The 57,042-nt window shown below is 68.0% G+C and carries 48 protein-coding genes and 1 pseudogene (2 of these 49 running past the window's edge); 22 read left to right on the top strand and 27 right to left on the bottom strand.

Features of this window, described 5'->3' with window-relative positions; genetic code table 11:
• Positions 1-1,502 carry the 3' portion of an acetaldehyde dehydrogenase ExaC gene (gene exaC / locus DFP85_RS12260; RefSeq protein ID WP_133636544.1) on the top strand. Its footprint begins 19 nt before the window's first position, so 1,502 of the gene's 1,521 nt are visible here — the last part of the coding sequence; its start codon lies off the left edge, out of view; it ends in the stop codon at positions 1,500-1,502.
• Positions 1,503-1,638: 136 nt separating this feature from the next.
• Entirely contained in the window at positions 1,639-2,253 is a 615-nt protein-coding gene (locus DFP85_RS12255; RefSeq protein ID WP_243737290.1) for a methyltransferase domain-containing protein, read from the top strand.
• Positions 2,254-2,262: 9 nt separating this feature from the next.
• On the opposite strand, the gene DFP85_RS18985 is transcribed toward DFP85_RS12255, so the two are convergent.
• The 4 genes and pseudogenes from DFP85_RS18985 to DFP85_RS12240 all read right to left on the bottom strand — a co-directional run bounded on the left by DFP85_RS18985 (position 2,263) and on the right by DFP85_RS12240 (position 4,401).
• On the bottom strand, positions 2,263-2,730 hold the full coding sequence (locus tag DFP85_RS18985; RefSeq protein ID WP_208108505.1) for a MerC family mercury resistance protein: 468 nt from the start codon (positions 2,728-2,730) through the stop codon (positions 2,263-2,265).
• A 136-nt stretch (positions 2,731-2,866) separates the two neighbouring features.
• Positions 2,867-3,427, bottom strand: a pseudogene (locus DFP85_RS19295) (methyltransferase domain-containing protein); the annotation flags it as partial.
• A 72-nt stretch (positions 3,428-3,499) separates the two neighbouring features.
• Positions 3,500-3,760 carry an anti-sigma factor family protein gene (locus tag DFP85_RS12245; protein ID WP_133636543.1) on the bottom strand — a complete coding sequence of 87 codons (261 nt, stop codon included), beginning with the start codon at positions 3,758-3,760 and terminating at the stop codon, positions 3,500-3,502.
• A complete protein-coding gene (locus DFP85_RS12240; protein WP_133636542.1) occupies positions 3,757-4,401 on the bottom strand; it encodes a sigma-70 family RNA polymerase sigma factor in 645 nt (214 codons plus the stop codon). The genes DFP85_RS12245 and DFP85_RS12240 overlap by 4 nt, the downstream gene beginning before the upstream one ends.
• A gap of 294 nt (positions 4,402-4,695) precedes the next feature.
• Between DFP85_RS12240 and DFP85_RS12235 the strand changes: the two genes are divergently transcribed.
• The 3 genes from DFP85_RS12235 to DFP85_RS12225 all read left to right on the top strand — a co-directional run bounded on the left by DFP85_RS12235 (position 4,696) and on the right by DFP85_RS12225 (position 6,570).
• Positions 4,696-5,487, top strand: coding sequence for a methyltransferase domain-containing protein (locus tag DFP85_RS12235; RefSeq protein ID WP_166644639.1), 792 nt, complete (start codon positions 4,696-4,698; stop codon positions 5,485-5,487).
• A 71-nt stretch (positions 5,488-5,558) separates the two neighbouring features.
• The gene (locus DFP85_RS12230) at positions 5,559-6,044 is read left to right on the top strand and encodes a cupin domain-containing protein (RefSeq protein ID WP_133636541.1); all 486 of its coding nucleotides are present in this window, start codon (positions 5,559-5,561) and stop codon (positions 6,042-6,044) included.
• 106 nt (positions 6,045-6,150) lie between these two features.
• A complete protein-coding gene (locus DFP85_RS12225) occupies positions 6,151-6,570 on the top strand; it encodes a secondary thiamine-phosphate synthase enzyme YjbQ (protein ID WP_133636540.1) in 420 nt (139 codons plus the stop codon).
• A gap of 35 nt (positions 6,571-6,605) precedes the next feature.
• On the opposite strand, the gene DFP85_RS12220 is transcribed toward DFP85_RS12225, so the two are convergent.
• The 11 genes from DFP85_RS12220 to DFP85_RS12170 all read right to left on the bottom strand — a co-directional run bounded on the left by DFP85_RS12220 (position 6,606) and on the right by DFP85_RS12170 (position 20,662).
• Positions 6,606-7,547 carry a carbon-nitrogen hydrolase family protein gene (locus tag DFP85_RS12220; protein WP_133636539.1) on the bottom strand — a complete coding sequence of 314 codons (942 nt, stop codon included), beginning with the start codon at positions 7,545-7,547 and terminating at the stop codon, positions 6,606-6,608.
• A gap of 137 nt (positions 7,548-7,684) precedes the next feature.
• A complete protein-coding gene (locus tag DFP85_RS12215) occupies positions 7,685-8,734 on the bottom strand; it encodes a LacI family DNA-binding transcriptional regulator (protein ID WP_243737288.1) in 1,050 nt (349 codons plus the stop codon).
• 135 nt (positions 8,735-8,869) lie between these two features.
• Positions 8,870-10,519 (bottom strand): alpha-amylase family glycosyl hydrolase, encoded by a 1,650-nt coding sequence (locus DFP85_RS12210; protein WP_133636538.1) that lies wholly within the window; start codon positions 10,517-10,519, stop codon positions 8,870-8,872.
• A 72-nt stretch (positions 10,520-10,591) separates the two neighbouring features.
• Entirely contained in the window at positions 10,592-11,878 is a 1,287-nt protein-coding gene (locus DFP85_RS12205) for an ABC transporter substrate-binding protein (protein ID WP_133636537.1), read from the bottom strand.
• An 89-nt stretch (positions 11,879-11,967) separates the two neighbouring features.
• Complete coding sequence (locus DFP85_RS12200) at positions 11,968-13,638, bottom strand: alpha-amylase family glycosyl hydrolase (RefSeq protein ID WP_133636536.1); 1,671 nt, start codon at positions 13,636-13,638, stop codon at positions 11,968-11,970.
• 71 nt (positions 13,639-13,709) lie between these two features.
• Positions 13,710-14,816: an ABC transporter ATP-binding protein gene (locus DFP85_RS12195; protein ID WP_133636535.1), complete on the bottom strand. Its 1,107-nt coding sequence runs from the start codon at positions 14,814-14,816 to the stop codon at positions 13,710-13,712.
• Positions 14,817-14,862: 46 nt separating this feature from the next.
• Positions 14,863-16,485 (bottom strand): alpha-glucosidase, encoded by a 1,623-nt coding sequence (locus DFP85_RS12190; protein WP_133636534.1) that lies wholly within the window; start codon positions 16,483-16,485, stop codon positions 14,863-14,865.
• 25 nt (positions 16,486-16,510) lie between these two features.
• Positions 16,511-17,353, bottom strand: a complete 843-nt coding sequence (locus tag DFP85_RS12185; protein WP_133636533.1) for a carbohydrate ABC transporter permease — start codon at positions 17,351-17,353, stop codon at positions 16,511-16,513.
• Entirely contained in the window at positions 17,350-18,324 is a 975-nt protein-coding gene (locus DFP85_RS12180) for a carbohydrate ABC transporter permease (RefSeq protein ID WP_133636532.1), read from the bottom strand. The genes DFP85_RS12185 and DFP85_RS12180 overlap by 4 nt, the downstream gene beginning before the upstream one ends.
• A gap of 12 nt (positions 18,325-18,336) precedes the next feature.
• Positions 18,337-19,602 (bottom strand): ABC transporter substrate-binding protein, encoded by a 1,266-nt coding sequence (locus DFP85_RS12175; protein WP_133636556.1) that lies wholly within the window; start codon positions 19,600-19,602, stop codon positions 18,337-18,339.
• A gap of 205 nt (positions 19,603-19,807) precedes the next feature.
• Positions 19,808-20,662: an aldo/keto reductase gene (locus DFP85_RS12170; RefSeq protein ID WP_133636531.1), complete on the bottom strand. Its 855-nt coding sequence runs from the start codon at positions 20,660-20,662 to the stop codon at positions 19,808-19,810.
• A gap of 254 nt (positions 20,663-20,916) precedes the next feature.
• Between DFP85_RS12170 and DFP85_RS12165 the strand changes: the two genes are divergently transcribed.
• The 4 genes from DFP85_RS12165 to ugpC all read left to right on the top strand — a co-directional run bounded on the left by DFP85_RS12165 (position 20,917) and on the right by ugpC (position 28,184).
• Positions 20,917-22,407, top strand: coding sequence for a carbohydrate porin (locus DFP85_RS12165; RefSeq protein WP_133636530.1), 1,491 nt, complete (start codon positions 20,917-20,919; stop codon positions 22,405-22,407).
• 134 nt (positions 22,408-22,541) lie between these two features.
• Positions 22,542-25,250: an HTH-type transcriptional regulator MalT gene (gene malT / locus DFP85_RS12160; RefSeq protein WP_133636529.1), complete on the top strand. Its 2,709-nt coding sequence runs from the start codon at positions 22,542-22,544 to the stop codon at positions 25,248-25,250.
• 142 nt (positions 25,251-25,392) lie between these two features.
• A complete protein-coding gene (locus DFP85_RS12155; protein ID WP_133636528.1) occupies positions 25,393-27,081 on the top strand; it encodes an alpha-amylase family glycosyl hydrolase in 1,689 nt (562 codons plus the stop codon).
• On the top strand, positions 27,069-28,184 hold the full coding sequence (gene ugpC, locus DFP85_RS12150) for a sn-glycerol-3-phosphate ABC transporter ATP-binding protein UgpC (RefSeq protein ID WP_133636527.1): 1,116 nt from the start codon (positions 27,069-27,071) through the stop codon (positions 28,182-28,184). The genes DFP85_RS12155 and ugpC overlap by 13 nt, the downstream gene beginning before the upstream one ends.
• Before the next feature lie 149 nt (positions 28,185-28,333).
• Here ugpC and malG read toward each other — a convergent pair whose 3' ends face one another.
• The 9 genes from malG to DFP85_RS12105 form a co-directional block, all read right to left on the bottom strand.
• Positions 28,334-29,224: a maltose ABC transporter permease MalG gene (gene malG, locus DFP85_RS12145; RefSeq protein ID WP_133636526.1), complete on the bottom strand. Its 891-nt coding sequence runs from the start codon at positions 29,222-29,224 to the stop codon at positions 28,334-28,336.
• Positions 29,225-29,238: 14 nt separating this feature from the next.
• Entirely contained in the window at positions 29,239-30,813 is a 1,575-nt protein-coding gene (gene malF, locus DFP85_RS12140) for a maltose ABC transporter permease MalF (protein ID WP_133636525.1), read from the bottom strand.
• 76 nt (positions 30,814-30,889) lie between these two features.
• Positions 30,890-32,086, bottom strand: coding sequence for a maltose/maltodextrin ABC transporter substrate-binding protein MalE (malE, locus tag DFP85_RS12135; RefSeq protein ID WP_133636524.1), 1,197 nt, complete (start codon positions 32,084-32,086; stop codon positions 30,890-30,892).
• 259 nt (positions 32,087-32,345) lie between these two features.
• Entirely contained in the window at positions 32,346-34,397 is a 2,052-nt protein-coding gene (betT, locus tag DFP85_RS12130) for a choline BCCT transporter BetT (protein ID WP_133636523.1), read from the bottom strand.
• A 161-nt stretch (positions 34,398-34,558) separates the two neighbouring features.
• Positions 34,559-35,221, bottom strand: coding sequence for a type 2 periplasmic-binding domain-containing protein (locus DFP85_RS18975; RefSeq protein WP_208108503.1), 663 nt, complete (start codon positions 35,219-35,221; stop codon positions 34,559-34,561).
• A gap of 111 nt (positions 35,222-35,332) precedes the next feature.
• The gene (locus DFP85_RS12120) at positions 35,333-36,040 is read right to left on the bottom strand and encodes a response regulator (RefSeq protein WP_133636522.1); all 708 of its coding nucleotides are present in this window, start codon (positions 36,038-36,040) and stop codon (positions 35,333-35,335) included.
• Positions 36,037-37,476 carry an ATP-binding protein gene (locus DFP85_RS12115; protein WP_133636521.1) on the bottom strand — a complete coding sequence of 480 codons (1,440 nt, stop codon included), beginning with the start codon at positions 37,474-37,476 and terminating at the stop codon, positions 36,037-36,039. The genes DFP85_RS12120 and DFP85_RS12115 overlap by 4 nt, the downstream gene beginning before the upstream one ends.
• Before the next feature lie 161 nt (positions 37,477-37,637).
• The gene (locus DFP85_RS12110; protein ID WP_133636520.1) at positions 37,638-38,564 is read right to left on the bottom strand and encodes a LysO family transporter; all 927 of its coding nucleotides are present in this window, start codon (positions 38,562-38,564) and stop codon (positions 37,638-37,640) included.
• Between the two features lie 57 nt (positions 38,565-38,621).
• Positions 38,622-39,302, bottom strand: a complete 681-nt coding sequence (locus DFP85_RS12105) for a hypothetical protein (RefSeq protein ID WP_133636519.1) — start codon at positions 39,300-39,302, stop codon at positions 38,622-38,624.
• Positions 39,303-39,471: 169 nt separating this feature from the next.
• Here DFP85_RS12105 and DFP85_RS12100 point away from each other — a divergent pair, with 169 nt between their 5' ends.
• The 5 genes from DFP85_RS12100 to yghU all read left to right on the top strand — a co-directional run bounded on the left by DFP85_RS12100 (position 39,472) and on the right by yghU (position 43,710).
• The gene (locus DFP85_RS12100; RefSeq protein WP_133636518.1) at positions 39,472-40,032 is read left to right on the top strand and encodes a DJ-1/PfpI family protein; all 561 of its coding nucleotides are present in this window, start codon (positions 39,472-39,474) and stop codon (positions 40,030-40,032) included.
• Positions 40,033-40,084: 52 nt separating this feature from the next.
• A complete protein-coding gene (locus DFP85_RS12095; protein ID WP_133636517.1) occupies positions 40,085-40,687 on the top strand; it encodes a TetR/AcrR family transcriptional regulator in 603 nt (200 codons plus the stop codon).
• Positions 40,688-40,787: 100 nt separating this feature from the next.
• The gene (locus DFP85_RS12090) at positions 40,788-41,903 is read left to right on the top strand and encodes an alkene reductase (protein ID WP_133636516.1); all 1,116 of its coding nucleotides are present in this window, start codon (positions 40,788-40,790) and stop codon (positions 41,901-41,903) included.
• A gap of 70 nt (positions 41,904-41,973) precedes the next feature.
• Complete coding sequence (locus tag DFP85_RS12085; protein ID WP_133636515.1) at positions 41,974-42,711, top strand: SDR family oxidoreductase; 738 nt, start codon at positions 41,974-41,976, stop codon at positions 42,709-42,711.
• A gap of 135 nt (positions 42,712-42,846) precedes the next feature.
• The gene (yghU, locus tag DFP85_RS12080) at positions 42,847-43,710 is read left to right on the top strand and encodes a glutathione-dependent disulfide-bond oxidoreductase (protein ID WP_133636514.1); all 864 of its coding nucleotides are present in this window, start codon (positions 42,847-42,849) and stop codon (positions 43,708-43,710) included.
• 104 nt (positions 43,711-43,814) lie between these two features.
• Here the strand turns inward: yghU and DFP85_RS12075 are convergent, their stop codons facing one another.
• The 3 genes from DFP85_RS12075 to DFP85_RS12065 all read right to left on the bottom strand — a co-directional run bounded on the left by DFP85_RS12075 (position 43,815) and on the right by DFP85_RS12065 (position 46,751).
• Positions 43,815-45,161 (bottom strand): nicotinate phosphoribosyltransferase, encoded by a 1,347-nt coding sequence (locus tag DFP85_RS12075; protein WP_133636513.1) that lies wholly within the window; start codon positions 45,159-45,161, stop codon positions 43,815-43,817.
• A complete protein-coding gene (locus DFP85_RS12070) occupies positions 45,158-45,724 on the bottom strand; it encodes an isochorismatase family protein (RefSeq protein ID WP_208108502.1) in 567 nt (188 codons plus the stop codon). The genes DFP85_RS12075 and DFP85_RS12070 overlap by 4 nt, the downstream gene beginning before the upstream one ends.
• 76 nt (positions 45,725-45,800) lie before the next feature.
• Positions 45,801-46,751 carry a 2-hydroxyacid dehydrogenase gene (locus DFP85_RS12065; protein ID WP_133636512.1) on the bottom strand — a complete coding sequence of 317 codons (951 nt, stop codon included), beginning with the start codon at positions 46,749-46,751 and terminating at the stop codon, positions 45,801-45,803.
• Positions 46,752-47,022: 271 nt separating this feature from the next.
• Here DFP85_RS12065 and doeA point away from each other — a divergent pair, with 271 nt between their 5' ends.
• The 8 genes from doeA to DFP85_RS12025 form a co-directional block, all read left to right on the top strand.
• On the top strand, positions 47,023-48,222 hold the full coding sequence (gene doeA, locus DFP85_RS12060) for an ectoine hydrolase DoeA (protein WP_133636511.1): 1,200 nt from the start codon (positions 47,023-47,025) through the stop codon (positions 48,220-48,222).
• A 201-nt stretch (positions 48,223-48,423) separates the two neighbouring features.
• Complete coding sequence (doeB, locus tag DFP85_RS12055; protein WP_133636510.1) at positions 48,424-49,437, top strand: N(2)-acetyl-L-2,4-diaminobutanoate deacetylase DoeB; 1,014 nt, start codon at positions 48,424-48,426, stop codon at positions 49,435-49,437.
• A 16-nt stretch (positions 49,438-49,453) separates the two neighbouring features.
• Positions 49,454-49,927: an Lrp/AsnC family transcriptional regulator gene (locus tag DFP85_RS12050; protein ID WP_133636509.1), complete on the top strand. Its 474-nt coding sequence runs from the start codon at positions 49,454-49,456 to the stop codon at positions 49,925-49,927.
• Between the two features lie 214 nt (positions 49,928-50,141).
• Positions 50,142-51,011, top strand: a complete 870-nt coding sequence (locus tag DFP85_RS12045) for a carbon-nitrogen hydrolase family protein (protein ID WP_133636508.1) — start codon at positions 50,142-50,144, stop codon at positions 51,009-51,011.
• A gap of 148 nt (positions 51,012-51,159) precedes the next feature.
• Positions 51,160-52,632 carry a biotin carboxylase gene (locus DFP85_RS12040; RefSeq protein ID WP_133636507.1) on the top strand — a complete coding sequence of 491 codons (1,473 nt, stop codon included), beginning with the start codon at positions 51,160-51,162 and terminating at the stop codon, positions 52,630-52,632.
• A gap of 47 nt (positions 52,633-52,679) precedes the next feature.
• Entirely contained in the window at positions 52,680-53,678 is a 999-nt protein-coding gene (locus tag DFP85_RS12035) for a C45 family autoproteolytic acyltransferase/hydrolase (protein ID WP_243737287.1), read from the top strand.
• A 46-nt stretch (positions 53,679-53,724) separates the two neighbouring features.
• Positions 53,725-56,508, top strand: a complete 2,784-nt coding sequence (locus DFP85_RS12030) for an aminotransferase class I/II-fold pyridoxal phosphate-dependent enzyme (protein ID WP_133636506.1) — start codon at positions 53,725-53,727, stop codon at positions 56,506-56,508.
• A 247-nt stretch (positions 56,509-56,755) separates the two neighbouring features.
• A protein-coding gene (locus DFP85_RS12025) for an NAD-dependent succinate-semialdehyde dehydrogenase (protein WP_133636505.1) crosses the window boundary here: on the top strand, positions 56,756-57,042 show its 5' end (the start). The gene runs 1,195 nt beyond the window's last position; only the first 287 of its 1,482 coding nucleotides appear in the window; its start codon is at positions 56,756-56,758; its stop codon lies beyond the right edge, outside the window.

The raw sequence follows: 57,042 nt of genomic DNA, 5'->3' as shown, positions 1-57,042 counted from the left end.
GCCAGTCCGGCTCGGTCGTCACCTTCGAGAAGCGCTACGGCAACTACATCGGCGGCGAGTTCGTGCCGCCGATGAAGGGCCAGTACTTCGACAACGTCAGCCCGGTCAACGGCGAGGTGTTCTGCGAGATCCCGCGCTCGAGTGCCGAGGATATCGACAAGGCGCTGGATGCCGCCCACGCCGCCGCGCCGGCCTGGGGGAAGACCTCCGCCGCCGAGCGCTCCAACGTGCTGCTGAAGATCGCCGACCGCATGGAGCAGAACCTCGAGATGCTGGCCGTGGCCGAGACCTGGGACAACGGCAAGGCGGTGCGCGAGACACTCAACGCCGACCTGCCGCTGGCCGTCGACCACTTCCGCTACTTCGCCGGCTGCATCCGCGCCCAGGAGGGCACCGCCGCGGACATCGACGCCAACACCGTGGCCTATCACTTCCACGAGCCGCTGGGCGTGGTGGGGCAGATCATTCCCTGGAACTTCCCGCTGCTGATGGCGGTGTGGAAGCTGGCGCCGGCCCTGGCCGCGGGCAACTGCGTGGTGCTCAAGCCCGCCGAGCAGACCCCGGCCTCGATACTGGAGCTGATGAAGCTGGTCGGCGACCTGCTGCCGCCGGGGGTGGTCAACATCGTCAATGGCTACGGCGCCGAGGCCGGCCAGGCGCTGGCCACCAGCAAGCGCATCGCCAAGATCGCCTTCACCGGCTCCACCCCGGTGGGCGCACATATCCTCAAGTGCGCCGCCGACAACATCATTCCTTCCACGGTGGAACTGGGCGGCAAGTCGCCGAACATCTACTTCGCCGACATCATGAACGCCGAGCCCGAGTTCATCGACAAGGCGGCCGAGGGCCTGGTGCTGGCCTTCTTCAACCAGGGCGAGGTGTGCACTTGCCCGTCCCGGGCGCTGATCCAGGAGAGCATGTACGACGCCTTCATGGTCAAGGTGATGGAGAAGGTGGGCCAGATCACCCGCGGCAACCCCCTGGATACCGACGTCAAGGTCGGCGCCCAGGCTTCCCAGGAGCAGTTCGACAAGATCATGTCCTACATGGAGATCGCCCGGGAGGAGGGCGCCGAGTTCCTCACCGGCGGTGAGCGGGAGTCCCTGGACCCGGCCATCAACAACGGCTACTACATCCAGCCGACGCTGCTCAAGGGCAACAACAAGATGCGCGTCTTCCAGGAGGAGATCTTCGGTCCGGTGGTGGCGGTGACCACCTTCAAGGACGAGGAGGAGGCGCTGGCCATCGCCAACGACACCGAGTTCGGCCTGGGCGCGGGTGTCTGGAGCCGCGACATGAACGTCGCCTTCCGCATGGGGCGCGGCATCCAGGCCGGCCGCGTGTGGACCAACTGCTACCACCAGTACCCGGCCCATGCCGCCTTCGGCGGCTACAAGAAGTCCGGCGTCGGCCGCGAGACCCACAAGGTGGCCCTCGAGCACTACCAGCAGACCAAGAACCTGCTGGTCAGCTACGACATCAACCCGCTGGGCTTCTTCTGACCGGCGGCGTCGGATGACGCCTCGGCAGCAATGAGCAGGCTTCTGGCGCGACACGAGTCGCGCCTTTTTTGTCTCGTCGCTACACGTCACGTCCGCTTTGCGTCATCATCTCCTGCCCGGAGCCCGCGGAGACAGCATGGCGATGATCGACCTCGAAGCCCCCGACCTCCACCAGGAGCGGCTGCAGCGTGTGGCGTCGCTGGTCAGGGCCAGCGGTGCGCGCCGGGTGCTCGACCTGGGGTGCGGCTCCGGCGGGCTGCTGCAGTACCTGCTGCGCGACGCCCAGTTCGAGCGGGTGGTGGGCCTGGAGCTCTCCGGCGAGCTGCTGGCCCAGGCCAAGCTGCGCCTGGAGAATCTGCCGGCAGCCCGGGCCGGACGCCTCGAACTGGTCTGCGGCTCCTATGCCGATCCCCACCCGGCGCTGGTGGGATTCGAGGCCGCAGCCATGGTGGAGACCATCGAGCATGTCCCGCCGGAGGCGCTCTCCCGGGTCGAGCGCGCGGTCTTCTCCGGTCTGCGGCCGCAGCTGCTGGTGATGACCACCCCCAACCACGAATACAACCCGCTCTATGATCTGGCACCGGGCGAGTTCCGCGACCCCGACCACAAGTTCGAGTGGGACCGGGCGCGCTTTCGCGACTGGGCACAGGGCGTGGCACGCCGCAACGGCTATCGAGTGCGCTTCTCGGGGATCGGCGAGATGCACGCCCATCTCGGCCAGCCGTCCCAGGTGGCGCGTTTTACGCGCTGAGCCCAGGCCTCACGCCAGTCCCAGTACCCTGGCCTCCTGGCGGCGTCGCGCCCGCCGGTCCCGGAGCGCGGCGATGGCCAGCATCAGGAAGCCGGCGAGCTCCACCAGGGGGTGATAGGCAATGAAGAGCGCATGGAAGATGAGCCCGCCGCCGGCGGTCGCCAGAAGGAGGGGGCCCGGCGTCCTGTGGCGTCGCAGGCCGGCGGCCAGTGCCGCCAGGGTCAGCACCACGAAGCCGGCAATCGCCAGCGCCCAGGCCCCCTCGTCCAGGGCGAGGCCGAGACCGAGCAGCGACAGGAGGGCGACCAGTCCCAGGGTGCCGTAGCAGGAGAGCAGCGCCAGGCCCAGGGCGGCAATGCCCAGCAGGCCACGGCGCTGCAGCATCCGCAGCCAGCGACGCGGGTCGAGCCTCAGCCACGCCTGCCTGAGGCGAGAGGGGGGGGCGCTCTCCCCGATGCATGCCGACTTCGATGGCATGGGCGCCGAAGCCTGCCGCGACCTCCCGGGTCTGGGCGCTGGGACTCAGGGCGAAGTAATCGTGGCGGCCCACCACCTCGACCGCCTCGAAGCCGGCCTCCTCGAACAGGGCCAGCAGCTCCTCCTTCACCGTCGCGCCCACCACGCATTCGACCCAGAGGCGCGGATCCTCGTGACAGTCCACCGAGACCGGGCGGTGGATCACCACGTCGGCGAGCTGCAGGCGGCCACTCGGCCTGAGTACCCGGAACATCTCGGCCACGGCCCGGCGCTTGTCCGGTACCAGGTTGAGGGCGCCGTTACTGGTGATGGCATCGAGGCTGGCGTCGGCGAACGGCAGCCGTTCCGCTGAGGCCTGGACCACGTCGAACTGGTCGATGCCGCGGTCATCGGCGGCGTCGCGCAGCTTGCGGGTCATGGCGGCGGTGAGGTCCAGGGCAATCACGTGGCCGCCTGGCCCCGCGAGCCGGCGGGCGATCAGCGCATCGACCCCGGCCCCGGCGCCGATGTCGAGCACCCGATCCCCGGCGCGGATGGCGCCGGCGCGAAAGGGGTAGCCGACGCCGGCGAAGGAGGCGAGCAGCGTTTCCGGCAGGGGGGTCGTCAGTGCCGGAGGGTAGCCCAGCTGACGGCAGGCGGCGGCACCTACCGGGAAATGGAAGGGCGACTCCGGCGTCTCGGCGACGGCCGTGTACATGCCCTGCACGGCGTCGCGGATCTGCCGGGGTGAATAACCGAGTATCGCCACCATGGGATCGCTCCTGTCGGGTCAGCGGGTGGCGTCGTCCTCGTCGTCGAAGCGGTCGATCAGATCCCGGATGCGTCGACGCAGTCGCGGCGGGGCCTCTGCCGTGCCGGTGGCCGCCACCCTGGCCCGAAGTCGTTTCTCGAATTCGGCGCGCGTGAAGCAGTCGCGGCACCGGTGCAGGTGTCGCTCGATATCGGCCGCCTGCTGGCCGTCCAACTCCCGGTCGAGGTAGTCGAAGAGCTGTTCGATGACCTCCTCGCAGGTCAGTGGCCGTCCGCTCATGGCTGCTGGCCCCCCTCTCCCGGGTGGGTATCTGCCCGGTGGTCGGCGATGACACCGGCCTCCCTGGCCTGTTGCCATAGCATCTTCTGCAGCAGGCCCCGTCCCCGGCTCAGGCGCGAGCGCACGGTGCCCAGTGGAATCCCCAGCAGGCGGGATACCTCCTCATACGTATAGCCCTGCACCTCGACGAGCACAATCGCCACCCGGAAGGCATCGGGGAGGGCGTCGATGGCCCGTTGCAGGTCCTCCTCGAGCAGGTTCTGGAAGAACTGCTCCTCGAGGTTGCCCCACCACAGCAGGAAGGGCTGATGCAGCTGCTGGAAGAGGGTGAAGTGGCAGATATCGAGTTCGTCCGGTGACGGCGCCTCGGGATCCATGGGGCGCTGTGGGCGGCTCTGCCGGCGGCGCCAGTCGCTGATGAAGGCATTGGTGAGGATGTGGAACAGCCAGCCCTCGAAACGCCGCGGGTCGCGCAGCTCGTTGAGGCGTGCCCAGGCCTTGGCGACCGCCTCGGCGACGATATCCTCGGCGTCATCCGGGTCGCGGGTCAGGCGCAGGGCGGTGCCATAGAGCCGATCCATCAGCGGCTCCAGGCGCTGCGCAAACCACTGCCGGCGTTCGCCGGGCGGGCGTTCTGTCATGGCCACCCCCGGAGCGTCCCGTTGCCGGATGGCGGGTCCGGGCAGTGGGGCGCGGGTGATTGGCTGGGCAAGGCTCATGGTTCACCTCTTCGAGCTTGGAACCCCCGCGGCCGTTCGGCAAGCCGTGGGCCCCTGCAGGGACGCATCACCGGCCGCCAGGGTTCCCGGCCAGGGTCGGGAACGATCGCCGGGAACCCTGGGCCGGGAACAATGCGGCCACCGGCTGCGTCCTCGGGAAGGCACGGTATCCGCGTACCGTGGCGCGAAGGCGACAACGACAAGAGGAGAGCCATCATGACCATCATCGAACCATCCACATCACCCGCGGTGGATCGCGGGGAGCTCGAGGCGCGGGTCAAGGCGATGTACCGGGAGGTGGCCGAGACGCCGGACGCGGCGTTCCACTTCGAGATGGGGCGCGCCCTGGCCGAGCGCCTGGGCTACGACCCGGCGGGGCTGGACCGCATCCCCGCCGCGGCCATCGACTCCTTCGCCGGGGTCGGCCACTTCCTGGACCTGGCGGCGATCCGCCCCGGCGAGCGGGTGCTGGACCTGGGCAGCGGTGCCGGGATGGACAGCTTCCTGGCCGCCCTGGCGACGGGCCCGGCGGGGCAGGTCGTGGGGCTCGACATGACTGATGCGCAGCGTCACAAGGCACAGCGCCTGGCCGAGGAGGCGGGATTCGCCAACGTCGCGTTCCATGCCGGCCATATCGAGTCACCCCCCTTCGGCAACGCCAGCGTCGACGTGGCGATCAGCAACGGCGTGATCAACCTCTCGGCGGACAAGCCGCGGGTCTTTGCCGAGGCGGCCCGGGTCCTGCGTCCGGGGGGGCGGCTGGCGCTGGCCGACATCGTCACCGAGTCACCACTGCCGGAAAAGGTCACCTGCAACGCCACCCTGTGGGCCGCCTGCATCGGCGGGGCCAGTCAGGTGGACGACTACCGGGCGGCCATCGAGGCGGCGGGGTTCGAGGTGCAGACCCTGCGCGAGCATCCCGAGTACCACTTCCTGACCGACTCGGCACGGGGTGCCAGCGAGACCTATGGCGTCAAGAGCATCTCGCTGCTGGCCATCCGGCGCTGAGGCGCCGGCCCGAGCACGACACAGGCAAGACACACGCACAAGACGACACAATCACAAGAGGAGGCAGCATCATGAACTCCAAGACCCTGACCCTGAACCAGACCCTGTCCGCCTTGGCCCTCGGCCTGGCCCTGGCCATGGCTGCCCAGGCGGCCCCCTATCAGGGCGACGGCCACCTGATCGGCAGCGCAGACGAGCTCGAGTGGGGGCCGGTGGCCTCCATGGGGGAGGGCGCCGAGATCGCCATCATCGAGGGTGACCTGAGCCAGGAGGCCCCCTTCACCATTCGCTTGCGGCTCGAGGATGGCTACGAGATCCGTCCCCATGTCCATCCCGCCTACGAGCGGGTGACGGTGCTCGACGGCACCCTGCACTTCGCCCATGGCGAAGAGTACGACCCCGGTGCGGCCCAGGCTCTGGACGTGCACGACTTCGCGATCATGTCGCCGGGCGACCCCATGTTCGGCTACGCCGAGGGCGAGACCGTGTTCCAGCTGCACGGCACCGGCCCCTGGGGCATCGAGTACCTCGATCCGGCGGACGATCCGCGCAACTGAGAGAGCGAGGCGGTGCCGCTCCCCGCCGTGGGGTGCGGCGCCCTTGCCTTGGCGTCGGGACAGGCTAGCATGGCGGTATCTCCTTCATCCGTCTCGAGGAGCCGTCATGTGGCAACAGCAGGAGCTGCGTCTCGCGCCGCGCTCGCGCGGCTTTCACCTGATCACCGACGAGGTGGTCGACGGCCTGCCCGGCTTGCGGGAGGTCTCCATGGGGCTGCTGCACCTGCAGCTCCTGCACACCTCGGCGTCGCTGACCCTCAACGAGAACGCCGACCCTGACGTGCGACATGACCTGGATGCCTTCCTGCGCGAGCTGATCCCTGGCGACCTGCCCTACTTCCGCCATACCCTCGAGGGGCCGGACGACATGCCGGCCCATGTCTGCGCCAGCCTGCTCGGCACCCAGCTGACCCTGGCGGTGCGCGCCGGCCGCCCGGTGCTCGGCACCTGGCAGGGACTCTGGCTGGGAGAGCACCGGGACCACGGAGGGGCGCGCCGGCTGATCGCGACCCTCAACGGGGCCTGATTCGCGCCGCGCCCTCCTGGCGCCAAGCATGCTTGTCAGGCCTCTGTGAACACCACCGGGGGTTGGGGGGCGCGATTCACCGACAGCGAGAAGATGTCCGGCCGGGCATAGTGGCCGCAGACGTCCAGCGAGCGACGTGCCCGGCGGGCGGTCTCGACCTCGATCTCGGCATAGAGGATCCCCTTCTCCCGATCGAGGGGGCCCGCCACCACCTCGCCCGAGGGGGCAATGACCACCGCATGGCCGACGTTGACCCACTCCTCCGGGGTGAAGAGCCGGTCGCGCTCTGGGAAGGTCGCGGGAATGTCGCTTCCCTGGAGGGCGGTGGCCGTGCCGATCACCCAGCAGCCGCCCTCCCTGGCGATATGGCGCAGCGAGGCGAGCGCGATGTCGCTGGAATCCCAGGTCGGGTTGATGAAGACCTCCAGGTCCTGGGCATAGAGGGCGTAGCGCGCCAGCGGCATGTAGCTTTCCCAGCAGATCAGGGTGCCGAGGCGCCCGGCGGGGGTCTCGACCACCGTGAGCCCGCTGGCATCGCCCATGCCCCAGACCATGCGCTCGGGGTTCGTCGGCATCAGCTTGCGATGGCGATTCAGCAGCCGCCCATCCGGGCCGATCACGACCACGCTGTTGAACAGGGTGGTGCCGCTGTAGCGGCTATCGATCTCGTTGAGGCCCGTCACCAGGGTCACCCCGTGCCGGGCGGCCGCCTCCTGGATGGGCTCCAGGGTGCCGCCGCCGAGGTCGACGGCATTCTCGCGCAGCCTGGCATGCAACTCGCTGGTCAGCGCCATGTCGCCGCCCGGGGCGAGTCGCCAGATCCAGGTCGGATAGCCGGGGATATAGGCTTCGGGAAAGACCAGCAGGGTCGCCCCGGCAACGGCGGCCTCCTCGATCGACGCCAGCATCAGTTCGATGGTCGCGTCTCGCTGGAGCAGTACCGGAGGCTTCTGGATCACCGCAACCGTCGTGGCCATGAGAGGGTCCTCGTGCGCGGTGCGGGCGCCGAAGGACACCGATCACGGGCACTAGCCTGACCTTCACTATAGCGGTGAGGGGAGGGAGGCGCCCGGGATCCGCAACTGAAGCATGCGGCCGGATGAGTCGATTGGCGTCAGGGGCAGGTGTCGCCGATCATCATTTCGGTGGCCATGACCCTGGATTCGGCGGGTTCCATCCCGAGGATCATGCGCGCGGCGATGCGGCCCTTCTCGGTGCTGTCCTGGCGGATGGTGGTCAGTCGGGGAGCACGATACTGCCCCTCGGCGATGCCGTCGAAGCCGGTCAGCCGCAGGTCCTCGGGGATACGCAGGCCGCGCTGCTCGGCGAGCGTCACCACGGTCAGGGCGATGCGGTCGGACATGCACAGCAGCAGGTCGGGCCGCTCGGCCTCCGGCAAGTCGAGGATCTCCTCGATCACCGGGGTGCAGACCTCGAAGGTGTTCTCCTCGATGTTCCACATCGGCACCTCGGCCGGGTCGATGCCGGCCTCGGCGAAGGCCCGCTGGAAACCGGCGAGGCGCGCCCGGGTGATGGTGCGCTCGGCCGAGAGCAGCGCCTGGTCGTCGTCGATGCGGCCGTTGCACGGCTGCTCGGTCAGTCGCAGGTTGATCACCGCAGGGCGTCGCGTCGGCGTCCTCAGGGCATGGCGGGCGATGGCGTAGCACGCCGGCTCGTTGTCGACGTGCACCGTGGCGTGGTCCTCGATATCGAAGTCCACCGCCACCAGGGGGCGCTCGGGAGGGAGGTCGGAGAACAGCTTGAGGCTCGGCATCAGGCCATAGACGATGAAGCCGTCGGCGATGCTCGAGGCGCCGGGCACGCTGGCGGCGTTCTGGCGCCCCGAGAGCAGCAGCAGGGTGTGGCCGCGGGTGTCGAGCACCTCGGCGATGCCCGAGAGCAGCTCGCTGGAGACCGCATCGTTGAGGCTGTAGGTCAGGCTCTCGGCGAGGATCACGGCGATGATCCGCGAACGGCCCGTGCGCAGGCTGCGGGCCCGGGCGTCGGGGCCGCTGTAGCCCAAGTGCCGGGCCTCGGTGAGGATGTGCGCGCGCAGCTTCGGCGAGAGCTGGTCGGGCCGGTTGAAGGCGTTGGAGACGGTGGCGGTGGAGACGCCGAGCTCGCGGGCCAGGTCCTTGAGGGTCATGCGACGGGGGAGAGGCACTTGGCGGCTGACTCCATGGCGGTCAGGGTGGACTGGAACGATTTAGTTAGCAGCCTAGCATGGCCCGGCAGGGTCAGGGTAGCCACCCGCGGCGAGCCCCGGGCGGCCGGTCGATACCGCCGAGTCACCAGGCTGTCAGACAATGCTCAACCAGGCCGCCTGGCCGGGTTCCATGATCAGCTGTCGGCCTTCCAGCTGCGGCGTCGCCATGCCCGGCAGGGCCAGACTGGACCAACCCTCGGCGCCGGCGATCAAGGCATCGAGGCCGAGCTTCCCCCGTTCACTCGTCGCCTGGCCGAGATGCGCCAGGCACAGCAGGCGCCGTTCGCCGTCATGACGCAGCACGCCGAAGACGCCCTCGGGCAGCGCCTCGGGGGCGATCAATTGCTGTTCACCCTGGCGCAGCACCTCGCTGGCGCCGCGCAGCGCGAGCAGCTGGCGAACCCGGGCCAGCAGGCTGTCGGAGTCGGCCTCCTGGCGTGTCACCGCCAGCGGCAGGTGTCGTTCGAACACCGGCAGCCAGGGCGCGACGTCCTCGGGGCAGAAGCCGCCGTTCGGCGCATCCTCCCAGACCATCGGCGTGCGGCAGCCGTCGCGTCCCTTCACCTCCGGCCACAGGTTGATGCCGAAGGGATCCTGCAGGTCCGCATAGGCCAGCTCGGCCTCGGGCAGGCCAAGCTCCTCGCCCTGGTAGAGGCACAGGCTGCCGCGCAGCGAGCAGAGCACCGTCAGTGCCAGTAACGCGCGCTCCTCGCCCCAGCTGGTGGCGCTGCGCTCGACGTCGTGATTAGAGAGCGCCCAGCAGGGCCAGGTGTCGTCGCCCAGCTCGCCGAAGCGCGCCAGCACGCCATGGAGCTCGGCGGCGTCGCCGGTCGAGTCCAGCAGGTCGAAGGTGTAGGCCATGTGCAGGCGCTTGTCGCCCTGGGTGTAGGCGGCCATGGTCGGCAGCTGGTCGTTGCCGGCGATCTCGCCCACGGTGGTGGCCCCCGGGTACTCGTCGAGCAGCGTGCGGATACGCTCGAGGAAGGCCAGGTTCTCGGGCTGCTCGATGTTGTGGCGCTGGAGCTGGTAGCTCTGGGGATTGCCCGGATGGACCCACTCGCGGGGCATCGGCGGGTTGTCGGTGAGGGCCGGGTCGTGGAAGTAGTAGTTGACCACGTCGAAGCGGAAGCCGTCGACGCCGAGCTCCAGCCAGAAGCGCAGGTTGTCGAGCTGCGCCTTGCGCACGTCGGGGTGGTGGAAGTTGAGGTCCGGCTGGCTGGGCAGGAAGTTGTGCAGGTAGTACTGGCGGCGCCGGGCATCGAAGGTCCAGGCGCGACCACTGAAGGCTGCCATCCAGTTGTTGGGCGGCGTGCCGTCGGGCTTGGGGTCGGCCCAGACGTACCAGTCGGCCTTGGGATTGGTGCGGTCCTGGCGGCTTTCCTGGAACCAGGCATGCCGGTCGGAGCTGTGCGACAGCACCTGGTCGATGATCACCCGCAGGCCCAGTGCGTGGGCGCGATCGACCAGCGCGCGAAAGTCGTCGAGGGTGCCGAACATGGGGTCGACGCCGCGGTAGTCGGCGACGTCGTAGCCGAAGTCCTTCATTGGCGAGGTAAAGAACGGCGACAGCCAGATGGCGTCGACGCCGAGGCTTGCCACGTGCTCGAGTTTTCCAGTAATACCGGCGAGATCGCCGATACCGTCACCATTGGCATCCATGAAGCTGCGCGGGTAGATCTGGTAGATCGTCGCTCCCCGCCACCAGTCGTGCTGGGTGTCCTGGCGCAATTGAGAAAGCGTCATCCTGGGGATCCTGTCGGTGGGTGCAAGAGTCGGCCCGGCCGGAGTGTCTCCGGCCGGGCGATACACATGGCCTTACCAGCCGCGACGGCCGAGGCGCTCGAGTTCGCGGCCCAGCTGCTGGACGGCGCTGGCGCCGTCGAGATCGCCGGAGAGCACCTGGTGGGTGCGGTTGAAGAAGGCGTTGGAGACCCGCGCATAGCTGTCGCCGGTCACCGTGGCGGGACGCGGCACGCCGTTGGTCAGGGTCTCGTAGAGCTCGCTCATGGAAGGGTTGCTGGCCAGCACCTCCTCGTCCTGGTAGAGCGCCTCGATGGTGGGGTTCATGCCCATCTGGATGGCATGGGCCTTCTGCTGCTCCCGGGAGGTGATGAAGGCGACCAGGTCGGCGGCCAGCTCGGGATGCTCGGAGTAGCGCGACACGGCGAGGTTCCAGCCGCCCAGGGTGGCCTTGGACTCGCCCTCGGGGCCATGGGGCAGCGGCGCCATGCCGATCTTGGCCGCCACCTCGCTGCCCTCGCCGTTGGCCAGTGCCCACACATAGGGCCAGTTGCGCAGGAACAGCGCGTTGCCGGACTGGAAGATCCCGCGGGTCTCCTCCTCGGTGTGGTTCAGCGCGCCTTCTGGCGAGATGGTGCCGACCCAGGAGGCGGCCAGGTCGAGGGCGGCGGCGGCGCGGGGATTGTCGATGGTGACCTCACCCTGATCGTCGACGATGGTGCCGCCACCGTGGCTCGCCACCCACTCCAGGGCGTTGCAGGTCAGCCCCTCGTAGGCGCGGCCCTGGAAGCTGAAGCCCCAGAAGTCGTCGTTGCCGGCCTCGCGCTCGGCGGCCTGGATCTCGGTGGCGGTCTCGGTCAGCTGCTGCCAGGTCTCCGGCACCTCATGGCCGTACTTCTCCAGCAGGTCCTTGCGGTAGTAGAGCAGGCCGGCGTCGGTGAACCAGGGCATGGCCACCAGGCGGCCCTCGACGGTGTTGTTGTCGACCAGCGCCGGGAAGAAGCCGTCGGTGGCATCCTCCGGCAGGTGCTCGGCGAGGTCCACCAGGTGGTCGTCGAGCATGCCCGGCCAGACGATATCGATCAGCATCACGTCGATGTCGCTGGACTGGCTACCCAACAGCTGCTGGTAGAGCGACAGTTTCTCGGTGGCGCTGTTGGGGGTGGAGACGACCTGCACGGTATTGCCGGTCTTTTCGGCCCACGCCTGGGCGGCGATCGGACAATAGTCGGAGGCGTCGCCGGGGCCGCAGGCGATGGCGATCTCCGCCGCCAGGGTGTTCTGGGCGGCCAGTGCCGAACCGCCCAGGAGTAGGGAACCGATCAGGGCGCGGTGGTATAGCTTGGGATTGTTGAGGTTCATGGGAGTGGACTCCTGAGGTTGTCGCTGCTGTTGTGGTTGTTAAGGGGACGGTGGGGTTTCCACCTGTCGTGCAGACCCGAGGCACGGGCTCAGGGGTGCCAGATCGCTTGTCCCGGGTCGCAATCCGGACAGCGGGCGATGGCGATGCCGTAGGCCGGCAGCCGCAGCGTGCCGCCCTGCCAGCTGCCGTTGACCATCGACGGTGCGTCGTCGAGGGCGTGGGCCTCGCGGGGAGCCGCGAACTCGCGAGGCTCGCCGGCGAAGTTCAGCGCCACCAGCAGGCACTCGCCCCGATGGCGACGCTCGAGACAGATGACGTCATCGCGCAGCGGGTGATAGCGGATCTCGCCCTTGACCAGCGCCGGCTGCCGACGGCGGAAGGCCAGGAAGGCGCGAATGGCGTTGAGCAGCGAGTCCGGCTCCCGCGCCTGCCGGTCCACGGCCAGGTCCAGGTGCGCATCCGGCACCGGCAGCCAGGGCGTTCCCGTGGAGAAGCCCCCGTGGGGGGCATCGGCCTGCCAGGGCATGGGCGTGCGACAGCCATCGCGTCCCTTGTAGGAGGGCCAGAAGGTGATGCCGGCGGGGTCGACCAGCTGATCGAAGGTGAGCTCTGCCTCGGTCAGGCCCAACTCCTCCCCCTGGTAGAGGCAGACGCTGCCGCGCTGGGTGAGCAGGAAGGCCAGGTAGAGGCGCAGCCTGGTGGCATCGCCCTCGGCGCCCCAGCGGGTGGCCAGCCGGGTGACATCGTGGTTGCCCAGCGCCCAGCAGGGCCAACCGTCGCCGATGCGCGCCTCCATCTCCTCCAGCGGTGCGAGCAGGTGCCGAGGGTCGGCATTGTCGGTCAGGAGGTTGAAGGAGTAGCACATGTGCAGGCGGTTACCGCCCTGGGTGTACTCGGCCATCACCCCCAGCGAGTCGTCGTCGCCGACCTCGCCGACGCTGGTGGTGCCGGGGTACTCGTCGAGCAGCGCCCGCAGCCGCTCGAGGAAAGCCAGGTTCTCCGGCTGGGTCTTGTCGTAAAGATGGAGCTGGTAGCCGTAGGGGTTGTCGGGGCGCACCCCGATGAAGCCCTCGGCGATCTCCAAGCGGGGCGGGTTGTCCCTGAGCTCACCGTGGGTGCAGAAGTTCACCGCATCCAGGCGGAAGCCGTCGACGCCGCGCTCCAGCCAGAAGCGCACCTCGCCGAGGATCGCCTCCACCACCGCGGGGTTGCGGAAGTTGAGGTCCGGCTGCTCGACCAGGAAGTTGTGCAGGTAGTACTGGCAGCGGCGGGTGTCCCACTGCCAGGCACTGCCGCCGAAGATCGCCTGCCAGTTGGTGGGCGGGGCGCCGTCGGGCCGGGGATCGGCCCACACGTACCAGTCGGCCTTGGGGTTGTCGCGGCTCGACCGGCTCTCCTGGAACCAGGGGTGCTGGTCGGAGGTGTGGGAGAGCACCTGGTCGATGGTGACCCTGAGGCCCCGGGCATGGGCGGCCTCCACCAGGCGGTCGAAGTCCGCCAGGGTGCCGAACATCGGGTCGACGTCCCGATAGTCGCTGACGTCGTAGCCGAAGTCCTTCATCGGCGAGGTGAAGAACGGCGACAGCCAAATGGCGTCGACATTCAGCGAGGCGATGTAGTCGAGCCGGTCGATCACGCCCTTCAGGTCGCCGATGCCGTCGCCGTCGGTGTCCAGGAAGCTGCGCGGGTAGACCTGGTAGATCACCGCGCCACGCCACCAGTCTTGCTGCTCGTCGTGCGAGGGTTGAGTAAACGCCATCGGGGTCTCCTGGCGACGGAAGCCGGGGCTCCCGTCGGTCATACAGCTGGCTGTGGATCGGGTAGGTGTGCTCAGGCCGCCTGGCGCCGCGTGGCGATGTCCAGGGCCCGGTCGCGAGCATCGAAGAGGTGCACGTGCTCCAGGTCGGGCACCAGCGCCACCCGCTGGCCGAGCTCCCAGCGGCTCGGCGCCTCGCTGCGGTGGATCAGCAGGGTGTCGCCGGCCTTGGGTTCGAGATAGACATAGACCTCGTTGCCCAGGTACTCGACGTTGACGATCTCGAAGGCGTTCTCGCCCTGGGCCTCGGCCAGGCGCAGGTGCTCGGGACGCACGCCCAGGGTCAGGTCGGCACCGGTGCTTTCGCCGCTGGCGTCCTGGGGCAGGGCCAGATCGTCCAGGCCCGGGGCCTGCACTCGGCATCCGTCCACCGCACCGGAGAGGAGTTTCGCCGGCATGAAGTTCATGGTCGGCGAGCCGATGAAGCCGGCGACGAATCGGGTGGCTGGCTGCTGATAGAGGGTCTGGGGGCTGCCGACCTGTTCGATGCGGCCGTCGCGCAGCACCACGATCTTGTCGGCCAGCGTCATGGCCTCCACCTGGTCGTGGGTGACGTAGACCATGGTCGAGCCCAGGCGGTGGTGCAGGCGGGCGATCTCGTTTCGCATCTGCACGCGCAGCGAGGCATCCAGGTTGGAGAGCGGCTCGTCGAACAGCAGGATACGCGGCTCTCGGGCCATGGCGCGGCCCATGGCCACCCGCTGGCGCTGGCCGCCAGAGAGCTCCTTGGGCTTGCGGTGCAACAGGTCCTCGAGCTGCAGGATGCGGGCCGTGGCCATCACCCGGTCGTCGACGGTCTCCTTGGCCATCTTGGCCAGCTTGAGGCCGAAGGCCATGTTCTCGTAGACCGACATGTGCGGGTAGAGGGCGTAAGACTGGAACACCATGCCCACGCCGCGCTCGCGGGGCGGCAGGTCGTTGACCACGCCGTCGGCGATCTTCAGCTCGCCGTCGGTGATCGACTCCAGCCCCGCGATCAGCCTCAGCAGGGTCGACTTGCCACAGCCCGAGGGGCCGACGAAGACCACGAACTCGCCATCGGCGACCTCGAGGTCAAGGTCCTTGATGATATGGGTGCTGCCGAAGGTCTTGTTGATCTTTTCCAGGGTCACGCTTGCCATCTTGCGACTCCTTGCCGGCCTCCAGGGCCGGCGTTCTTGTGTGGTGTTAACGGTCGAGCTGGAGATAGGCGGCCTGGTAGGCCGGCAACGTCAGGGTGTCGCCGTCGAGGGCCGATGCGAAGCCGTGCCCCTGGAGCGGGGTGCCGGGCTGTGGCAGCGTCGTGCTCAGGGTCTCGCCGGTCAGGTTGAACACGCACAGCAGTCGTTCGTCACCCGCCTCGCGGATGAAACCAAGCAGATCCTCGCCGACGTCGACCAGCGACAGCGCGCCGTCGACCAGCGCCGGGTGAGCCTGGCGGAAGGCCAGCAGGCGGCGGGTTGCGTTGAGCACCGAGTCGGGATCGTCCTGCTGGCGCTCCACGGCGAGTGGCCGGTGGCGCTCGTCCACCGGCAGCCAGGGCTCCACGGCCTCGGCAGTGAAGCCGGCCCTTGGCGCGTCGGTCCAGGGCATCGGCGTGCGGCAGCCGTCGCGGCCCTTGAACTCCGGCCACAGCACCTTGCCGTAGGGGTCCTGGATGCGCTCGAAGGGCACCTCGGCCTCGGGGAGGCCCAGTTCCTCGCCCTGGTAGAGGCAGACGCTGCCGCGCAGCGAAAGCACCATGGCCAGCGCCGCCTTGGGGTAGGCCACGGGATCCTCGCCCTCGCCCCAGCGGGTGGCGCTTCTCTCCACGTCGTGGTTGGACAGCGCCCAGCACGGCCAGGCATCGCCGGCCAGGCGCTGGAAGCGTTCGATCACCTCGCGGATGTAGCTGGCCGAATGCGGGGCGTTGAGCAGATCGAAGCCATAGGCCATGTGCAGCTTGTCGCCGCCGTCGGTGTACTCGGCCATGCGCTCGAGCGGGTTGTCGTCGCCGATCTCGCCCACCGTCGTGGTGCCGGGGAACTCGTCCATCAGGGCACGCAGGTCCTTGAGGAAGTCGAGGTTCTCCGGGCGGCTCAGGTCATAGACGTGGCGCTGCCAGGTATAGGGGTTGGCGTCCGGGGCGCCCAGGGTCTTGGCCTCGCCGGCCGGCACCGGCGGGTTGTCGCGTAGCTCGGCGTCGTGGAAGTAGAAATTGACGGTGTCGAGGCGGAAGCCGTCGACGCCCAGCTCCAGCCAGAAGCGCATGTTGTCCAGCTGGGCCTTCCTGACCTCGGGATTATGGAAGTTGAGGTCCGGTTGCTCGACCAGGAAGTTGTGCAGGTAGTACTGGCGGCGACGGGAGTCGAAGGTCCAGGCGGAGCCGCCGAAGATCGACAGCCAATTGTTGGGCGGCGTGCCGTCGGGCCTGGGGTCGGCCCACACGAACCAGTCCGCCTTGGCGTTGGAGAGGTCCTGGCGGCTCTCCTGGAACCAGGGATGCTGGTCCGAAGAGTGGCTGATCACCTGGTCGATCATGACCTTGAGGCCCAGTTCGTGGGCACGGGCCAGCAGCGCCTTGAAGTCGTCCAGGGTGCCGAACATCGGATCGACGTCGCGGTAGTCGCTGACGTCATAGCCGAAGTCGAGCATCGGTGAGGTGAAGAAGGGCGACAGCCAGATGCCGTCCACGCCCAGCGAGGCCACATAGTCCAGCTTCTCGGTGATGCCAGCCAGGTCGCCGATGCCGTCGCCGTTGGCGTCCATGAAGCTGCGCGGGTAGATCTGGTAGATGACGCCGCCGCGCCACCAGGTCAGGTTGTCTTGCATCTCGGGTTCCTTGGATCTCATGGGGTCAGCCCTTGACCGCACCGGCGGTGAGGCCGGAGACGATGCGCTTCTGGAAGATCATCACCAGGATGACCAGCGGGACCGTGACGGTGACCGAGGCCGCCATGATCGGCCCCCAGGGCAGCTCGTGCTGGCTGCCGCCGGAGATCAGGGCGATGGCCACCGGCACGGTGCGCTGGTCGTCGGTGAGGGTGAAGGTCAGGGCGAACAGGAACTCGTTCCAGGCGGCGATGAAGGCCAGCAGCCCGGTAGTCGCCATGGCCGGCCACATCAGCGGCAGGAACACCTTGGTGATGGTCACCCAGGGGGTGGCACCGTCCATGATCGCGGCCTCTTCCAGTTCCATGGGCAGCTGGCGCATGAAGGTGGTCAGCACCCACACGGTGAACGGCAGGGTGAAGATGGTGTAGCTCAGGATCAGGCCGCCCGGGTTGTTGTAGAGGTTCAAGACGCGGATGACCTCGAACAGCCCCGAGAGCACCGCCACCTGGGGGAACATGGAGACGCCGAGGATCACCAGCATCACCGTGGTACGGCCGCGGAAGCGCACCCGGCCCAGGGCATAGGAGGCGGTGATACCCAGCAACAGGGCGATGAACACCACCGACAGCGAGACGACGATGGAGTTGAAGATGGCGCGAACGAAGCTCTTCTGGGTGAAGATCTGCACGTAGTTGCCGAAGTCCACCGACGACAGCCAGAAGTCGACCCGGAACAGCTCGCTGGAGGGCTTCAACGAGGTGATCACGGCATAGTAGAAGGGGAAGATGGCGTAGACCATCACCACGGCGATCAGGGCATAGAGCCCGACCCGCTTGGCGAGCTTGATCAGCTGGTACTGGTTCATTGGTCGACTCCCAGTTGACGGCGGCCGAGGTAGAGGTAGATGACCACGGCCAGGGCGATGATCAGGAACAGCATCGTCGAGGCGGCGCTGCCGTAGCCCACGTCCTGGAACTCCACCAGCTGCTGGCGGGCATAGATCGACATGGTCATGGTGCTGGTGGAGTTGGAGGTCAGCACGTAGATGACGTCGAACACGCGCAGGGCATCGAGCAGTCGGAATATCACGGCGACCAGCAGGGCCGGGGTGATCAGCGGCAGGGTGACGCGGAAGAACACCTTGACCGGATGGATGCCGTCGACCTCGGCGGCCTCGTAACAGTCCTTGGGCAGCATCTGCAGGGCGGCCAGTACCAGCAGGGCGACAAAGGGAATGGTCTTCCAGACATCGACCATGATCACCGCCCACATGGACAGGTCGGCGTCGGCGGTCCAGGCCAGGGGCGCATCGATCAGGCTCAGGGCCATCAGCATGTGGTTGATGATCCCGAACTGGTCATTGAGCATCCAGGCCCACATCTTGGCCGAGACGATGGTGGGGATGGCCCAGGGGATCAGCACCGCGGCGCGTACCAGCATGCGGCCCTTGAACTCGGCGTTGAGCAGCAGGGCGACTATGATGCCGAACACCACCTCCAGCGACACCGACACCACGCTGAAGTAGACGGTGTTCCAGACGGAGTTCCACCACACCGGATCGGTGAGCAGGCCATACCAGGCGCCGTCGTCGTAGACCAGATAGTTCTCGAAACCGATCAGGGTGGCGGCGGCGGTATCCGACAGCGAGGCGTCGGTGAGACTGAAATAGAAGGTCCGCAGCAGCGGCCAGCCGGCCACCAGGACCAGCGTGATCAGCATCGGCGCGAGGAAGGTCCAGGCGGCGCGGACCCGCTGGCGGCGCACCTTGGTGCCGCGGTAGCCGGCTGGGGAGGAGCGCCCCGCCTGGGGGGCGCGTTCGGTTGCGGGAGTGGACATGACGACCTCCGGTTACCAGCGACGACGCTTGATGCGGGACAGTTCGCTGTCCAGCTCGGACACGGCCTCGGCACCGCTCTGGTTGCCGGAGAGCACGCTGTGTGCGGCGTTGAAGAAGCTGTTGCTCACCCGGCCGTAGTTGTCGCCGGTGGGGGCAGAGGGACGGGCCACGGCGTTGGTGAAGGTGGCGTAGAGGGTGCCGAAGAAGGGCACCGCCGCGAGCACCTCATCATCCTCGTAGAGGGCGGCCAGGGTGGGGTTGTAGGCGCCCTCGATGGCGCGTCGCTTCTGCTCGGCCTCGGAGGTCAGGAAGGCCACCAGGTCGGCGGCGGCTTCACGGTTCTCGGTATACTTGGAGACCGCCAGGTTCCAGCCGCCGAGGGTCGCGGCGCTTTCCCCGTCCGGCCCGTGGGGCAGCTTGACCACGCCGACCTTGCCGGCCACGTCGCTGTCCTCGCTCTGGGTGAGCGACCAGGCATAGGGCCAGTTGCGCATGAACACCGCATTGCCGCTCTGGAAGATGCCGCGGGCCTCCTCCTCGGTGTAGTTGAGCACACCTTTCGGCGAGATGTTGCCGATCCAGCTGGCGGCGAGGTCCAGCGCCTCGGCGGCCTTGGCGTTGTCGATGGTGATCTCGCCGTCGGCATCGACGATGGTGCCGCCGCCGTAGCTGGCGATCCACTCCAGGGCGTTGCAGGTCAGGCCCTCGTAGGCACGGCCCTGGAAGACGTAGCCCCACATCCCGTCGTTGCCGGCCTCGCGCTCGGCGGCCTGGATCTCGGTGGCGATCTCGGTCAGCTCGGCCCAGGTCTCGGGGGCCTCGACGCCGTGTTCCTCGAGCAGGTCCTTGCGGTAGTAGAGCACGCCGGCATCGGTGAACCAGGGCATCGCCACCAGGCGGCCGTCGATGGTGTTGTTGGCGACAATGGTCTCGAAGTGGCCGGCCGCCGCCTCCTCGCCGAGAGTCTCGCCGAGATCGAGCAGGTGATTGGCCAGCAGGCCCGGCCATACCACGTCGATCTGCATCACGTCGATGTCGCTGGACTGGGCGGAGAGGATCTGCTGGTAGAGCGACAGGCGCTCGGTGGAAGAGTTGGGGGTGGAGACGATGTCGACCTCGTGGCCGGTCTGCTCCTCCCACTGGGCGACGCCCTCCTCGCACAGGGTGAGCTCGGCGCCCACCGCGCCGCAGGAGATGGTCAGTTCCGCGGCCTGGGCCTGGCTGCCGCTCGCGGCAGCCCCGGCCAGGGCGATGGCGGAGATCAGGGTCTTCTTCAACATGCTGGCTTCCTCGTCGCTTGTTGTTGTCGATGTGACGAACCGCAGGGTCGGTCTCTCCGATGCCCCGGGCACCGGAGGGTGGTTCGACCCTTTGACTTAAACGATTAAGATTACGTGCCGCAAAGGTAGTCGTCGCCCTTGCCCGGCATCAACCTAGACATTGGTCGCATCCAGCCACCCCGGCAGGCACCGGTCCGGGCCGTCATGCCACCTCATGGCCTCGGCTTGCCTCCAGCAGTGCATACCAGTCCCGGCGGGAGAGGCGAAGATCGGCCTCGTCCCGCAGGGACTCGATGCGGGCAGGATTCAGGGTGCCGATCACCGGCACCGGGGCGCCCGGCAGGCGACGCAGCCAGGCCAGTGCCACCCCGGCGGGGCTGACCCCGTGGCGGGTGGCGAGGGCCTCCAGGGCCCGGCCGACCGCTCCCCCGAACAGCGTGCCGCCCCCTAGGGGTGACCAGGCCATGGGCTGCAGAGCGTCCTGACCCAGGGCATCGAAGTGGCCATCGAACAGCGGTGCCGGTCGGGTGAGGGAGAGCTGCAGCTGGTGGTGGGTCAGCGGGTGGGATAGCGCGGCCTGGAGGCGGCGCCACTGCTCGGGCAGGAAGTTGGAGATCCCCAGCGCGGCGACCTTGCCGGCCCGGACGGCATCGTCCAGTGCCTTGGCGGTGGCATCGGCCTCCATCAGCGGATCCGGGCGGTGGATCAGGAAGACGTCGAGACGCTCGACGCCCAGCCGTGTCAGGGCGCGGTCGATGGCACCGGCCAGCCAGTCCGGCGAGCTGTCGTAGTGCTTGATCTCGCCCCGGTCCATGCGGATCCCGGCCTTGGTGACCACCCGCACTCGTTGGGCAAGGCTGGGACGTTGGCGCAGTGCCTCGCCGAACAGGTGCTCGTTCCTACCCTCTCCGCCGTAGATGTCGGCGTGGTCGAACCAGTCGAGTCCCTGATCCAGGCGAGCCTCGATCCAGTCGGCCAGGCGCTCGGGGTCGTGAAATCCAGGGGTCTCATGCAGGCGCATCATGCCAAGCATGAGCGGGGTCGTGTCGGTGCTCATCGCGAGTCCTCGTCGTGGTGTCGATGGGCAGGGTATGTCATGGCGAGGATGGATTTGTAGTTTTATTACTTCAATTGGCTTGAGTTCCGATAGCTGATTAGACATTAGTCGTAATATTACAAGAATCTTTTTGTCATCAGGATCTGTAACGATTAAGTTCACGGTGACCTCAGAACCGGACCGAACCCGGCGCGGGGCACCCTGCCTTTCGTGATGATCACCCGTCTCGACAACAACAAAGGACGAGAACGACCATGAACGCTGTCAAGCTCAAGACGCCGCTCGCCATCGCCATCGCCGCTGCCGGCCTCACCCTGGCCGGCACTGCCAACGCCCAGTCCAGTGACCTCGAGCAACGCCTCGCCGAGCTGGAGGCGCGCATCGCCGCCGCCGAGCAGCGCGCCGATGCCGCCGAACGTCGTGCCGACCTGGCCGAGCAGCAGGCCGAGGATCGCCTGACGGAAGACGAGATCGAGGAACGCCTGGCCAAGGTCGAGGAGAAGGCCGACAGCGACGAAGGCTTCGCCTTCGGTGCCTACGCCCGCTCGGGACTGCTGATCGGTGACGATCACAAGAGCATCCCCGGTGGGCCAGGCGTGACGCCTGCCGGCCCCCTGGGCGGTAACGTCGGTCGCCTGGGCAACGAGCCGGACACCTACGCCGAGGCCAAGCTGAACTACCGGCAGCGCTTCGATAATGGCGCCGTCGCCGATTACCGCATGATGTTCGCCGATGGCGTGCGGACCAGCAACGACTGGACCGCCGAGGAGTCGAACCTCAACGTGCGCAACGTCTATGTCGAGCTCAGCGAGCTGCCGAGCTTCACCGGTGCCTTCGAGAACGCCTCCATCTGGGCCGGCAAGCGTTTCGACCGCGACAACTTCGACATCCACTGGATGGATACCGACTTCGTGTTCCTGGCCGGCACCGGCGGCGGTATCTACGATGTCCAGCTCGCCGACAGCTGGAAGGCCAACTTCTCGCTCTATGGCCGCAGCTACTCGGACTTCCCCACCGAGGAGTCGGAGCTCACCGACGATACCGACAACCTGACGCTGACCGCCAACAACTACTTCGGCAACTGGCAGTGGATGGTCAGCGGCCTGTCCGCCGCCGACAACGACGAGCGTGACATCCTGAACGGTTCCACCGCCGCCGACGATGGCTTCCATACCATGGTCGCCTACCACGGCGACAGCTTCTTCGGACTGAGCGAGGGCAACTTCAAGGCGGCGGTGATGCACGGCCAGGGCCTGGGCGCCGAGGTCAAGGTGGTCGGCGGCAACGGTCAGTTGACCGAAGACGCGACTGCGACCCGCGTCGGCCTCTATGGCACCACCTACCTGGCCCCCAAGTGGCGCATCGCGCCGGCGATCCTCGCCGAGGTCAGCGAGGATCGTTTCGCCGAAGGCGACGAGTATACCTGGGCGACCTTCAATACCCGCCTGGCTAACGAGATCACCGAGAACTTCGAGATGCAGTACGAGGCGACCTACCAGTGGATGGACCTCGACCAGGGGCCGGTGGGCAATAACGCCGAAGGCGCCTATACCAAGTTCACCGTCGCGCCGACCTTCAAGCCCGACGTGGGTGGCTTCTGGCAGCGCCCGGAGATTCGTGTCTTCGCCAGCTTCAGCGACTGGGACGAGGAGCTCAACGGCTATAGTGATGACGATGCCTTCGGCAGTGAAGGCTTCACCGGTAGCGAGTGGGCCTTCGGCGTGCAGACCGAGATCTGGTTCTGATCCCGCCGGCCCGGCGCTGTCCGGGCCGATGATGGCCTGCTGTTCCGATGCTTGCCCGCGGCACTGTTGCCGCGGGCCTTTTGCATGGAGCCGATGCCTCGTTCCACCCTTCCTGTCCATCGGGAGTTCGAATCATGCCGTTGCTCCAGGAAAAACTCGCCCCCCCGGTGCTTTCCTCCACCCTGGTGGCCCGGCCACGGCTCAATGATCGCTTCGCCCTCGACGAGCGTATCCGCCTGCTGGTGGTACAGGCACCACCCGGCTATGGCAAGACCACCCTGGTGGCCGAACGGCTGCCGTCACTGGAGCAGGCGGCGAGCTGGCTGCGTCTCGACGCCCGCGACGATGACCCACGGCGCTTCGCCGATTACTTCGGCGCGGCCCTCGACCGCTTGTGCCGCGAGTGGCTGGATGTCTCGCTGTTGCCCGCCTACGAGGGCCCCTTCGATGCCTGCATCGATGCCTGGCTGGCCTGCCTGCCTGCCGAGGCACCGCCCTGCCGTCTGGTGATCGACGAGTTCGAGCACATCTGTCACCCCGCCATCCGCGATGGCCTCGTCCACTGGCTGCGCCACCAGCCGCGCTGGCTGACCCTGACCCTGATATCGCGTACCCGGCCGCCGCTCGGCCTGCCGGGCCTGCGGCTGCGCGGCGAGCTCGAGGAGATCGACGCGACGGCGCTCGCCTTCGACCTGGAGGAGGCCCAGACGCTGTGCGCCGAGCAGCTCAGCTTCCCGCCCACCCGGGTCAGCCTGGAGCGGGCCCTGCGCCTGACGGGGGGCTGGGTGATGGCCCTGGACTGGCTGATCCAGCGCACCACCACCCGCGCGGGTTTCGACAGCCTGCTGGAGCGCCTGGGCGGCAGCCATCCGGACTTCGTCGCCTGGTTCGACGATCTGCTGGAAGCCTGTCTCGACGAACCCGACCGCCGGCTGCTGTTGCAGCTCGGGGTGCTGGAGCGTTTCTCTCCGATGCTGGTGGCGCGCCTGCTAGAGGGGGAGCGAGTCTCCCAACGGTTGGCGGCCCTGGAAGGGGCCGGCCTGTTCCTGGAGCGCTCAGATCCCCATGAGCAGTGGTTTCGCTTCCATCCCCTGTTCGCCGGTTACCTGCGTCATCGCCGCCATGAACTGAGCCTGGCGTCCCAGCGCCAGCTGCATCGCCGTGCCAGCCAGGCCTGGCTGGCGCTGGGCGATCCCGCCCTGGCCCTGTCCCAGGCCATCGAGGCGGACGACTCCGAGGCGCTCACCACGCTGGTGGGGGCCCAGGGGCCCCAATTGCTGGCCCATGGCCACTTCGCGCTGCTGGCACGGGCCCTGGCGACGCTCGGCGAGACACGCCTGTGCGCCTCGCCGCGCCTGACACTGATCCACGGCTGGGTGTCCCACGCCCAGTACCAGTTCGACCGCACCGCCCAGGCCATCGGCTGGATCGAGGCCCAGCTCGACGACCCCGCCTGGCAGGAACTGGCTGCCGAGTTCGCCACCCTGCGCGCCCAGCTGGCGATCAACCAGGGCGATGCCGAACGTGCCGCGCCGCTGGCCGAGCAGGCCCTGACCCAGCCGGCCCGCTTCCTGGCGGCCACGCCGGTGTCGGCCGGCGCCATCCTCTGCGAGGCGCGTTTCGTCCAGGGGCGACTCGAGGAGTCGCTGGCGCGAATCCTCGAGGTGGAGCGTGAGGCGCGGCGCATCGGCGACGACCAACTGATGTTGTGGGCGCTGTGCCACCATTCGGAGACCCTGGTCGCCCAGGGGCGCCTGCAGGCCGCCTTTGACATCCAGGAACGCGCCTTCGCGCATATCGAGCACAGCGGCCTCGACCGACTACCGGTGGCGGAGTTCCTGTATCGCATTCGCAGCCAGCTGCTGTGGGAGTGGCACCGCCTGGATGAGGCCGAGCAGGCGGCCCTGGCCGGCATCGCTCTGCTCGACCGCCAGGGCGAGCACTGGACCCTGCAGTGCCATGTCAGCCTGGCCAAGGTCGCCCAGGCCCGCGGCGACCAGGCGCAGTGTGCCGACCACATCCGCCGCCTTCGCAAGATACTCGCCGATGGCGACTATCACATCGACTGGCGGGCCAACGCCCACGCCACCCTGCTGGCCTGGTGGCAGGCCAACGACGACCGCGATGCGGTGGCCCGCTGGCTGCAGGAGGCGCCGCCCGCCGAGCCCGACACCGCCAGCAACCACTTCGCCCAGGCCAACGTGCGCAACCACGTCCGGGCGTTGATGCTGCTCGGCCGGCCCGACGAAGCCCGGGCCCTGCTGGAGGCCCTGGAGACCCAGACCGCGCGCTTCGGCCTGGTCACCGACGCCAACCGCAACCGGCTGTGCCTGGCGGCCCTGGAATGGCAGTGCGGCCACGAGCAGGCGGCGCTGGATCACCTGGCCGAGGCCCTGGAGCTGGCCTCGCGCACGGCGCTCACCGGCAGCTTCCTGCGCCTGGGTCGGCCGCTTTCCGACATGCTCACCCGGCTGCTCGAGACCCGTGAACCGGACGAGCTGGCACGGCGCCGTGCCGAGCGGTTGCTCACGCTGGCCGGCCGTCAGCGTGATTTCGGCCGCGCCGTACGGCTGATGCTCGACGAGGCGGTGATCGCCGACATCGTCGCCCGCCCGGACGTGCCGGAGCTGATCCGCACCTCACCCCTGACCCGTCGCGAGTGGCAGATCCTGGGGCTGATCCATGCCGGACTCTCCAACGAGCAGATCGCCGAACAGCTGTCGGTGGCACCCACCACCATCAAGACGCATATCCGCAGCCTCTACCAGAAGCAGGGCATCCGTCGCCGGGAGGAGGCCATCGCCCTGGCCGGCGATCTCCTCGCCCGTATCCAGGGGAAGTAGGGGGCTCCTCCTCCCCCCGCCTACGCCTGTCGCCCATCCCGCGGGAGGATTTCTCCCGCCGGTCCTGCCGCCACCATGAGTGTGACGTTTTCCCGCGGTGTCGGCCCGCCGATACCCGCGATTCACGACAAGGACTCGGCACATGACCACAGACACTTCCCAGTACCTCGGCCGACAGGGCGCCGACTGGTGGCGCGGCGCGGTGATCTACCAGATCTACCCGCGCAGCTTCATGGATGCGGGCGGCGACGGCATCGGCGACCTGCAGGGGGTAATCGACCGCCTCGACTACATCGCCTCGCTGAATGTCGACGCCATCTGGCTGTCGCCGTTCTTCACCTCGCCGATGCTCGATTTCGGCTATGACGTCAGCGACTACCGTGACGTCGACCCCATGTTCGGCACCCTGGCGGACTTCGACCGCCTGGTGGAGGCCGCTCATGCCCGGGGGCTCAAGGTCACCATCGACCAGGTGCTCTCCCACACCTCCGATGCGCATGCCTGGTTCCAGGAGGGCCGTGAAAGTCGCGACAATCCCAAGGCCGACTGGTACGTGTGGGCCGATCCCCGGCCCGACGGCGCCCCGCCCACCAACTGGCAGGCAATCTTCGGCGGCTCGGCCTGGCAGTGGGACACCCGCCGCTGCCAGTACTACCTGCACAACTTCCTGGTCGAGCAGCCAGACCTCAACTTCCGCAATCCAGAGGTGGTCGAGGCCATCCTCGGTGAGGTGCGTTTCTGGCTGGAGCGCGGCGTCGACGGCTTCCGCCTGGATGCGGTGAACTTCTGCACTCACGGCGAGCTCAGGGACAACCCGCCGAGAGAAGATATCCAGGAGGGGTTTATCGGCGTACGCCCCGATAACCCCTACGGCTACCAGCAACATATCTACGACAAGACCCAGCCGGAGAACCTGGCCTTCCTCGAGCGGCTGAGGGCGCTGCTCGACGAGTACCCGGGTACCACCAGTGTCGGCGAGGTCGGTGACGACGATTCGCTGGGCGTGATGGCCGAGTATTCCAGGGGCGGCAAGCGCCTGCACATGGCCTACTCCTTCGATCTGCTCGGCGAACGCCATGACCCCGAGTACCTGCGCGGCATCCTCACCGAGATGGAAGCGCGCATCGAGGATGGCTGGCCCTGCTGGGCGCTGGGCAACCACGACGTCACCCGTCTGGCCACCCGCTGGAACGCTGAAGATGCTGCCGCCAAGCTGCGCCTCTACCTGGCCTTCCTGCTCACCCAGCGCGGCAGCATCTGCCTCTACCAGGGCGAGGAGCTGGGCCTGAGCGAGGCCGAACTGACCTTCGAGCAGTTGGTCGATCCCGCCGGCATCACCTTCTGGCCGGCCTACAAGGGCCGCGACGGTTGCCGCACCCCCATGCCGTGGCAGGCCGACGCCCCCCACGGTGGCTTCTCCGGGGCCGCGCCCTGGCTGCCGGTGCCCAATGAGCACCTGGGGCTGGCCGTGGACCAGCAGGAGCGGGAGCCGGACTCGCTGCTCAACGCCTATCGCGCCTTCCTGGCCTTCCGCCGTACCCAGCCGGCGCTGGTCAAGGGCGACATCGTCTACCATCCGGTGCGCGACGAGGTGCTGTGCCTCGAGCGAAGCCATCCGGCGAGCGCCCCCGGCGAGCGCCTGCTGGTGGCGCTGAACTTTTCCGGTGAACCTCGCGAGCTGGCGGCCCCGCACGCCGCGCGCGCCCTCGATGACGCCCCGGCGATGGTCAACGGCCAATGGCTTAACGGCACTCTCACCCTGCCGGCGTATGGCATTGCCATCGCCCGCTGTCCGCAATCCGATCAGGAGGATGCGCAATGGGACGCCTGACACTTGATAGCATTGGCAAGGACTATGACGGCGTCGAGATCTCTCGGGATATCGACCTGACCATCAACGACGGCGAGTTCGTGGTGTTCGTCGGGCCCTCGGGCTGCGGCAAGTCGACCCTGATGCGCATGGTCGCCGGGCTCGAGGACATCACCCGCGGCGAGATGTGCCTGGACGGCGAGCGGATCAACGAGATCCCGCCCCAAGAGCGCGACATCGGCATGGTCTTCCAGTCCTACGCGCTGTACCCGCATATGACGGTGGCCGAGAACATGGCCTTCGGCCTCAAGCTGGCGCGTACCGACAAGGCCGAGATCCGCCGCCGCGTAGACCACGCCGCCGACATCCTGCAGCTCACCCAACTGCTCGAGCGCAAGCCCAAGGACCTCTCCGGCGGCCAGCGCCAGCGGGTGGCAATCGGCCGTACCCTGGTCAAGGAGCCGGCGGTATTCCTGTTCGACGAGCCGCTGTCCAACCTCGATGCCTCGCTGCGGGTCGAGATGCGGGTGCAAATCGCCGAGCTGCACAAGCGCCTGGGCGCCACCATGATCTACGTCACCCACGACCAGGTCGAGGCGATGACACTCGCCGACCGCATCGTGCTGCTGTCGAGCGGCAGCATCGCCCAGGTCGGCGCGCCGCTGTCGCTCTATCACTTCCCTAACTCCCTAGAAGTGGCCGAGTTCATCGGCTCGCCGCGCATCAACACCCTGCCGGTGACGGTGGTCGACCCAGGCCCGCGGCTCACCGGCGTGCGCCTGCCCTCCGGCGAGACGCTGGCCGTGGCGGTAGACGGGCGTGGCCTCAAGGCGGGCGACACCGCCACCTTGGGGATTCGCGCCGAGGACTTCGTCGCCCCCGAGCAGGGCGAGGCGACCCTCCAGGCCAAGCTGATGGTGGCCGAGCAGCTTGGCTACGAGACGCTGGCTCACCTGCAGGTCGAAGGCTCCGAGGGCACCGTGACGCAGCGCCTCGACGGCCTGGCCCACCTCGAGGAGCACCAGGTCGTCGCCCTGGGCCTGGCCGGCGACCACTGCCACCTGTTCGGCCCCGACGGCCAGGCCTGCCCGCGCCAGGTGGAGATCCCCGGCATCGCCCACTGACCCGAACGGCTCTTACTGACCCCGCCCCGGTGCGCCTTGCGCCCGGGGCTTTTCGCAATAAGCCTCCCCAAGCAAAAAAACCCCGGCCGAATGGCCGGGGAAGCAAGCGTCCTGGCAGGACGAGGAAACGCGGGTGGGGGAGGGGGGGCTCAGCCTTTTACTCCGCCGGCGGTGAGGCCGCCGGCGATCCAGCGCTGGCACAGCAGGAAGGCCAGGGTAATGGGCAGCCCGGAGAGCACCGCCGCGGCGGCGAAGTCGCCCCAGCGCTGGTTGTGCTCGGCCAGGTACTGCTGGGCGCCCACGGCCAGGGTCAGCTTGTCCTCGTCGAGCAGCAGCACCGAGGCCATGGGGTACTCCATGATCGACATGATGAAGGCGAGGATGAACACCACCATCAGGATCGGCACCGAGAGTGGCAGCAGGATGTGCCGGAAGGCCTGCCAGGTGCTGGCGCCGTCGACCATCGCTGCCTCCTCCAGGGAGCCGTCGATGGACTCGAAGTAGCCCTTGATGGTCCAGATATGCAGCGCCACCGCGCCCAGCGACGCCAGGATCAGCGCGCCGTGGGTGTTGAGGCCCAGCCAGGGCACCAGCTGGCCGAGGCGATCGAACAGCGCGTAGAGCGCCACCAGCGAGAGCACCGCCGGGAACATCTGGAAGATCAGCATGCCCTTGAGGATCGGTGCCTTACCCTTGAAGCGCATGCGCGCGAAGGCATAGGCGCTGGTGGTGGAGAGCGCGAGGATCATCAGCGACGACGCTACCGCCACCTTGATCGAATTCCACAGCCACAGCATCACCGGGAACGGCGGCTGGACGACGGTGCCGTCGGGGCGCTCCCAGGGGATGCCGAAGGCCAGCGCCCAGTGCTCCAGCGAGAAGCGCTCGGGGATCAGGCTGCCGGTGGAGAAGTTGCCTTCGCGGAAGGAGATCGAGATCACCAGCAGCAGCGGGAACACCACCAGGCTGACGAAGCCCAGCAGGGCGAGATGGGCGCCCAGCTTGCGGGTACGGATCGAACGGGGTTGAACCATGGCCATGAGACGACTCCTCCTTAGACCTTGACCTTGGACAGGCGCAGATTGAGCCACGACAGCCCGACCACCAGCAGGAAGATCAGCGTGGCGATGGCGGCCGCCAGACCGAATTGCTGGCCGGCATCCTGGAAGGCGATGCGGTAGGTGTAGCTGACCAGCAGGTCGGTAGTACCCGCCGGGGTGCTGGCGCCGAGGATGTCCGGCTTGCCGCCGGTGAGCAGGGCGATCAGCACGAAGTTGTTGAAGTTGAAGGCGAAGGCGGCGATCAGCAGCGGCGTCAGCGGCTTCAGGATCAGTGGCAGGGTGATGCGCATCATGTTGGTCAGCGGCCCGCCACCATCCACCGCCGAGGCCTCGTAGAGATCGCGGGGAATTGACTGGATCAGGCCCATGCACAGCAGCAGCATGTAGGGATAGCCGAGCCAGGTGTTGACGATCAGCAGCATGGTGCGCGCCAGCGCCGGGTCGGTGAACCAGTCGGGGCTGATGCCGAAGAGGTTCTCGAGGATCAGGTTTATCTCGCCGTGGTTCTGGTTGAACATGCCCTTGAAGATCAGGATCGAGATGAAGGCCGGCACCGCATAGGGCAGGATCAGCAGGGTGCGATAGATGGCCTTGCCCTTGAGCTGGTCCCACTGCAGCAGCGTGGCCAGCACGAAGCCCACCGCCAGGGTGAAGGCCACCGTCAGGCCGGCGAAGACGAAGGTCCAGACAAAGATCTGCAGGAAGGGCCCGCGGATGTCCGGATCGGTGAAGATCTTGGTGTAGTTGTCCAGCCCCACCGCAACCGGCCAGCCGGGGGTGAGGCGTTCACCGTCCTCGGTGACGAAGAAGCCGGTCTCCTGGTTGGGCGTCAGGGTGGTGCCGTCGCGCAGGTCGGTCAGGCTGCCGTCGGGGTTCGCTTCGAAACGCGGCAGCATCGGCGCGAAGCGGCGCAGGCCTGCCATCTCGAGCTCGGTACCCTCTGGCGTCACCAGGGTCAGGCGCTGCAGGCGATCACGCAGGGCGATGACCTCGCGGATGCCCAGCGCCTCGCCGGCGGGGGCCGCCTGGGTCGGCTCGACCGCCAGGGGTTGCCCTTCCACGGCGTGGGCCAGCGGCTTAGACACCAGTTGCCTCACACCCTCCAGGTCGCCGGCCCCCTTGGCGTCCAGGTACAGGCGCGTCCGGTTACCGTCACGGACCAGCTGGAAATCGAAGGCCTGGCCCTCGGCCTGATAGGTCTGGTCGAGAAACTGGGCACGCACCCGCTCTTCGCTGAGCAGGTTGCTCGAACTGTAGTTGCTGAAGCTGATGCCGATGGTATAGACCAGCGGGAAGATCACGAACACGCCCATCCCGGCCAACGCCGGGAAGATGTAGCGGTGGCTCATCAGCTGGCGCTTGCCGAAGACGATCGCCAGGGAGGCGCCCAGCACCAGGAACAGCAGCGAGAACATCCACTGGCCGCGCAGGTGGAAGGCCACCACCAGCCACAGGGTGGCGATCACCAGCAGTGCCGTCAGGGTGCGCAGCGCCCAACGGGTGTAGCGTTCGGCGGGGTAGCGGGATCGATGGCGCGGCAAGCCGCGCGAGGCGTTGGTCACGAACATGGGGTCACCTGCGGTCTGCCCCGGCCTGGGCGTGGTTCACGGCCGGCCGGGGTCATGGACACTGGAAGGAACACGGTTACTCGATGGCGGTGCGGATGCGCTCGGCGGCAGCGTCGAGGGCCGCCTGCGGCGACTGGCGGCCGCTGCCGATGTTCTGCAGCGCCGGTTCCATGGCCGACCAGAAGGCACCCATCTCGGGAATATTGGGCATCGGCGAGCCGAGCTCGGCGTTCGCCAGGGTGGCGGCGATCCGCGGATCGCTCTCCAGGTCCTGCTGATAGACCTTGTGGGCCACGGCGCCCAGAGAACCGTCGCTGTTGAAGGTGCGCAGGCCCTCCTCCTCGAGCAGGTAGCTCTCGAGGAACTCGGTGGCCAGGAAGTCGTTGGGCGAGGCCGAGTTGATCATCGCCGCCATCACCCCGAACATCGGCTTGGCCCGCTCGTCGCCGACCTTGGGCAAGAGGGCCACGCCGAAGTCGATGCCGCTCTTCTCGAGGTTGCTCCAGGCCCAGGGGCCGCTGATCATGGTCCCCACCTCGCCCTGGTTGAAGCGGGTATCCGTCACGCTGTAGTCGGTGCCCTCGGGCAGCACGCCACTGTCGATCAGTTCACGCAGACGCTCGGCTCCCGCCACCGCGCCGGCATTGTTGACGCCGATGTCGCTGGTGTCGTAGCCGCTTTCGGTATGCTGGAACGCATAGCCGCCATTGGCGGCCAGCAGGGGCCAGCTGAAGTAGGGCTCACCGTAGTTGAAGAGGATCGCCTTCTTGCCTTCCTTGGTCAGCTCGGCATCGAGCCTGGCGAGCTCGGTGAAGCTTTCGGGGGGTGTTTCCATCAGGGCCTTGTTGTAGATCAGGCCCAGCGACTCCACCGAGATGGGATAGCCGTAGGTCGCGCCGTTCCACTCGACGGCGTCCCAGGTGAAGTCGAAGTAGCGCGCGCGGTACGCATCGGAGGGTGCAATGGACTTGAGCAGCCCGCTCTGGGCCCATTCCCCCATGCGATCGTGGGCGAAGATCACGATGTCCGGCCCCTGGCCGCTGCCGGCGGCCTGTTGAAAGCGGTTGGTCATGTCGTCGGGGTGGACGATGTCGATGGCGATGCCGGTGTCGGCCGTGAACCGCTCGGCCACCTCGCGGATGCCCTGGGGCCCCTTGTTGTCGCCGATCCAGATGGTCAGGGTGTCGTCCTCGAAGGCCATGGCCGGCAAGGCGGCCCCGGCGCTCAGGGTGGCGGCCAGCAGCGGGGTGAGGAAGGCGTGGCGTCGTGTCATGGGTCGCGACCTCGTATTGTTGTGACGTCTCGGGTCGCCCCCGCCCCGGACGAGCGGCGGGGAGCGATAACGCCTAGCCTCGTCAATTCGAGCCGGGGCGACCTCATCCTCGGAGCGTGTAGGGGTGGCGTATGGCTGGGGCGTAGGGGGGAAGGGGCGAAAGCAGGCGGTCGTGAGATGGCCGCGGGCCTTTTCGTCGGACGGAAACGACAACGGCGACGCCACTGGCGTCGCCGTTGTCGGTTGCTGGCGGTCGTCGTCAGGCCGGCGAGGCGCTGGCGGGCGGTTCGCCCGTGGCGCCGGGCATGGCCTGCACGCCGCTGCCGGCGGCATCCGACAGCGCCAGGAAATGCAGGTGGCGCTCGTACTCGGAGAGCACGTCGCCGATCACCTGGCCGCGGGTATAGCCGTTGAGGTCCTGTCCGGTGCCGCCCTCGGCCAGGTGGACGTCGAGACGCACATAGTAGTCGTCGTCCACCGGCAGGAAGCTCGGCGTGCGCAGGCGGTTGGCGCACACCTGGTAGACGAAGCTCTGGGCCTGGTCGAAGTCCACCTGCAGGGTCAGGCGCGGCAGGGGCTCGTCCTCGAGGTGCTCCTCGCTCACCGAGGCCCGTTGCCCCCGGCTCTCCAGCTCGCTGGCGAACTGGGCCAGGGCCGGGCGGATGGCGTGCTCGACGGTCGCGGCCGCCCCGGCCCGGTTCGAGGTGTCCAGGGCGCGGTCGAGGCGCTCCCGCCAGTCGCCCCCCGGCGCGGTGCCGCTGACCTGGCGGCGGGCGTCGGCCTTGCTGCTCTCGAGCTTCAGGGCCTGGGACATGCCGGCCATGATGGCGAAGATCACCAGTGAGAAGGGCAGGGCGGTGATCACCACGGCGCTCTGCAGGGCATTGAGCCCGCCGGCCATCAGCAGGGCGATGGTGATCAGGCCGATGACCACCGACCAGAAGATGCGCAGGCGGATCGGGGCATCGTGGTTCACGTCGGACAGGATCGAGGTGAAGTTGGCCAGCACCAGGGCGCCGGAGTCCGCCGAGGTGATGAAGAAGACGATACCAAGCACGGTCACCACCGAGGCGGTGAGACCGATGTAGGGGTACTGTTCGAGCAGGGTGTAGATCGTGGTCTGGGGGGTGTTCAGCGCCTGCTCGCCGAGCTCGACCAGCCCCTGGTTGGCCACCAGGTCGATGCCGCTGTTACCGAAGATCGACATCCAGGCCATCATGAAGCCCAGCGGGATCAGCAGCGCCCCGGTGACGAACTCGCGGATGGTGCGCCCGCGGGAGATGCGGGCCAGGAAGAGGCCGACGAAGGGCGTCCAGGCGATCCACCAGCCCCAGAAGAAGATGGTCCACCAGCCCTTCCACTGCTGGGCTTCCTCGCCGGCGAAGGCATAGGTGTCGAAGCTCGCGCCGATGAAGCCGCCCAGGTAGTCCCCGGCATTGAGGACCAGGGCATCGAGCAGGCGCAGGGTGTCGCCCTGAAAGAGCACGAACAGCAGCAGGGCGGCGGCCAGCAGCATGTTGAACTCGGAGAGGCGGCGGATGCCCTTCTCCACGCCGCTGACCACCGAGATGGTCGCCAGCACCACCACCAGGGCGATCAGCACCACCTGCACGGAGAGGCTCTCCGGGACGTCGAACATGTAGGTCAGCCCGTAGTTGAGCTGCATCACCCCGATGCCCAGGCTGGTGGCGATGCCGAACACCGTGGAGATGACCGCGGTGATGTCCACGGCGTGGCCGATGGGGCCGTGGATGCGCTGGCCGAGCAGCGGGTAGAGGGCGCTGCGGATCGCCAGCGGCAGGCGGTGGCGGTAGCTGAAGTAGGCCAGGGCCATGCCCATCAGCACGTACATGCCCCAGCCGGTCAGTCCCCAGTGCAGGAAGGTCTGGGGCACGGCGGCACGCATCGCCGCGGCGCTCTCGGGGTCGAGATCCGGCGGCGCCAGGTAGTGGGCGAGGGGCTCGGCCACGCAGAAGAACAGCAGGTCGATGCCGATGCCGGCCGCGAACAGCATCGAGGCCCAGGAAACCAGCGAGAACTCGGGCCTGGCATGGTCGGGGCCCAGGCGGATGTTGCCCGCCCGGGAGGCGCCGATGACGACGACGAAGACCAGGTAGACCACCGCGGCGAGCATGTAGTACCAGCCGAAGGTCTCGTTGACCCAGGCCAGGCCGGCATCGAAGAAGGCGCCGGCCCGCTCCGTGAACAGCATGGTCAGCACCAGGAAGATCAGGATGCCGGCCACGCTGCCGTGGAAGACGACGCGATTCAGCCGGTCTCGCCGGTCGGGGAGGGAGGGGGCATGCGACATGCGGGGCTCCTCTGTCGGGGGATTCTTTTATTGAATGAACGTTCAAATAAAATACAGCCCCCACCAGGGAACTTCAAGGCATGAACGTCGAAGCTCGAACGAAAACGCCCGGCACGAGGCCGGGCGAAACGGGGGAAGCGGGGGTATAGGAGGAGCAGGCGTCAGTCGGCAGCGCCGTCGCCCTTCTCCTGGCGACCATCACCGCCCTTGTCCTGGCGGCCATGGCGGGAGAGCACCGCACGCATCTCCTCGATCTGCTCGTCGCTGAGGATCTCGGCGAGCGTCGCCTGGTGCTCCTCGCGCAGCTCACGCATGGCCTCGCGACGCTCCTGGCGGGAGTCGAAGTCGCCCTCGCGCAGCGCCTGCATGTCGGCGTAGATCGCCTCGCGGGCCTCGCGCAACGCCTCGCGCTCCTCGTCGGAGAGCTCCCAGCTGTCGACCAACTCGGTCAGGCGCTGCTGCATGGCCTCGCGGCGCTCGGCGCGCTGTTCCTCGCGCATTTCCTGACGGGCGGCCTCCAGCGCCTCGCGCTGCTCCTCGCCGAGGATCTCGTCCATGCGCTGGCGGTGTTCCTCGCGCAGTTCGCGAACCGCCTCGCGGTGCTCGCGGCGGGCCTCCTCCAGGGCCTGGCGAGTCTCCTCGTCGATGCCGGCCCGCTCGAAGAGGGCCTGGCGGCGTTGCTCGTGCTGCTGGCGATGTTCCTCGCTCCAGCCCTGCTGCCTGCCCTCGCCTCCGGGGGCGGCGCTGGCGGAGAGCGCCAGGGGGGCGATGGCGACGGCGAGCAGGGCGGGAGCCAGCAGGGTGCGGGTGAGTGAGCGTGTCATGGCGGTTCTCCTTGTCGGCCTCACGGGCCTCGGGTTGACGCTGCCAGTCTCGTCGCCGGGGATGCAAGCGGCATGCAGCGAGGGTGCAAAGGTCGTGCATCTGCCGGGGACTCACTCCTCCGGCTGATACTTGTAGCCGACGCCGTAGACCGAGCGGATCACCTCGCGCTCGGGCCAGGTCTCGGCGATCTTGCGGCGCAGCTTCTTGATATGGCTGTCGACGGTGCGCTCGGAGACGATGCGGTGGTCGCGGTACATGTGGTCCATCAGCTGCTCACGGGTAAAGATGCGCCCGGGCGAGTGCATCATCACCTTGAGCAGCTGGAACTCCACCGCGGTGAGGCCCAGATCGTGGCCGTCGGCCAGGGCCCGCCAGCCCTCCTCGTCGAGGACCAGGTCGCTGCCCCCGGGGGCCGGCGAGGTGGCGGCCCGGCTGCGGCGCAGCACGGCCCTGGCCCGGGCCACCACCTCGCGGGGGCTGAAGGGCTTGCAGATGTAGTCGTCGGCGCCCAGTTCCAGGCCCAGCAGGCGGTCGACCTCCTCGACCCGGGCGGTGAGCATGATGATCGCCACCGCGGGCCAGCGCTGGCGGATCTCCCGGCACAGGGTCAGGCCGTCGGTGCCGGGCAGCATCAGGTCGAGCAGCACCAGCTCGGGGCGCGTGCTGCGGGCCTCCAGCCAGGGCAGCACGGCATCGCCGTGGGCCAGGTGGTGGCTGGTGAAGCCGCTGCCCTGCAGGTAGTCGGCGACCAGGCGGGCGATCTTCGGTTCGTCCTCGACGATCAGGACCAGGTCCTGTTCGGTGTCCGGGGTGCTCATGCGGCGTCCTCCCTGAGCTGGTGGTCCTCGATGGCGGGAAAGGTCAGGGTCCAGCATAACCCGCCGAGCGACGAGGGGGAGGCCTCCATGCGCGCGCCGTGGGCGCGGGCCAGGGCGGTGGCGATCGACAGCCCCAGGCCGCTGCCGCCACTGGCGCGGCTGCGCGACCCCTCGACCCGGTAGAGCCGCTCGGTGAGCCGCGGCAGTTCGGCCTCTGGCACGCCGGGGGCGCTGTCCTCCCAGGTTACCCGCACCTGCCCCTGGTGGGCAGAGAGGCGCACGCGCAGCCGCCCCGGGGCCGTGGTATAGGCGCAGGTGTTGTCGATCAGGTTGTTCCACAGCTGGCGCAGCCGCTGGGTGTCGCCGCGGATCCACCCCGGCCCCTCGATCTCGTGCTCCAGCTGGATGCCGCTGTCGCCCAGCCAGCCGCCGGCCTCGTCGAGGCGCGAGGCCAGGCTCTCCGCCAGGTCCAGGGGCGCCAGCTGGACCTCCAGGGCGCCGGCATCGCTCTGGGAGAGCAGGCGCAGGTCGGCCACCAGCCGCTCCAGCTGGCCGACCTCCTGGGCCAGCGAGTGCAGGTTGTCCTGGTCCAGGGAGCGGATGCCGTCCTGCATGGCCTCGATCTCGCCACGCAGCACGGCCAGCGGCGTGCGCAGCTCGTGGGCGATATCGGAGACCCAGCGATTGCGCGCCTCGCGACTGGCCTCCAGGGTGGCGGCGAGCACGTTGAAGTCGTGGGCGAGGCTCGACAGCTCGTCGCGGCCGCGCTCCGCCAGCCGGGTGCTGTAGTCACCCTCGGTGAGGCGCCGCGTGGCCCGGGCCATGCCGCGGGTGCGCCGCCCCAGCCACCAGGAGAGGCCGCCGGCCAGCAGCAGCGAGGCCAGGCCCAGGGAGGCGACGATGATGCCCAGGTTGCGCTGCTGGCGAGAGAGGAAGATGCGGTCCATGCGCGCCATCAGCTGCTGGGGCGGGCGGTAGCCGAGCATGCCGACCCGCTCGCCGCTGCTCTCGATGGGCAGCCAGCGCAGCTCCGCCGCCTCCTGGTCGCTGTCCGGGGGCAGGCCGATCACCGGCAGCCCGGCCGCGTCGTGGAGCACGAAGTCCTTGGGATCCCCCAGGCGCCGCTCGATGCCCTCCGGCGGCGGGGTGTCGCCGGGCCACAGCTGGCGGCGCACCAGGCGGTGCCAGGCGCCGGGCGACTGGCGCAGCCACTGCCAGTCGCCGCGGCCTGCCCACTCCTCGGCGAGCCCCTCGGCCAGGGTCTCGGCGCGGCGGGTCTGGGTCTGGTCCAGGTACTCGATGAAGCCCTGGTCGAGGCTGCGCGAGACTGCCAGGAACACCAGTCCGGAGATGGCCACGTTGACCACCAGGATGATCGCGAACAGCTTGACGCCGAGTCGCGAGACGGCCGGACGGGGGAGGCGTGGCGAGCGCATGGGCGGGCTCCGGGAACGAGGGACGGCGAGGGCGTGGTGCATTCTCGCCGCTCGGCGTGCAGCCATCGGTCAGGTTCTGTGCAGGCAATGTGCAGCTTGCGGTCAGCCTCGCCCATGCCGTCCCCGCCGGCAAGGGCGACGGCGGTCACGGCGCTGGTCGGTCACAGCGAGAGCAGGAAGAGGATCAGCGGCGGCGACAGCAGCGAGAGGAGAAAGCCCGAGACCACGGCCACCGGCACGCAGGCCACCCCGCCGTGCTGCTGGATCACCGGCAGGGTGAAGTCCATGGAGGTGGCGCCGCCATAGCCGATCGCCAGGGCGGCATGGCGACGGATCAGCAGCGGGATCAGCACGAAGGCGAGCAGCTCCCGGGCCAGGTCGTTGAAGAAGGCGACCCCGCCCATCAGCGGGCCCAGCTGGTCGCCGACCAGGATGCCGGAGAGCGAGTACCAGCCGAAGCCGGCGGCCAGCGCCAGCCCCTCGTTCCAGGCCAGGTCGAGCAGCGGCGCCGCCAGCAGGCCGCCGACCAGCGAGCTGGCGGCGAGCGTCAGGGCGATGGCCAGGCCGAAGCGGTTGAGCACGATCTGGCGCAGCGGCATGCCGGAGTTGCGAAGCTGGCAGCCGATCAGCGCCAGCAGGAGGTAGAGCACCCCTTCGGCCAGGGTCTCGGCCGTGGCGAACAGGCCGCTGCCGGTGAGCCACTCCAGCAGCAGGCCGAGCACCACGCCGGCCACCACCACCGCCACCAGCGCCAGCGATCCGGCCATGGCGGCCCACTTGCTGGTGGGTGCCCCCGCCACCACCCTCGAGGGGTCGGCGGTGAGGCCCAGCCGGCGCGACAGCCACCAGAGGGCCGCCAGGTTGCAGGCCGAGATCACCGCGAACAGCAGCAGGGCCTGGCCGCCCAGGCGCGAGAGCTGGCCGGCCAGGTCGTCCAGGCCCGCCAGGCTCATCCCCATCAGCAGCAGGATCACGTAGATCGAGGCGTTCACGCCGCGGTTGATCAGCGCCATCAGCCGGGCATCCCGCACCGGCACCAGATACCCCAGCACCAGCGGCAACAGCACGATCACCAGACCGCTCAGCATCGAGACTCCCTTCCCGTCCAGGGGTCGCCGGCGGCGACCGAAAGCCGCCCACTCTAGTCAATTTCCCTTCGGGGAGGAAGCGAGCCCGGCGGCGAGGGTCAGGTCGGTGAGGGCCAGCCGGCTGCGCCGCTCGCCGTCGCGGTGGTACTCCATGGCCAGCAGCAGGCCCGGCACGCCGGGGTGGAAGCTGAAGACCATGCGGCGATCGGGGTCGTCCGGCTCGGTGACCTCCACCCTGACCGCCTCGAAGCGTCCGGCGGGCAGCTCGAGCGTGCGGCGGTCCAGCCGGCGATAGTCGACCCGCTCCTCGCGACCGCGATGGTCGAGGTAGCGCAGCCGGCAGGGCGAGGCGCAGTCGTCGGCCACGGCGCGCCGGGAGAGCTCGAAGAGGGCGGTCTGGCGGTCGGGCAGCCGGGCCAGGGCCTCCCGGTCCAGTTCATACGCCTTGCCGATGCCCAGCAGGCTGTAGCCGCTGGCATAGTGCAGCGAGCGGATGGCCTCGCCGGCGATGAAGCGGCTGCGCTCGTGGCCCCGGGCCACCGCGATGGCGGCCCGCATGTTGCTCTGCCAGTGCGTCCCGTCACGACTCAGGCGGTGCTCGATGGTGGTGCTCGGCCAGCCGGCCACCTCGAGGCGGTAGCGGGCATCGAAGGGGCGCGGCTCGGCGGCGAGGGCGCTGCCGGCGACCAGCAGCAGGAGCAGGACGAGAGCGGCGCAACGGCGCAGCGGTGCGGGCATTATGAGGACTCCATGGCCGTCGATGGGGCAGGGGTGAGAGTCCCCGCGGGCCAGGGGGTTCCCGCCTGCACGCTCCTTGCGCTTTTCCCCGGCGGGGCCTCCGAGGGGCTGCTAGGCTGCCCTTGCAGGGCGACGCCTCCGTCGCCGCCACACCACCGAGGAGACTCCCATGGCCAGACTCTTGCTGATCGCCGGTGACTATGTCGAGGACTACGAGATCATGGTGCCCTTCCAGGCCCTGCAGGCCATGGGGCACGCGGTCGATGCGGTGTGTCCCGACAAGCGCGAGGGCGACAAGGTGCGCACCGCCATCCACGACTTCGAGGGCGACCAGACCTACTCCGAGAAGCCCGGGCATGACTTCACCCTGAATGCCACCTTCGCCGAGGTGGAGGTCGCCGACTACGACGGCCTGGTCGTCCCCGGCGGGCGAGCGCCGGAGTACCTGCGCCTCGACGAGCGGGTGCTGGAGATGGTCCGCCACTTCTTCGACCATGACAAGCCGGTGGCCGCCATCTGCCACGGTGCCCAGCTGCTGGCGGCGGCGGTCTCCCTCGAGGGGCATCGGGTCTCGGCCTATCCGGCCTGCGCCCCGGAAGTGCGCCTGGCTGGCGGCGACTATGCCGAGATCGAGGTCGACCAGGCGGTGGCCAGCGGCAAGCTGGTCACGGCCCCGGCCTGGCCGGCCCACCCGGCCTGGCTCAAGCGCTTCGCCGCCATGCTCGACTGACACTTGCCGGTAGGGTTTGACGCAGCTAGACGACTGGTCTAATCTTGCCGGCATGAAGACGCACGCCACCCGCGACAAGCTGATCGAGATCGGCGCCGACCTGATCGCCGAGCAGGGGTTCAACGCCACCGGCATCAATGCGGTGCTCAGCCGGGCCGGGGTCCCCAAGGGCTCCTTCTATCACTACTTCTCGAGCAAGGAGGATTTCGGCCTGGCCGTGATCGACGCCTTCGCCGAGCAGTACGACGCCCGGCTGGCGGCGATCTTCGAGGCCCGCGACGTCTCCCCGCTGGAACGCCTGCGCCGCTACTTCGCCGCCGGCAAGGCGGACATGCTCTCCTGCGACCATGCCCGCGGCTGCCTGATCGGCAACCTGGGCCAGGAGCTCTCGGCGCGCAGCGAGGTCTTCCGGGCCCGCCTCGACCAGGTGTTCCGCGCCTGGGAGCGCCGGCTGGTGGCCTGCCTCGAGGAGGCCCGCCGTGCCGGCGAGGTGCCGGACGACCTCGATACGCAGGCGCTGGCGGGCTTCATCATGGCCGGCTGGGAGGGCGCCATCCTGCGTGCCAAGACCGTCAAGTCCCTGGCTCCCATGGAGTGCTTCGAGGCGATCCTGTTCCGCCAGGTGCTGGCCCGCGAGCTGCCCGTAGCGAGCTGATCGCCGGCCGGAGGGCCACTCGCAGTGGCGTGCGTCACGATTCTAGTAGACTGGTCTACAAGAGCAGTCCATACAGCGTTCGACCCAGGAGGTCACCCCTATGACCCCGCAACACGACAGCCTCTTCGCGCCCTTCACCCTCGGTGACATGGAACTGCCCAACCGCGTGATCATGTCGCCGCTGACCCGCTCGCGGGCCTCGCAGCCGGGCGACGTGCCCAACGACATGAACGTCGAGTACTACCGTCAGCGGGCCGGGGCGGGGATGATCATCGCCGAGGCCACCCAGGTCTCCCCCCAGGGCAAGGGCTACGCCTTCACACCGGGGATCCACTCCGAGGCGCAGGTCGAGGGCTGGAAGCGGGTGACCGATGCCGTTCACCAGGCCGGCGGGCGCATTATCCTGCAGCTCTGGCACGTGGGGCGGATCTCCCACCCCGCGCTGCAGCCGGACGGTGCCTCACCCGTGGCGCCCTCGGCGATCAAGCCGGAAGGCGCCATGACCTTCATCAGCGCCGATTCGGGGATGGTCGAGGTGCCCACGCCGCGCGCACTCGAGACCGACGAGCTGCCCGGGATCGTCGAGCAGTACCGTCAGGGAGCCGAGAACGCCAGGCGCGCCGGCTTCGACGGCGTGGAGGTCCATGCCGCCAACGGCTACCTGCTCGACCAGTTCCTGAAGAGCGGCAGCAACCACCGCACCGATGCCTACGGCGGCTCGCTGGAGAACCGCCTGCGCCTGCCGCTGGAGGTGGTCCAGGCCGTGGTGGACGTCTGGGGCCCCGATCGGGTCGGCGTGCGCGTCAGCCCCACCGGCAGCTTCAATGCCATGGTCGACGACGACCCGGTCGCCACCTTCGGCGCCTTCGCCCGGGCCCTCGACGGCATCGGGGTCGCCTTCATCGAGGTGGTGGAGGACTCCTTCCAGGGCAACCACGAGGATGGGCGTCCCGAGCCGGTGATCGAGGCCATCCACGAGGGCTTCTCGCGTGCCTACATCGGCAACGGCGCCTACAGCGCCGAGGAGGCCCGCCAGCGCATCGCCGCCGGCAAGGTGGACCTGGTCTCCTTCGGGCGGCCCTTCATCGCCAATCCGGACCTTCCGGAACGCTTGCGTCTCGACGCGCCGCTCAATGACTGGGACGACAGCACCTTCTACGGCGGCGACGAGCGCGGCTATACCGACTACCCGAGCCTGGCCGAACAGCCGGCCTGATACCTTCGAGAACCCCTGGCCGAGCCGGCCGGGGACCGACACCACGAACCATTCCCAAGGAGAAGATCCCATGTCCGAGATCAACGGCAAGGTCGTCATCATTACCGGGGCCAGCAGCGGCCTCGGCGAAGCCACCGCCCACCGCCTGGCCAAGGCCGGCGCCAAGCTGGTGCTCGGCGCCCGCCGCCAGGAGCGTCTCGTGGCGCTGCGCGACGCCATCGTCGAGCAGGGGGGCGAGGCCATCTATCGTGTCACCGACGTGACCGACCGCGACCAGGTCGAGGCCCTGGCCACTGCCGCCAGGGAGGCCTACGGCCGCATCGACGTGCTGGTCAACAACGCCGGCCTGATGCCGCTGTCACCGCTTGACCAGCTCAAGGTCGACGAGTGGGAGCAGATGGTCGACGTCAACATCAAGGGCGTGCTCTACGGCATCGCCGCGGTGCTGCCGACCATGCGCGAGCAGCATGCCGGCCACATCATCAACCTCTCCTCGGTGGCCGGCCACGTGGTCTTCCCCTCCGCGGCGGTCTACTGCGCCACCAAGTATGCGGTCAAGGCGCTCTCCGAGGGCATCCGCCAGGAGGGCGGCGAGGAGATCCGCTCCACCAACATCTCCCCGGGGGCGGTGGCCACCGAGCTGACCACCACCATCAGCGACCCCGATACCGCCAAGGGCGTGGACGAGCTCTACGAGATGGCCATCGATGCCGATGCCATCGCCCGGGCGATCGCCTATGCCATCGAGCAGCCGGCGGATGTCGACGTCAACGAGCTGATCATCCGCCCGACCAAGCAGCCGCTGTAAGGCGTAGTCCTTCGCGGCAATGCCCGTTGGCGGGCCCTGGGCACTTGCACGGCCCGCCGCCACACAAGCCCGGCGAGACCCTCGCCGGGCCCGTGCAATGGACACTCGATTGCCTTTCGGCACAGGAGCATGCCCATGAGTGACGATACGTCCTATCAGCCACCACGCGTCTGGCGGTGGGAAAGCGAGAGCGGCGGCCAGTTCGCCAGCATCAATCGCCCCGTGGCCGGCCCGACCCACGACCGGGAACTGCCCGTCGGCCAGCATCCGCTGCAGCTCTACTCCCTGGCCACGCCCAACGGCGTGAAGGCGACCATCATGCTCGAGGAGCTGCTGGCGCTGGGACACGAGGGCGCCGAGTACGACGCCTGGCCGATCCGCATCGGCGAGGGCGAGCAGTTCTCCAGCGGCTTCGTCGCCGCGAACCCCAATTCCAAGATCCCGGCGCTGATGGACCACACCACCGAGCCGCCGACCCGGGTGTTCGAATCCGGTGCGATCCTGCTCTACCTGGCCGAGCGGTTCGGCGCCTTCCTGCCCGAGGATCACGCCGGGCGGACCGAGACCCTCAACTGGCTCTTCTGGCAGATGGGTGCTGCCCCCTTCGTCGGTGGTGGCTTCGGCCACTTCTACGCCTATGCGCCTGAGCCGCTCGAGTACCCCATCGACCGCTACACCATGGAGACCAAGCGACAGCTCGATGTGCTCGACCGCACGCTTGGCGAGCGTGCCTATATCGCCGGCGACGACTACACCATCGCCGACATCGCCATCTATCCCTGGTATGGCGTGCTGGTCCAGGGGCTACTCTATGATGCGGGGGAGTTCCTGGCCGTCGACGAGTACCCCAACGTTCAGCGCTGGGCGAGGCGTATCGCCGAGCGACCGGCAGTCAAGCGCGGACGCATGGTCAACCGCACCTGGGGCGAGCGCTCCGAGCAGTTGCACGAGCGCCACTCGGCCAGCGACTTCGGGACCCGGACCCAGGACAAGATGTGACGGGGCCTCTGGCGAGACCTGGTGACACGACGCAAGAGGGGCACATCGCCGGCGATGTGCCCCTCTCGCTTTCCCGCGTTGCCCGCCCCGGGCAACACGGCGTGTCAGGCCTTCGGCTGCAGGCGCTCGAGTTCGGGGCTGAGCGTCACCGGGTAGTCGCTCTCGCCCTCCGCGAGCCGCCTGACGTCCTCGGGGAAGCGCTCGAGGGCGTCGGCGACCCGCTCGCGGGCCTCATCGGCCCGGGCCATCTCCTCGTCGTCGAGCCGCCCCGCCCGGACCAGCGGGCGCAGCAGCGGCTCGCCGGCGTCGAGTGACTCGTCACGCAGGGCGATGACGTCGCCGACGTAGCGGCCCCGGTCGTCGCGGCGGCGATAGAGTTGCTTGCGGCAGGGCAGGTTGATCTTGCCCGGCGAGTGCTTGACCCGCGGGGTGCCGGCGTACTCCACCAGCTTGTAGGAGAGGTCGATCACCGGGGCATCCGCCGAGACGCCCATCTGGGTGCCGACGCCGAAGGCATCGATGGGTGCGCCGTCCTCGAGCAGCGCCGCGATCTGGACCTCGTCGAGGCCGCTGCTGGCGACGATGGTGATCTCCTCGTGCCCGGCCTCGTCGAGCAGCGCGCGTGCGCCCTTCGCCAGTTCGCCCAGGTTGCCGGAGTCGAGCCGGATGGCCTTGACGCCGACCTCGGGCTCCTCGCGCATGATCTCGATCACCTTGCGCACCCCTTCCAGGGTGTCATGGGTGTCCACCAGCAGGGTGGTGCCGGGATAGTGGCGGGCGAAGGCACGGAAGGCTTCCTGCTCGTCGTCGTGGGCCAGGATATAGCTGTGGGCCATGGTGCCATTGATCGCCAGGTCGTGGCGCAGGCCGCCGAGCACGTTGCTGGTCCCGGCCAGCCCCGCGCTGCGGTAGGCCCGGACCCCCCGCACCGCGGCGTCCACGCCATGCATGCGGCGCATCCCGAAATCCACCACCGGGCGGCCCCGTGCGGCCATCACGATGCGCACCGCCTTGGAGGCGAGCACCGTTTCCAGCTGCACCAGGTTCATCACCAGGCTCTCGAGCAGCTGCGCCTGGGTGATGGGCGCGTCCACTTCCAGCAGCGGCTCGTTGGCAAACACCGGCGTGCCCTCGGGCAGGGTCCAGATGTCGCCCTCGAAGCGCCAGTCGCCCAGCCAGTCGAGGAAGCCCAGGTCGAACAGGCCGGTGCCGGCGAGGCGCTCGAGGGCCGTGTCGCCGAAGCGCAGCCGGCTGAGCAGCGCCGCGGCATGCTGCTGCCCGCAGGCCAGCATGAAGCGGCGGGCCGGTGGCATCTTGCGGAAGAAGAGGCTGAAGGTGGCCCGCTCCTGCATCGCCTCCTTCCAGTAGGCCTGGGTCATGGTCAGCTGGTAGAGGTCGGTGAGCAGGGCCAGCTCGCCATCCTCGACCTGCAGGGGAACCGGCTCGCTCATGCGCGCACCTCGATACCGGCTTCCTCGAAGTCACGGTGGCACGCCTCGATGGCATCGGGGTCGACCGCGGCGGATAGCGCCTCCAGCAACAGGGTGGTAAAGCCTTCCCGACTGGCGGCCAGTACCGTGGCATGCACACAGACATCCAGCGCCAGGCCGCAGACGATCACCCGCTCGATGCCCTTCTCCTGCAGGTAGCCGCCGAGTCCGGTGCCGTCGAAGGCGGAGTAGGCATCGGCATCGAAGGCGGTGGCCTTGCTGACGCGGATGGCGTCATCGGGCAGGGCCAGGTCGGGGTGGAAGGCGGCGCCGGGGGTATCCTGCACGCAATGCACCGGCCAGGGGCCGCCGCGATGCGAGAAGCTCACGTGGTCGACGGGGTGCCAGTCCCGCGAGGCGACCACCAGGGCACCGGCCGCCCGGGCCGCCTCGATCTCGGCGTTGATGCTCGGCACCAGGGCCGCGCCGCCTGCGACGGCCAGGGCGCCGCCCTCGCAGAAGTCATTCTGCATGTCCACGACGAGCAGTGCGTCGTGGGAGCCGTAGTCAACCTTCATGGTCATCACGCACCTCCCGGGAGGTCGTTGGGTATCGTCTTCCAGCGTAAGTCCTTCCCGGTACCAGTTGTAGGGAAAGGGCTCAATAACCGGCCGCGGGGTCGACGGTGTTGAGGGGCTCGCCGGCCTCGAAGGCGCGCAGGGCCTCGGCCACCTGGTCCAGGGCCGCCCTGAGGGGGGTGGGGCCGGCCATGTGGGGGGTGACCCAGACCCGCGGATGCGGCCAGAGCGGGCTTTCGCCGGGCAGCGGCTCCGTGGGGAAGGCGTCGAGCAGCGCCCCGCGCAGCCGACCCTCCGTCTCCCCCTCGTCCTTTCTCTCTGGACCAAGCGCGTCGAGCAGGGCGGCCTCGTCGATCAGCGTCCCGCGCCCCGGGTTGATCAGGCTGGCGCCCTCCGGGAGCCTCGCCAGGGCGGCCGCGTCGATGACATGGCGGGTCGCGGGGGTGTCCGGCAGCAGCAGCACCAGGCTCCTGACCTTGCCGAGCAAGGCATCGAGACCCGCCTCGCCATGGTGGCAGGTGATGCCGTCGAGCGACTTGGGCGAGCGGCTCCAGCCATGCACCGGGAAGCCATCGGCGGCCACCATGGCGGCGACCTTCGCCCCGATGGCACCGAGTCCCAGCACGCCTACCGGCCAGTCGGCCTTGTCGACCACCGCCCGCTCGTGCCACTCGTGGCGCGCCTGCTGGCGGCGGTAGCGGTCGAAGTCACGCTGGAAGTGCAGGATGCCGTAGCGCACATAGTCGCCGATCAGCTCGGCCATGCCGGCATCGCGCAGCTTGACGATGGGTACGCCCTCGGGAAGCCCCGGGTTGCCCAGCAGGGCGTCGACCCCGGCGCCGAGGTTGACGATGCCCTTGAGCCGCTCGGGCTCGCCGAGCAGTTCGGCAGAGGGCTTCCACGCCGCCAGGTAGTCCGCCTCGCGGCGCTTCTCGGCCGGGGCGCTGCTGGTGAATACCTCGGCATCCGGCAGGCGCTCGGCCAGGGCGTCCCGCCACTGCTCGGCGTCATCGATATGGACCAGGACCTTCATGCTTCCTCCATCGGCGATCTTTCCTTCCATCATGGGAGTGTGGCGGGCCGTGAACAAGCGTGACAGGGCATTCGTGACAGAGCATCAGGAAATGCTTGACCGCCCACCATGGGTTGGCAGTAACCTCCACCCGAGGGAACCGAGCGGCTGTCCGGAATGCCCGCCGCACCCCTGATGCGGCCCGGCCCCGTGTCAGTGATCCGGCCCCCGGCCCGGCCTTCTCGCGGCAGAGAGGGCCGATTTTCTTGATGATGCGATGGCGAGTGGCTTCATGATCCAGGTTTCCCTGCCCTTCACTCGTGAGGAGTACGCGACCCGCCTGTGGAAGGTGCGTGCCGAGATGGCCAGCCGTGGTATCGACGTGCTGATCGTCAGTGACCCCTCGAACATGGCCTGGTTGACCGGCTACGACGGCTGGTCGTTCTACGTGCACCAGTGCGTGCTCGTGGGCCTGGAAGGCGAGCCGGTGTGGTACGGCCGACGGATGGACGCCAATGGCGCCCTGCGGACCTGCTGGATCGACCCGGACAACATCACCTACTACCCGGATTACTACGTGCAGAATCCGGACATGCATCCCATGGACTACCTCGCCCAGACCATCCTGCCCGACCGCGGCTGGCACGAGGGCGTGGTGGGCATGGAGATGGACAACTACTACTTCACGGCCAAGGCCTACCAGTGCCTGCTGCGCGAGTTGCCCCATGCGCGCTTCATGGACGCCAACTCGCTGGTCAACTGGTGTCGAGCGATCAAGTCGCCCCAGGAGATCGAGTACATGCGCGTGGCGGCGAAGATCGTCGAGGGCATGCACACGCGGATCCTCGAGGTGATCGAGCCGGGCCTGCCCAAGAGCAAGCTGGTCTCGGAGATCTATCGCGTCGGCATCGAGGGCTGGCGGGACGCGCAGGGCAAGATCTACGGCGGCGACTATCCCGCCATCGTGCCCATGCTGCCCACCGGCAGTGACGCCGCCGCCCCGCATCTGACCTGGGACGACACGCCGTTCCGCGAGGGCGAGGGTACCTTCTTCGAGATCGCCGGGGTCTTCAAGCGCTACCATGCGCCGATGTCGCGGACGGTCTTCCTCGGCAGGCCCCCCCAGGAGTTCGTGCGTGCCGAGTCGGCGCTGCTCGAGGGCATCGAGAATGGCCTGGCAGTGGCCAAGCCCGGCAACCGCACCGCGGACATCGCCATGGCGCTGGGGGCGGCCATGGACAAGTACGGCTTCGACCGCGGCGGCGCGCGCTGTGGCTATCCCATCGGCATCAGCTACCCACCGGACTGGGGCGAGCGCACCATGAGCCTGCGCCCCTCCGACGAGACCATCCTGCAGCCCGGCATGACCTTCCACTTCATGCCGGGCCTGTGGGAGGACGACTGGGGCCTGGAGATCACCGAGAGCATCCTGATCACCGAGACCGGCTGCGAGACCCTGGCCGACTTCCCGCGCCAGCTCTTCGTACGCTGAATAAACAGAATCCAAGATTGCTGCAATGAACAACGAGGGGCGCTGGGGGCAGATCGTAGAGGGGGTCCTACGCCAGGGATGGCGTCGGTAGCGCCCAGGGATGGGTTCACAGCGCCACCTCGAAGATCTGCCGCCAGATCAGCCCCGAGTGGCATTAGGGCCACCATGCCGATGCCATATGAGAACAAGGAGTTGTACACCATGACCAAGCGTCCCAGCCCGATCAGCGCCACCGTCGACTTCGACGCCGATGGCGTCCAGCACGGCTTCCTCAAGCTGCCGATCTCCGTGGACGAGTCGGCCTGGGGGGCGGTGATGATCCCCGTCACCGTGGTGAAGAACGGCAAGGGCCCCACGGCGCTGCTCACCGGCGGCAACCACGGCGACGAGTACGAGGGCATCACCTCGCTGCTCAAGCTGTCGAGCGAGCTCAAGGCCGAGGAGGTCACCGGCCGGGTGATCATCGTGCCCTGCATGAACCAGCCGGCGGTGATGGCCGGCAAGCGCACCTCCGGGCTCGACGGTGGCAACCTCAACCGCAGCTTCCCCGGCGACCCCGACGGCAGCGTGACCGAGAAGATCGCCGACTACTTCACCCGGGTGATGGTGCCGATGTGCGACGTGGTGCTCGACCTGCACTCCGGCGGGCGCACCCTGGACATCATCCCCTTCGGTGCCTCCCACGTGCTGGAGGATGCCGAGCAGCAGCGCCAGGCCCTGGCGGGCGCCAAGGCCTTCGGTGCCCCCTACGCCATGATGATGTTCGAGCTCGATGCCGCGGCGCTGTTCGACACCGCGGTGGAGAGCCAGGGCAAGGTCTTCGTGGCCACCGAGCTCGGCGGCGGCGGCACCTCCACCCCCGAGAGCATGGCGATCACCGAGCGCGGCGTGCGCAACTTCCTGATCCACTATGGCCTGGTGGCCGGCGAGGTGGAGATGCCGCGAGAGCCCCAGGTCTATCTCGACATGCCTGATGCCAGCTGCTACGTGCAGAGCGAGCACAGCGGCGTGCTGGAGCTCTGCCACGCCCTGGGCGAGCGGGTCGAGAAGGGCGAGGTGGTGGCCCGGGTCTACGACATGACCCGCAGCGGCACCGCGCCGGTGGCGTATCGCGCCGCGCGCAGCGGGGTGCTGGCGGCACGGCGCCATCCGGCGCTGGTCAACATGGGCGATACCATCGCGGTGATCGCCGACGTCGTCGACTCGCTGGGCTGAGGATGCCGGGACACCGATGAAACTCGACCGCTATGACCTGAAGATCCTCGAGATCCTCTCCCGGGACGGCCGCATCACCAAGTCGAAGCTGGCCGAGGCGATCAATCTCTCGGTCAGCCCCTGCTGGGAGCGGGTTCGCCGCCTCGAGAAGGCCGGCATCATCGAGGGCTACAGCGCCCGCATCAATGCCGGGGCGCTGGTCAAGCGCACGCCGGTGTGGGTGCAGGTCGAGCTCAAGGCCCACAACGCCGAGAGCTTCGCCCGCTTCGAAGCCCTGGTCCACGCCACACCCGAGGTCACCGAGTGCGTGGCCGTGGGTGGGGGCGTCGACTACCTGATCAAGTTCGAGACGGACTCCATCGACGCCTACCAGCGGCTGATGGATGCCTGGCTGACCGGGGAGGCCGGCATCGAGCGCTACTTCACCTATATCGTCACCAAGACGGTGAAACGTCCCGCCCCGGGCTTCTCGCCCGACGATCTGGCCTGATTCGTTTCCGATTTGCCCCACTTTTCGATCCAGCGAAAGTTCAGCGTTGATGTCACCTCGGCCCTTGTGGCATAAGTTGGTGACAGGTGGGTGAGCCGAGGCTCACCCGGCCGGGCGATCCCGCCGGCATGCTCCCGATGGTGCCGGTCAAGTTTGTTGGATAGTTGACAGCGCCCTGGAAGTTTCCGAGATCGCCTGACGCAGAGAGACCAAGATGTCCTATTTCACGATTGCCGGCGTGCAGATGCATGCCCACCACCATGGTGACAACACCGAGGCCATGCGCCACCGGATCGACGTGCTGATGAGTCGTTTTCCCCAGGTGCAGATGGTCCTGTTCAGCGAGCTGATGCCCATGGGGGCATCAACGCACCACGCCCAGCCGTTGCCCAGCAGCGCCGAGGCCCTGTTCTGCCAGATTGCCGAACAGCATCGGATCTGGCTGATCCCCGGCTCGATGTTCGAGCAGGCCGAGGACGGCATCTACAACACCCTCTCGGTCATCAACCCTCACGGGCAGGTGGTCAACCGTTTCCGCAAGCTGTTCCCCTTCCGTCCCTACGAGATAGGAGTCGAGAGTGGCAGCGAGTTCGTGGTCTTTGACGTGCCCAATGTCGGTCGCTTCGGGGTCTCGATCTGCTACGACATGTGGTTCCCCGAGACTACCCGGACCCTGGCCGCCATGGGCGCCGAGGTGATCCTGCACCCGACCATGACCGATACCATCGACCGTGATATCGAACTGTCGATGGCGCGCACCAATGCCGCGGTCAACCAGTGCTACTTCTTCGACATCAACGGTGCCGGGGCCCTGGGCAACGGTCGCTCCATCGTGGTGGGACCCTCCGGCGACGTCATCCACCAGGCGGGTATCGGCGAGGAGATCATGCCGATCGAGATCGACATGACGAGGGTGCGCCGTGAACGCGAGGCGGGACTGCGTGGCCTGGGCCAGCCGTTGAAGAGCTTCCGCGACCGCAAGGTGGATTTTTCGCTGTACCGGAGCGAGACCGGCTCGACCCCCTTCCTCGATACCCTCGGCCCGCTGCAGAAGCCGGTACGTGCCGACATCGAGGAGTACTGACCCTCGCCCGCGGGCGGTACAGTGAAGAGGAGACCCCATGCTGGAGGCACTGATTCGATGGCTCCGCCGCCTGTTTCCCAATCCCCCGGCGGCCCCTGCCGCGCACAAGGCGCCCAGCGCCTCCCCCGTCACCGATGGAGCGACCACGATGAGCAAAATAACAACCATTGCCGATGTCCGCCGCCACTTCCTCAACAACAAGGAGCCGATCTATTTCATCTCGGCCACCAACTTTAACCTGTTGGGGATCGGTGACTGGGTTGGCAACTTCCGCCATATCAACTATATCGACTGCTTCGAGGGCCAGCAGCGCAACGTCTTCGTGCCCAAGGAGAAGTTCCCCCGCGACTTCGAGAGCATCGAGGACATCAATAACTACCTCCTCGAGCACAAGGAGGTGATCGACTTCATCCAGTCGCGCTCGGATGGCGAGAACGGCGGCGTGGCGGCCTTCCTGATGTTCGACGAGCATACCGAGGAGGTCTGCAAGCAACTCGGGCTGCGGGTGGCGTTCCCTCCGGCGGCGCTGCGCCAGCGCATGGACAACAAGATCGAGACGGTGCGCATCGGCAACAAGGCCGGGGTGCCCAGCGTGCCCAACGTGCTGGCCAGGGTCGGCAGCTACCAGGAGCTCTGCGAGGTGAGCAAGGACCTGGGCAACGACCTGGTGGTGCAGACCGCCTTCGGCGATTCCGGCCACACCACCTTCTTCATCGCCAGCGAGGACGACTACTACAAGCACGCCGAGGAGATCGAGGCCGAGTCCGAGGTCAAGATCATGAAGCGCATCAACTGCCGCGGCTCGGCCATCGAGGCCTGCGCCACCCGCTGCGGCACCGTGGTGGGGCCGCTGATGACCGAGCTGGTCGGCTTCAAGTCGCTGACCCCCTACAAGGGCGGCTGGTGCGGCAACGAGATGTTCGCCGGCGCCTTCACCCAGGAGATCCGCGACAAGGCCCGGGAATACACCTTCAAGTTCGGCGAGGCGTTGCGCGAGGAGGGCTACCGCGGCTACTTCGAGCTCGATTTCCTGATCGACATGGACAACGGCGAGGTCTACCTGGGCGAGCTCAACCCGCGCGTCACCGGGGCCAGCTCGCTGACCAACGTGGCGGCCTTCGCCCACTCCGACATCCCGCTGTTCCTCTTCCACCTGCTGGAGTTCTCGGACGTCGACTTCGACCTCGACATCAACGAGATCAACGAGCGCTGGTCGCACCCCGACAGCGTCGACAGCTGGAGCCAGCTGGTGATCAAGCATACCGACGAGAGCGTCGACCTGCTGACGCAGGCGCCGCGCACCGGGGTGTGGAAGATGGCCGGCGACGGCAGCCTCAGCTACGACCACTACAGCTACCATCCCCACGCCGCCGAGAACGACAGCGAGGGCTTCTTCCTGCGCATCAGCGGCGCGGGTGACTTCCGCTACGAGGGGGCGGACCTGGGCATCCTGATCACTCGCGGGCGGCTGATGGATGACGACTTCCAGCTCAACGAGCGCGCCAAGGCGTGGATCGACGGCATCCGCGGCCAGTATGCCGGCCAGTCGCTGCAGGACCCGGTGGTGGAGGAGGTGGCCGTCAGCCATGCCGTCGGCGGCGGCAACTTCAAGATCCTGTGAGCGCCGGGACCGTTTCCCTTTCGCCCCGGGAGGTGCCTGCGGCCGACATGGACAAGATGCTCGATTTCCGCACCGTGCACGAGGCCAAGGCCGGTGCCCGGTGGCAGGCGCTCTTCGAGTACCACTGGCCGGCCTACGAGCAGTGGTACCTCAGCGAGGGGGAGCGGGAGCGGCCGGGGTATCTCGCCTGCTACAACGCCCTGCGCCGGCACATGCCGGAGCTGCTCGACACCTATCGGGCGCTCTGCGACCTGGCCGGCGGTGGCGACCTGGCCGCGCGCTTCCTGAGCCTCTACCAGCCGCCACCCTACATCACCGGCTGCTCCCAGGCGGTGCTCGCCAGCCCCGCCTCCACGGTGCTGGCGCGCAACTACGACTACCCGCCGGAGCTGTGCGAGGGCACGATCCTCTACACGCACTGGAACGAGCGGCGGGTGATCGCCATGTCCGACTGCCTGTGGGGCGTGCTCGATGGCATGAACGACCGCGGGCTCGCCGTGTCGCTGGCCTTCGGCGGGCGCAAGGCGGTGGGCGAGGGCTTCGGTGCGCCGATCATCCTGCGCTACCTGCTGGAGTTCTGCGACAGCGTGCCCGAGGCCGCCGAGGTGCTGGCGCGGGTGCCCACCCACATGGCCTACAACATCACCGTGGCCGATGCCGCCGGCCGCTACGTGACGGCGATGATCGGCCCGGATCGCCGCGCCAGCATCCGCCGCGTGCCGGTGGCCACCAACCACCAGAAGAAGATCGAGTGGTATGCCCATGCCCTGGCCTCGGAGACCCTGATCCGCGAGCGGCAGCTGTCGATCCTGGTGGACGACGAGGCCACCACCGAGGAGCGGCTGATCGCGGCCTTCTCGGCCCCGCCACTCTTCCGCCACGACTACCGGCGTGGCCTGGGGACCGTCTATACCGCGGTCTACCGCCCCCGCACTGGGCATGCCCAGTTCCACTGGCCCGGGATGACCCTGGACCTGAGTTTCGACGACTTTCCCGAGGAGCGGATCACCGTGCGCTACGGCACCCGCGGGCTGCACAGCGGCTGACCGAACGATCGATCCCCCGACAACAAGAGCAAGGATGGGTGTTGCCATGCCAGAGACGAGTGCTACCGAGACGCCCTATACCGCCCTGGGCTTCTACCACAAGATCTCCCAGCTGCGCGCCGACACCTGGAACGCGCTGAAGCGCGATCTCGGGCGGCTGGTGCGCCTGGACGACGAGGGCCGGGCCAAGAACCTGGTCAAGGCGATCGACGTCAAGCTGACGCGGCTCGAGATCATCGAGGACTACCATGCCTTCCCCTCCAAGGAGGACTTCCGTCACCTCTGGTCACTGTTCGACCGCGAGGAGTACGGGCTGCTGGAGAAGGTGGTCAAGCGCCTGGTGCGCGCGCTGATCAGCGAGTCCTACCGGCGGCGCCACGTCGACCTCAGCGAGACCGATGCCGATGCCGAGGACCTCGAGACCCTCGATGCCCTGGCGCAGCTGCGCCGCGGGCACCCGGCGTCGAACAGCTCGGCCCAGCCCTACTTCGAGCTGCTGATCGTCGACAATCTCTCGGCGCCGGAAGAGGAGGTGGTCCGCGAGGCCTTCCACAACATGCGTCGCCCCGAGGATCGCTTCGTCTACGACGTGGTCACGGTGAGAAGCTTCGAGGATGCGCTGATCGCGGTGCTGGTCAATCCCAACATCCAGGCCTGCCTGATCCGCTACGAGTTCCCCTACAAGTCGAAGTACAACCTCAGCGCCCTGCGCAGCTACCTCGAGGGGATCTCCGAGCAGTCCCTGGAGCACCAGTCCGAGGCCGAGCGCAGCATCCTGCTGAGCACCATGATCCACGAGCTGCGTCCCGAGATCGACCAGTTCCTGGTCACCAGCGGCGACGTGGAGGCCACGGCCAGCCGAGACATCCGTCACTTCAATCGCATCTTCTACCGCGAGACGGACTACATCGAGCAACACCACACCATCCTGCGCGCCATCGACAACCGCTATCGCACGCCCTTCTTCGATGCCCTGCGCGAGTACAGCAAGAAGCCCACCGGGGTCTTCCACGCCATGCCCATCTCGCGGGGCAAGTCGATCACCCGCTCCCACTGGGCCGGGCAGATGATCGACTTCTACGGCATCAACATCTTCCTCGCCGAGACCTCGGCCACCTCCGGCGGGCTGGATTCGCTGCTCCAGCCCTACGGGCCGATCAAGAAGGCCCAGGAGTATGCCGCCCGGGCCTTCGGTGCGCGGCAGAGCTTCTTCGTCACCAACGGCACCTCCACCGCCAACAAGATCGTGGTGCAGGCGCTGATCAAGCCGCGCGACATCGTGCTGATCGACCGCGACTGCCACAAGTCGCACCACTACGGCATGGTGCTGGCCGGTGCCCACGTCAGCTACCTGGACTCCTACCCGCTCGACGACTACTCCATGTACGGGGCGGTGCCGCTCAAGGAGATCAAGAAGACGCTGCTGGAATACAAGCGCGCGGGCCAGCTGCACAAGGTCAAGATGCTGCTGCTGACCAACTGCACCTTCGACGGCGTGGTCTACAACGTGCGCCGGGTGATGGAGGAGTGCCTGGCGATCAAGCCCGACCTGGTGTTCCTGTGGGACGAGGCGTGGTTCGCCTTCGCCGGCTTCAACCCGACCTATCGGCCGCGCACCGCCATGCATGCCGCCCGCACCCTGCGTGACCGCTACCGCAGCGAGGCCTATCGCGCGGAGTATGACGCCTGGAAGGCGGAGTTCGACACCCTCGACCCCGACGACGATGCCACCTGGCTCGACCGGCCCCTGCTGCCCGACCCCGACGCGGTGCGCATCCGGGCCTATGCCACCCACTCCACCCACAAGACCCTGACCTCCTTGCGCCAGGGGTCGATGATCCACGTCTGGGACCAGGACTACCGCCAGAAGGTCGAGGCGCCGTTCCACGAGGCCTACATGACCCATACCTCGACCTCGCCCAACTACCAGATCATCGCCTCGCTGGACGTGGGGCGCATGCAGGCCGAGATGGAGGGCTTCGAGCTCGTGCACGCCCAGGTGGAGGCGGCGCTGTCGCTGCGCGAGCAGCTCTACACCCATCCGCTGCTGCAGAAGTACTTCCGGGTGCTGGTCAACAAGGACATGGTGCCGCTGGAGTACCGGCAGTCGGGGGTCGAGACCTTCTACGACCCGGTCACCGGCTGGAACAAGATGGAGGAGGCCTGGGCCAATGACGAGTTCGTCGTCGACCCCAGCCGCATCACCATCGCCATCGGCGCCACGGGCATCGACGGCGATACCTTCAAGAACGAATACCTGATGAACAAGTACGGTATCCAGATCAACAAGACCTCGCGCAACACCGTGCTGTTCATGACCAACATCGGCACCACCCGGGGCTCCATCGCCTACCTGCTCGACGTGCTGATCAAGCTGGCCAAGGAGTTCGAGTATCGCTGGGAGGAGAGCAGCCGACCGGAGCGCAAGATCATCGAGAACCGCGTCCACTCGCTGACCAAGGAGCTGCCGCCGCTGCCGGACTTCAGCCGCTTTCACGCGGCCTTCCGGCCCGACCCCGACGGCAACACCCCGGAGGGGGATATCCGGCGTGCCTACTTCCTCAGCTACGACGACGAGAACACCGAGTACCTGCGCTTCGACAACGGTGAACTCCAGGCCCAGATGCGCACCGGCCGCGACGTGGTCTCGGCGAGCTTCGTGATCCCCTACCCGCCGGGTTTCCCGGTGCTGGTCCCCGGGCAGGTGGTCAGCGAGGAGATCCTCTACTTCCTGCAGGCGCTGGACGTCACCGAGATCCACGGCTATCGCCCGGAGCTCGGCCTGCTGGTCTTCACCGAGGAGGCCCTGCGCAACCCGCCGGCGGGCTGACGGCGCCCGGCGCCCCACCGTCCCCGCGCCACAGAAAAAACCGCACGTTTCCGGCACAGGACAAAAAATCCTGTGCCGCCCGCCGCCGGTAACGAAAAGTCCCGTCCCGCCAAAGCCCTTATCCTGACCCCATCGAGCCGCCCTGCCGAACAGGCGGCTCGCGCGTTTTTTCTTTTTCCCGGCGCCCAGAGCCGCGCCGGAACATCGCCGGCGCTGACATACGCCGGTGCGTCAGGGGAGGTACAGCATGACTCTGTCCAGCAAGCTCAGCGATCCGCGCCTGTTTCGCCAGTACGCCTACGTCGACGGCAAGTGGACCCATGGCGAGGGTGGCCGCGAGGAGGCCGTGTTCGACCCGGCCACCGGCGAGGCGCTGGGGCACATTCCCTGGCTGGAGGCCCACCAGATCACCGCGGCGGTGGATGCCGCCGAGGCCGCCTTCGTGCACTGGCGTGCGCTGCGCGCCGACGAGCGGTGCGAGCGGCTGCTGGCCTGGTACGACCTGCTGCAGGCCCATCGCGAGGACCTCGCCAC

The organism is Halomonas ventosae (assembly GCF_004363555.1).
In the GTDB taxonomy this organism is placed as follows: Bacteria; Pseudomonadota; Gammaproteobacteria; order Pseudomonadales; family Halomonadaceae; genus Halomonas; species Halomonas ventosae.
The sequence above is the reverse complement of the archived record's forward strand: the minus strand, read 5'-3'. Positions and strand labels throughout refer to the sequence as shown.

Bases quoted from the DNA above. Each gene is read 5' to 3' on its own strand.
- DFP85_RS12255 (WP_243737290.1), top strand. From the start codon at position 1,639: ATGGCGATGATCGACCTCGAAGCCCCCGACCTCCACCAGGAGCGGCTG.
- DFP85_RS18985 (WP_208108505.1), bottom strand. From the start codon at position 2,730: ATGCCATCGAAGTCGGCATGCATCGGGGAGAGCGCCCCCCCCTCTCGC.
- DFP85_RS12245 (WP_133636543.1), bottom strand. From the start codon at position 3,760: ATGAGCGGACGGCCACTGACCTGCGAGGAGGTCATCGAACAGCTCTTC.
- DFP85_RS12240 (WP_133636542.1), bottom strand. From the start codon at position 4,401: ATGACAGAACGCCCGCCCGGCGAACGCCGGCAGTGGTTTGCGCAGCGC.
- DFP85_RS12235 (WP_166644639.1), top strand. From the start codon at position 4,696: ATGACCATCATCGAACCATCCACATCACCCGCGGTGGATCGCGGGGAG.
- DFP85_RS12230 (WP_133636541.1), top strand. From the start codon at position 5,559: ATGAACTCCAAGACCCTGACCCTGAACCAGACCCTGTCCGCCTTGGCC.
- DFP85_RS12225 (WP_133636540.1), top strand. From the start codon at position 6,151: ATGTGGCAACAGCAGGAGCTGCGTCTCGCGCCGCGCTCGCGCGGCTTT.
- DFP85_RS12220 (WP_133636539.1), bottom strand. From the start codon at position 7,547: ATGGCCACGACGGTTGCGGTGATCCAGAAGCCTCCGGTACTGCTCCAG.
- DFP85_RS12210 (WP_133636538.1), bottom strand. From the start codon at position 10,519: ATGACGCTTTCTCAATTGCGCCAGGACACCCAGCACGACTGGTGGCGG.
- DFP85_RS12205 (WP_133636537.1), bottom strand. From the start codon at position 11,878: ATGAACCTCAACAATCCCAAGCTATACCACCGCGCCCTGATCGGTTCC.
- DFP85_RS12200 (WP_133636536.1), bottom strand. From the start codon at position 13,638: ATGGCGTTTACTCAACCCTCGCACGACGAGCAGCAAGACTGGTGGCGT.
- DFP85_RS12195 (WP_133636535.1), bottom strand. From the start codon at position 14,816: ATGGCAAGCGTGACCCTGGAAAAGATCAACAAGACCTTCGGCAGCACC.
- DFP85_RS12190 (WP_133636534.1), bottom strand. From the start codon at position 16,485: ATGCAAGACAACCTGACCTGGTGGCGCGGCGGCGTCATCTACCAGATC.
- DFP85_RS12185 (WP_133636533.1), bottom strand. From the start codon at position 17,353: ATGAACCAGTACCAGCTGATCAAGCTCGCCAAGCGGGTCGGGCTCTAT.
- DFP85_RS12180 (WP_133636532.1), bottom strand. From the start codon at position 18,324: ATGTCCACTCCCGCAACCGAACGCGCCCCCCAGGCGGGGCGCTCCTCC.
- DFP85_RS12170 (WP_133636531.1), bottom strand. From the start codon at position 20,662: ATGAGCACCGACACGACCCCGCTCATGCTTGGCATGATGCGCCTGCAT.
- DFP85_RS12165 (WP_133636530.1), top strand. From the start codon at position 20,917: ATGAACGCTGTCAAGCTCAAGACGCCGCTCGCCATCGCCATCGCCGCT.
- malT (WP_133636529.1), top strand. From the start codon at position 22,542: ATGCCGTTGCTCCAGGAAAAACTCGCCCCCCCGGTGCTTTCCTCCACC.
- DFP85_RS12155 (WP_133636528.1), top strand. From the start codon at position 25,393: ATGACCACAGACACTTCCCAGTACCTCGGCCGACAGGGCGCCGACTGG.
- ugpC (WP_133636527.1), top strand. From the start codon at position 27,069: ATGGGACGCCTGACACTTGATAGCATTGGCAAGGACTATGACGGCGTC.
- malG (WP_133636526.1), bottom strand. From the start codon at position 29,224: ATGGCCATGGTTCAACCCCGTTCGATCCGTACCCGCAAGCTGGGCGCC.
- malF (WP_133636525.1), bottom strand. From the start codon at position 30,813: ATGTTCGTGACCAACGCCTCGCGCGGCTTGCCGCGCCATCGATCCCGC.
- malE (WP_133636524.1), bottom strand. From the start codon at position 32,086: ATGACACGACGCCACGCCTTCCTCACCCCGCTGCTGGCCGCCACCCTG.
- betT (WP_133636523.1), bottom strand. From the start codon at position 34,397: ATGTCGCATGCCCCCTCCCTCCCCGACCGGCGAGACCGGCTGAATCGC.
- DFP85_RS18975 (WP_208108503.1), bottom strand. From the start codon at position 35,221: ATGACACGCTCACTCACCCGCACCCTGCTGGCTCCCGCCCTGCTCGCC.
- DFP85_RS12120 (WP_133636522.1), bottom strand. From the start codon at position 36,040: ATGAGCACCCCGGACACCGAACAGGACCTGGTCCTGATCGTCGAGGAC.
- DFP85_RS12115 (WP_133636521.1), bottom strand. From the start codon at position 37,476: ATGCGCTCGCCACGCCTCCCCCGTCCGGCCGTCTCGCGACTCGGCGTC.
- DFP85_RS12110 (WP_133636520.1), bottom strand. From the start codon at position 38,564: ATGCTGAGCGGTCTGGTGATCGTGCTGTTGCCGCTGGTGCTGGGGTAT.
- DFP85_RS12105 (WP_133636519.1), bottom strand. From the start codon at position 39,302: ATGCCCGCACCGCTGCGCCGTTGCGCCGCTCTCGTCCTGCTCCTGCTG.
- DFP85_RS12100 (WP_133636518.1), top strand. From the start codon at position 39,472: ATGGCCAGACTCTTGCTGATCGCCGGTGACTATGTCGAGGACTACGAG.
- DFP85_RS12095 (WP_133636517.1), top strand. From the start codon at position 40,085: ATGAAGACGCACGCCACCCGCGACAAGCTGATCGAGATCGGCGCCGAC.
- DFP85_RS12090 (WP_133636516.1), top strand. From the start codon at position 40,788: ATGACCCCGCAACACGACAGCCTCTTCGCGCCCTTCACCCTCGGTGAC.
- DFP85_RS12085 (WP_133636515.1), top strand. From the start codon at position 41,974: ATGTCCGAGATCAACGGCAAGGTCGTCATCATTACCGGGGCCAGCAGC.
- yghU (WP_133636514.1), top strand. From the start codon at position 42,847: ATGAGTGACGATACGTCCTATCAGCCACCACGCGTCTGGCGGTGGGAA.
- DFP85_RS12075 (WP_133636513.1), bottom strand. From the start codon at position 45,161: ATGAGCGAGCCGGTTCCCCTGCAGGTCGAGGATGGCGAGCTGGCCCTG.
- DFP85_RS12070 (WP_208108502.1), bottom strand. From the start codon at position 45,724: ATGACCATGAAGGTTGACTACGGCTCCCACGACGCACTGCTCGTCGTG.
- DFP85_RS12065 (WP_133636512.1), bottom strand. From the start codon at position 46,751: ATGAAGGTCCTGGTCCATATCGATGACGCCGAGCAGTGGCGGGACGCC.
- doeA (WP_133636511.1), top strand. From the start codon at position 47,023: ATGATCCAGGTTTCCCTGCCCTTCACTCGTGAGGAGTACGCGACCCGC.
- doeB (WP_133636510.1), top strand. From the start codon at position 48,424: ATGACCAAGCGTCCCAGCCCGATCAGCGCCACCGTCGACTTCGACGCC.
- DFP85_RS12050 (WP_133636509.1), top strand. From the start codon at position 49,454: ATGAAACTCGACCGCTATGACCTGAAGATCCTCGAGATCCTCTCCCGG.
- DFP85_RS12045 (WP_133636508.1), top strand. From the start codon at position 50,142: ATGTCCTATTTCACGATTGCCGGCGTGCAGATGCATGCCCACCACCAT.
- DFP85_RS12040 (WP_133636507.1), top strand. From the start codon at position 51,160: ATGAGCAAAATAACAACCATTGCCGATGTCCGCCGCCACTTCCTCAAC.
- DFP85_RS12035 (WP_243737287.1), top strand. From the start codon at position 52,680: ATGGACAAGATGCTCGATTTCCGCACCGTGCACGAGGCCAAGGCCGGT.
- DFP85_RS12030 (WP_133636506.1), top strand. From the start codon at position 53,725: ATGCCAGAGACGAGTGCTACCGAGACGCCCTATACCGCCCTGGGCTTC.